Origin of the sequence: Massilia sp. Mn16-1_5, assembly GCF_004798585.1 — a bacterium.
Lineage (GTDB): Bacteria > Pseudomonadota > Gammaproteobacteria > Burkholderiales > Burkholderiaceae_D > Telluria.
On the sequence record NZ_PPXQ01000023.1, the window covers coordinates 1 to 57,318 of the forward strand.

At 59.7% G+C, this 57,318-nt stretch carries 54 protein-coding genes and 1 pseudogene (1 of these 55 only partly in view); 25 read left to right on the top strand and 30 right to left on the bottom strand.

The window, feature by feature from the left end:
* Positions 1–139: 139 nt before the first annotated feature.
* Positions 140–481 carry a CzcE family metal-binding protein gene (locus tag C2862_RS21985; RefSeq protein WP_136222649.1) on the top strand — a complete coding sequence of 114 codons (342 nt, stop codon included), beginning with the start codon at positions 140–142 and terminating at the stop codon, positions 479–481.
* A gap of 231 nt (positions 482–712) precedes the next feature.
* A complete protein-coding gene (locus C2862_RS21990; RefSeq protein ID WP_136222651.1) occupies positions 713–1,396 on the top strand; it encodes a cytochrome c in 684 nt (227 codons plus the stop codon).
* 61 nt (positions 1,397–1,457) lie between these two features.
* Here C2862_RS21990 and C2862_RS21995 read toward each other — a convergent pair whose 3' ends face one another.
* The 8 genes from C2862_RS21995 to C2862_RS22030 form a co-directional block, all read right to left on the bottom strand.
* The gene (locus C2862_RS21995; RefSeq protein WP_136222653.1) at positions 1,458–2,747 is read right to left on the bottom strand and encodes a type II restriction endonuclease; all 1,290 of its coding nucleotides are present in this window, start codon (positions 2,745–2,747) and stop codon (positions 1,458–1,460) included.
* Positions 2,748–3,419: 672 nt separating this feature from the next.
* Entirely contained in the window at positions 3,420–3,863 is a 444-nt protein-coding gene (locus C2862_RS22000; RefSeq protein WP_136222655.1) for a DUF4440 domain-containing protein, read from the bottom strand.
* 167 nt (positions 3,864–4,030) lie between these two features.
* A complete protein-coding gene (locus tag C2862_RS22005; RefSeq protein ID WP_136222657.1) occupies positions 4,031–4,375 on the bottom strand; it encodes a copper-binding protein in 345 nt (114 codons plus the stop codon).
* Positions 4,376–4,402: 27 nt separating this feature from the next.
* Positions 4,403–4,846 carry a DUF411 domain-containing protein gene (locus C2862_RS22010; RefSeq protein ID WP_136222659.1) on the bottom strand — a complete coding sequence of 148 codons (444 nt, stop codon included), beginning with the start codon at positions 4,844–4,846 and terminating at the stop codon, positions 4,403–4,405.
* A 25-nt stretch (positions 4,847–4,871) separates the two neighbouring features.
* A complete protein-coding gene (locus C2862_RS22015; RefSeq protein ID WP_136222661.1) occupies positions 4,872–6,266 on the bottom strand; it encodes a multicopper oxidase family protein in 1,395 nt (464 codons plus the stop codon).
* A gap of 14 nt (positions 6,267–6,280) precedes the next feature.
* The gene (locus tag C2862_RS22020) at positions 6,281–7,696 is read right to left on the bottom strand and encodes a TolC family protein (protein WP_136222663.1); all 1,416 of its coding nucleotides are present in this window, start codon (positions 7,694–7,696) and stop codon (positions 6,281–6,283) included.
* A gap of 15 nt (positions 7,697–7,711) precedes the next feature.
* The gene (locus tag C2862_RS22025) at positions 7,712–8,080 is read right to left on the bottom strand and encodes a hypothetical protein (RefSeq protein ID WP_136222665.1); all 369 of its coding nucleotides are present in this window, start codon (positions 8,078–8,080) and stop codon (positions 7,712–7,714) included.
* A 102-nt stretch (positions 8,081–8,182) separates the two neighbouring features.
* Entirely contained in the window at positions 8,183–8,611 is a 429-nt protein-coding gene (locus tag C2862_RS22030; protein ID WP_136222667.1) for a hypothetical protein, read from the bottom strand.
* Between the two features lie 230 nt (positions 8,612–8,841).
* Here C2862_RS22030 and C2862_RS22035 point away from each other — a divergent pair, with 230 nt between their 5' ends.
* The 14 genes from C2862_RS22035 to lspA all read left to right on the top strand — a co-directional run bounded on the left by C2862_RS22035 (position 8,842) and on the right by lspA (position 29,773).
* Positions 8,842–9,240, top strand: a complete 399-nt coding sequence (locus C2862_RS22035) for a DUF305 domain-containing protein (protein ID WP_168710144.1) — start codon at positions 8,842–8,844, stop codon at positions 9,238–9,240.
* 467 nt (positions 9,241–9,707) lie between these two features.
* Complete coding sequence (locus C2862_RS22040; RefSeq protein WP_136222681.1) at positions 9,708–9,914, top strand: heavy-metal-associated domain-containing protein; 207 nt, start codon at positions 9,708–9,710, stop codon at positions 9,912–9,914.
* A gap of 343 nt (positions 9,915–10,257) precedes the next feature.
* Positions 10,258–12,750, top strand: coding sequence for a heavy metal translocating P-type ATPase (locus tag C2862_RS22045; RefSeq protein ID WP_136222683.1), 2,493 nt, complete (start codon positions 10,258–10,260; stop codon positions 12,748–12,750).
* An 18-nt stretch (positions 12,751–12,768) separates the two neighbouring features.
* Positions 12,769–13,239 carry a Cu(I)-responsive transcriptional regulator gene (gene cueR, locus C2862_RS22050; RefSeq protein WP_136222685.1) on the top strand — a complete coding sequence of 157 codons (471 nt, stop codon included), beginning with the start codon at positions 12,769–12,771 and terminating at the stop codon, positions 13,237–13,239.
* Between the two features lie 803 nt (positions 13,240–14,042).
* Entirely contained in the window at positions 14,043–15,260 is a 1,218-nt protein-coding gene (locus tag C2862_RS22060; protein ID WP_229467552.1) for a TolC family protein, read from the top strand.
* 26 nt (positions 15,261–15,286) lie between these two features.
* On the top strand, positions 15,287–16,822 hold the full coding sequence (locus tag C2862_RS22065; protein ID WP_136222691.1) for an efflux RND transporter periplasmic adaptor subunit: 1,536 nt from the start codon (positions 15,287–15,289) through the stop codon (positions 16,820–16,822).
* On the top strand, positions 16,819–19,995 hold the full coding sequence (locus C2862_RS22070) for an efflux RND transporter permease subunit (protein ID WP_136222693.1): 3,177 nt from the start codon (positions 16,819–16,821) through the stop codon (positions 19,993–19,995). The genes C2862_RS22065 and C2862_RS22070 overlap by 4 nt, the downstream gene beginning before the upstream one ends.
* A gap of 122 nt (positions 19,996–20,117) precedes the next feature.
* Positions 20,118–20,378: a hypothetical protein gene (locus C2862_RS22075; protein WP_136222694.1), complete on the top strand. Its 261-nt coding sequence runs from the start codon at positions 20,118–20,120 to the stop codon at positions 20,376–20,378.
* An 83-nt stretch (positions 20,379–20,461) separates the two neighbouring features.
* The gene (locus C2862_RS22080) at positions 20,462–20,911 is read left to right on the top strand and encodes a copper-binding protein (RefSeq protein ID WP_136222695.1); all 450 of its coding nucleotides are present in this window, start codon (positions 20,462–20,464) and stop codon (positions 20,909–20,911) included.
* Between the two features lie 1,143 nt (positions 20,912–22,054).
* On the top strand, positions 22,055–23,305 hold the full coding sequence (locus C2862_RS22085; protein ID WP_210736102.1) for a TolC family protein: 1,251 nt from the start codon (positions 22,055–22,057) through the stop codon (positions 23,303–23,305).
* Positions 23,306–23,308: 3 nt separating this feature from the next.
* Positions 23,309–24,541 carry an efflux RND transporter periplasmic adaptor subunit gene (locus C2862_RS22090; RefSeq protein ID WP_136222696.1) on the top strand — a complete coding sequence of 411 codons (1,233 nt, stop codon included), beginning with the start codon at positions 23,309–23,311 and terminating at the stop codon, positions 24,539–24,541.
* A gap of 36 nt (positions 24,542–24,577) precedes the next feature.
* A complete protein-coding gene (locus tag C2862_RS22095; protein ID WP_136222697.1) occupies positions 24,578–27,763 on the top strand; it encodes an efflux RND transporter permease subunit in 3,186 nt (1,061 codons plus the stop codon).
* 44 nt (positions 27,764–27,807) lie between these two features.
* Entirely contained in the window at positions 27,808–29,244 is a 1,437-nt protein-coding gene (lpdA, locus tag C2862_RS22100) for a dihydrolipoyl dehydrogenase (RefSeq protein ID WP_136222699.1), read from the top strand.
* Between the two features lie 25 nt (positions 29,245–29,269).
* Entirely contained in the window at positions 29,270–29,773 is a 504-nt protein-coding gene (lspA, locus tag C2862_RS22105) for a signal peptidase II (RefSeq protein WP_136222701.1), read from the top strand.
* A gap of 65 nt (positions 29,774–29,838) precedes the next feature.
* Here lspA and C2862_RS22110 read toward each other — a convergent pair whose 3' ends face one another.
* The 4 genes from C2862_RS22110 to cadR form a co-directional block, all read right to left on the bottom strand.
* On the bottom strand, positions 29,839–30,453 hold the full coding sequence (locus C2862_RS22110) for a cation transporter (protein WP_136222703.1): 615 nt from the start codon (positions 30,451–30,453) through the stop codon (positions 29,839–29,841).
* Positions 30,454–30,570: 117 nt separating this feature from the next.
* Complete coding sequence (locus C2862_RS22115) at positions 30,571–30,924, bottom strand: hypothetical protein (protein WP_136222705.1); 354 nt, start codon at positions 30,922–30,924, stop codon at positions 30,571–30,573.
* A gap of 66 nt (positions 30,925–30,990) precedes the next feature.
* The gene (locus C2862_RS22120; RefSeq protein WP_136222707.1) at positions 30,991–32,919 is read right to left on the bottom strand and encodes a cytochrome c/FTR1 family iron permease; all 1,929 of its coding nucleotides are present in this window, start codon (positions 32,917–32,919) and stop codon (positions 30,991–30,993) included.
* Positions 32,920–33,033: 114 nt separating this feature from the next.
* Complete coding sequence (gene cadR / locus C2862_RS22125) at positions 33,034–33,462, bottom strand: Cd(II)/Pb(II)-responsive transcriptional regulator (RefSeq protein WP_136222709.1); 429 nt, start codon at positions 33,460–33,462, stop codon at positions 33,034–33,036.
* A gap of 94 nt (positions 33,463–33,556) precedes the next feature.
* Between cadR and C2862_RS22130 the strand changes: the two genes are divergently transcribed.
* Positions 33,557–35,992 carry a heavy metal translocating P-type ATPase gene (locus tag C2862_RS22130; RefSeq protein ID WP_136222711.1) on the top strand — a complete coding sequence of 812 codons (2,436 nt, stop codon included), beginning with the start codon at positions 33,557–33,559 and terminating at the stop codon, positions 35,990–35,992.
* Between the two features lie 64 nt (positions 35,993–36,056).
* Here the strand turns inward: C2862_RS22130 and C2862_RS25830 are convergent, their stop codons facing one another.
* From C2862_RS25830 to C2862_RS22145, 3 genes are read right to left on the bottom strand one after another with little or no spacing between them, the layout of a single operon-like run.
* The gene (locus C2862_RS25830) at positions 36,057–36,269 is read right to left on the bottom strand and encodes a GDCCVxC domain-containing (seleno)protein (protein WP_136222713.1); all 213 of its coding nucleotides are present in this window, start codon (positions 36,267–36,269) and stop codon (positions 36,057–36,059) included.
* Positions 36,270–36,273: 4 nt separating this feature from the next.
* Positions 36,274–36,549 (bottom strand): mercury resistance system periplasmic binding protein MerP, encoded by a 276-nt coding sequence (merP, locus tag C2862_RS22140; RefSeq protein WP_136222715.1) that lies wholly within the window; start codon positions 36,547–36,549, stop codon positions 36,274–36,276.
* Positions 36,550–36,561: 12 nt separating this feature from the next.
* Positions 36,562–36,906, bottom strand: a complete 345-nt coding sequence (locus C2862_RS22145; RefSeq protein WP_136222717.1) for a mercuric transporter MerT family protein — start codon at positions 36,904–36,906, stop codon at positions 36,562–36,564.
* Positions 36,907–36,969: 63 nt separating this feature from the next.
* Here C2862_RS22145 and merR point away from each other — a divergent pair, with 63 nt between their 5' ends.
* The 6 genes from merR (at position 36,970) to C2862_RS22180 (ending at position 43,165) form a co-directional block, all read left to right on the top strand.
* Positions 36,970–37,392, top strand: a complete 423-nt coding sequence (gene merR, locus C2862_RS22150; RefSeq protein WP_136222719.1) for an Hg(II)-responsive transcriptional regulator — start codon at positions 36,970–36,972, stop codon at positions 37,390–37,392.
* A gap of 650 nt (positions 37,393–38,042) precedes the next feature.
* Complete coding sequence (locus C2862_RS22160) at positions 38,043–40,724, top strand: heavy metal translocating P-type ATPase (RefSeq protein ID WP_136222721.1); 2,682 nt, start codon at positions 38,043–38,045, stop codon at positions 40,722–40,724.
* Complete coding sequence (locus C2862_RS22165) at positions 40,721–41,440, top strand: ZIP family metal transporter (RefSeq protein ID WP_136222723.1); 720 nt, start codon at positions 40,721–40,723, stop codon at positions 41,438–41,440. The genes C2862_RS22160 and C2862_RS22165 overlap by 4 nt, the downstream gene beginning before the upstream one ends.
* 102 nt (positions 41,441–41,542) lie before the next feature.
* Positions 41,543–42,385: a 3-deoxy-8-phosphooctulonate synthase gene (gene kdsA, locus C2862_RS22170; RefSeq protein ID WP_136222724.1), complete on the top strand. Its 843-nt coding sequence runs from the start codon at positions 41,543–41,545 to the stop codon at positions 42,383–42,385.
* Between the two features lie 45 nt (positions 42,386–42,430).
* Positions 42,431–42,673 carry a hypothetical protein gene (locus tag C2862_RS22175; protein WP_136222726.1) on the top strand — a complete coding sequence of 81 codons (243 nt, stop codon included), beginning with the start codon at positions 42,431–42,433 and terminating at the stop codon, positions 42,671–42,673.
* Positions 42,674–42,886: 213 nt separating this feature from the next.
* Positions 42,887–43,165 carry a hypothetical protein gene (locus C2862_RS22180; protein WP_136222728.1) on the top strand — a complete coding sequence of 93 codons (279 nt, stop codon included), beginning with the start codon at positions 42,887–42,889 and terminating at the stop codon, positions 43,163–43,165.
* A 763-nt stretch (positions 43,166–43,928) separates the two neighbouring features.
* Here the strand turns inward: C2862_RS22180 and C2862_RS22185 are convergent.
* The 7 genes from C2862_RS22185 to C2862_RS22215 form a co-directional block, all read right to left on the bottom strand.
* Entirely contained in the window at positions 43,929–44,525 is a 597-nt protein-coding gene (locus C2862_RS22185) for an SIS domain-containing protein (protein WP_136222730.1), read from the bottom strand.
* Positions 44,522–45,508: a cation diffusion facilitator family transporter gene (locus C2862_RS22190; protein WP_136222732.1), complete on the bottom strand. Its 987-nt coding sequence runs from the start codon at positions 45,506–45,508 to the stop codon at positions 44,522–44,524. Before C2862_RS22190 ends, C2862_RS22185 begins: the two co-directional genes overlap by 4 nt.
* Positions 45,509–45,635: 127 nt before the next feature.
* Complete coding sequence (locus C2862_RS22195; protein ID WP_136222747.1) at positions 45,636–45,818, bottom strand: hypothetical protein; 183 nt, start codon at positions 45,816–45,818, stop codon at positions 45,636–45,638.
* Positions 45,819–45,840: 22 nt separating this feature from the next.
* Entirely contained in the window at positions 45,841–46,425 is a 585-nt protein-coding gene (locus C2862_RS22200) for a hypothetical protein (RefSeq protein ID WP_136222749.1), read from the bottom strand.
* A gap of 48 nt (positions 46,426–46,473) precedes the next feature.
* Positions 46,474–49,638 carry a CusA/CzcA family heavy metal efflux RND transporter gene (locus C2862_RS22205; protein ID WP_136222751.1) on the bottom strand — a complete coding sequence of 1,055 codons (3,165 nt, stop codon included), beginning with the start codon at positions 49,636–49,638 and terminating at the stop codon, positions 46,474–46,476.
* Positions 49,639–49,651: 13 nt separating this feature from the next.
* A complete protein-coding gene (locus C2862_RS22210; protein ID WP_136222753.1) occupies positions 49,652–50,938 on the bottom strand; it encodes an efflux RND transporter periplasmic adaptor subunit in 1,287 nt (428 codons plus the stop codon).
* Entirely contained in the window at positions 50,935–52,236 is a 1,302-nt protein-coding gene (locus C2862_RS22215; RefSeq protein WP_136222755.1) for a TolC family protein, read from the bottom strand. Before C2862_RS22215 ends, C2862_RS22210 begins: the two co-directional genes overlap by 4 nt.
* 628 nt (positions 52,237–52,864) lie before the next feature.
* Between C2862_RS22215 and C2862_RS22220 the strand changes: the two genes are divergently transcribed.
* On the top strand, positions 52,865–53,197 hold the full coding sequence (locus tag C2862_RS22220; protein WP_373888273.1) for a YnfA family protein: 333 nt from the start codon (positions 52,865–52,867) through the stop codon (positions 53,195–53,197).
* Between the two features lie 53 nt (positions 53,198–53,250).
* Here the strand turns inward: C2862_RS22220 and C2862_RS22225 are convergent.
* From C2862_RS22225 to C2862_RS22260, 8 genes and pseudogenes are all read right to left on the bottom strand, one after another.
* A pseudogene (locus C2862_RS22225) lies at positions 53,251–53,580 on the bottom strand (arsenical resistance protein ArsH); the annotation flags it as partial.
* Entirely contained in the window at positions 53,537–53,776 is a 240-nt protein-coding gene (locus C2862_RS22230) for a hypothetical protein (protein ID WP_136222757.1), read from the bottom strand. The gene C2862_RS22230 and the pseudogene C2862_RS22225, both read right to left, overlap by 44 nt.
* Positions 53,777–53,801: 25 nt before the next feature.
* Positions 53,802–55,037, bottom strand: a complete 1,236-nt coding sequence (locus C2862_RS22235) for a multidrug effflux MFS transporter (RefSeq protein WP_136222759.1) — start codon at positions 55,035–55,037, stop codon at positions 53,802–53,804.
* Complete coding sequence (locus tag C2862_RS22240) at positions 55,034–55,330, bottom strand: heavy-metal-associated domain-containing protein (RefSeq protein WP_136222761.1); 297 nt, start codon at positions 55,328–55,330, stop codon at positions 55,034–55,036. The genes C2862_RS22235 and C2862_RS22240 overlap by 4 nt, the downstream gene beginning before the upstream one ends.
* Before the next feature lie 27 nt (positions 55,331–55,357).
* Positions 55,358–55,555, bottom strand: a complete 198-nt coding sequence (locus C2862_RS22245) for a hypothetical protein (protein WP_136222763.1) — start codon at positions 55,553–55,555, stop codon at positions 55,358–55,360.
* 5 nt (positions 55,556–55,560) lie between these two features.
* The gene (locus tag C2862_RS22250) at positions 55,561–56,256 is read right to left on the bottom strand and encodes a cytochrome c biogenesis CcdA family protein (protein ID WP_136222765.1); all 696 of its coding nucleotides are present in this window, start codon (positions 56,254–56,256) and stop codon (positions 55,561–55,563) included.
* A gap of 1 nt (position 56,257) precedes the next feature.
* Positions 56,258–56,524, bottom strand: a complete 267-nt coding sequence (locus tag C2862_RS22255) for a glutaredoxin (RefSeq protein WP_136222767.1) — start codon at positions 56,522–56,524, stop codon at positions 56,258–56,260.
* Positions 56,525–56,529: 5 nt separating this feature from the next.
* Positions 56,530–56,949: a heavy metal-responsive transcriptional regulator gene (locus tag C2862_RS22260; protein ID WP_136222769.1), complete on the bottom strand. Its 420-nt coding sequence runs from the start codon at positions 56,947–56,949 to the stop codon at positions 56,530–56,532.
* Between the two features lie 174 nt (positions 56,950–57,123).
* Here C2862_RS22260 and C2862_RS22265 point away from each other — a divergent pair, with 174 nt between their 5' ends.
* Positions 57,124–57,318, top strand: the beginning of a protein-coding gene (locus C2862_RS22265) for a cation-translocating P-type ATPase (RefSeq protein WP_136222771.1). The gene runs 2,319 nt beyond the window's last position; 195 of the gene's 2,514 nt are visible here — the first part of the coding sequence; its start codon is at positions 57,124–57,126; its stop codon lies beyond the right edge, outside the window.

The window sequence follows — 57,318 nt, forward strand, 5'->3', positions numbered from 1 at the left end:
AACCCTTGCGCTCCTTGGGAACCCGGACCTTATGCCGTGTTCGTTGCTCTGCTGTCCACATGGCGTACTCCTATCGAAGAGGACCATTTGGACATCATAGTTGCTTCCGAGTTTTCAAACCGTCTCTAAGGAACCAAAAATGTTTTACTCTACAAAACGAATCGTAGCTTTTTTCTCCGCTCTAACGCTTGCACAGGCAGTTTTTGCGCATGACGGCCCGCATGACGACATCCGCAAACTCGGAATGACGGCGCCTGTTTCCGCTGCAACACGCACGGTCACGATTGCTCCGCAGACAAGGTATATAAATGTGAATCAGGGGGATATCGTCAAGTTTGAAGTCGATGGAAAAGTCTTCGCATGGCAATTCGACACGGAACGTCCCCAAGGTTGGCTTGACCTCGCGCTGTTCGCTCCGAAAGGGATAAGTACATACGGGGTACAAGTATTCGTCGGGCAGAATCCGCTTTATCAGAACTGATACACATAAGGTCGCGCGCCCCGACACCACGCACACGCCCGTGCACCCGGCGGTTGGACCGGTAGCGACCGCAACAGGGCCAGCAAGGAGCGGGCGGGGGCATCAAAGGCGACGCGTGGCCGCGGTCTGCAATCTATGACACCGCGCCGTACTTGGGGGGCATGTTGCTGTTCAGACTTCTACCCGGAGAGTGCTCTTGGATGGTGCAGCAAATTGAAAACGGAAGAGCGTATGAAGCCAGTCACCAAACACATTCTGGCGACGACAGCGATCCTGCTTGCAGGCGGCACCCTGGCTTTTGGCCTTTTCGCGCATTTTGGCGTATATAACTTTGGCGCCGATGCGCAACACTCCGCACCAGTCTATTCGATGCTCGAATATATGCGCGAACGCTCCATTGAGGTACGCGCGCAAAGTATCAAGGTTCCTGTCCTCAAGGACCCTGGCCGGAAAGTTAAAGGCGCGGGAAACTATAACGCCATGTGTGCGCAGTGCCATCTGGCCCCTAGTATGGCAGAGACCGAGCTGAGCAGAGGCCTATATCCGGCGCCCCCCAATCTTTCGAAAACCCGCTTTGAACCAGGACAGGCGTTTTGGGCGATTAAACATGGGATAAAAACTTCGGGTATGCCCGCTTGGGGCAAAAGCATGAACGACGAAGAAATCTGGAATATGGTCGGGTTCCTGCAGCAACTACCGAGCCTCGATGCCCAAGGATACCGCGCTATGGTTGCCAAAAGCTCCGGACATTCTCATGTCGGTGCAGGCGCGGGCCATGAGGAAGGGACCTCGGGCCAAGACCCGCACGATGGAATGGGGCATGCCGAAGGAGAGGGCGAACATCCAAGCGGCATGCGAGACATGGACCATGCGACGACCTCCAGGCCGGCGCCCGAAGCTGAGCACGCACACTGAGCCAGGCACCAAGGTACTGGACGTGTGCGTGAACAAGCCAGACTGACTGCAAAGGATCGACTCAGCTCGTCAGCGGGGTCGAAATTGCCAACACGCCTTTCGCACCGTGGCCGAAACGCGCTATCGCGTCGCGATGCTTGGCCAGCTCGCCATAACTGATGTAGCGCACGTCGAGTTCGCCCACCCGGGAAAAGGCCGGACGAGCGAACTGGTTGCGCACATCCTGCTCGCGTGCATCCGGGGCAACCAGGAAGAAGGTCGATCCGTCGTGTTCCGGAACCCCGAGGGCGAGATCGAGCATCCGGACGATGCCGGAGTAAATGCTTGTGCTGTGCTCGACTTCAAAGGCCATCGCGATCTTTCCGCTTCCCGGGTCCAACCAGAGAACGTCAATCAGTGCGATCGTGTCGCATGCCGGGCTCAAGCGAATGAACTGCGGAAGCTCAGTGAGACAATGGTCGCCGAGCTTGCCACCGGCGTATTCCCGCCCTTTGTCGTTATTTGCAATCCAGACCCGGTACCCGAGAGACAAGCCAAGATCTCGCAGCCATCCTTGGACCTGCGTATGACTCTGGTCGTTTTCCGACGCCGCCTGCCTTGCCTTTGCCGCAGCGGTACTTTCCTGGTTCACCTTGGCCAGGTCTGCTTTCCAGTCTACTGAGAGAGAGCTGCCAGCTTCGAGCGCGTAGCGCCCCGTCCCGATATCGAACAGCAAGCCTGCGACTGCGCCGAGGTCGTTGGAGAGCAGCTTGCGATGGGTTTCGTTGAATTCGATAACGCGGCGGCGCATTGCCAGGTATTCGCTCCAACGACCGAGTTTCACATTCGCACCAAACAATGCGTTGAAACCCTTGACGATCGCGGTATTGTTGGGAGGGACAATGGTGGGGTGCAGGAAGTACAGCAGATTGGCACAGGCAGGACCGAGCCCCTTGATCTGCACACTGTCTAGAAGCTGAACAGCCTTGACGACGTCGTCTTCGCGCTCGCAGCACAAACAGGTGTCGAGAAACCGCCCGAACGCGAGCTGGTTGTTTCGACTCTCGTAAATGTCGGGGATCCGCAGTTTCGGTTTCCAGAGGAACGCGTGATCGGCTCCCTTGAATATTTGACGCTGTTCAGCAATCGAATGGACGACGGTTTCGAGCGATGAGCCCCGGTAGGCTACGCCAAAAGTGTTCTCGCGTATTTCCTTTACAACGGCCTGGAGGCCCCGTCGAATCGACCGGAAGTTCTTCAGGCGTTCGTCCCACATGAACCAGGTCTGGTACGAGCCCCCATTGTCGGCCCGCCATTGCTCGATTAACCGCTGCTGTTGGTGTAAGGTTGGGGCACCTGTGTCGAGACTCAAAAATGACTCCGGTCGTTCAGTAAATAAAATACATTGTAACGCCGAGCAATGGAAAATGGGGCCGTCAGGGCCCGGGCGGTATGGCGCACCGCTCGATTGCCAGAAAGCTGACATTCACCATTTTGCGCGAGTAGTTAGGCAGTCCGCATGCCGTAAGGGCTTCGCTGTCTTGAACGTCCACTTTTTAAGCCAGCGCTGTCCCTCCTCGGGAGCTCACTTGCGTTTCTTCCTACGCCCTGAAGTGGTCCGGGTTTCGCGCGGTACTGGTTGCGAAACCTTGGCTGCTTTCAATATCCTGCGTCTGGTACGCCTTGCACGGACACCGTGTACGACGAAACCAGTGACAACGATGGCCAAAATGCCGGCTGCCATGGCAAGCAGCTCCATAACAGAATCCGGAACGATAACCTCTTCCACTGTTTACCTCTGACGTGTTGTGACGCGAACAGCTATTTTCGCACGCGCAATTCAATTCCGATATCCAGCGCATCGGTTAGCACCCACCGTCGCCGGGGTAGCAGTAAGTGTTACGCCGTGGTGCTACCCGGGCGATGCTGCGTTCTCTCGGGGGTGACGACGCCAATGTGGCGTACGACGACTTCAAGATATAGGTGCGGCAGTCCAGGGCCGCTCCCGATCGGTCTGGAGGGGTACGACCGGGACACGCCCCTTTTACTTTGCGTTCCGGGAGGACCAGTGCACGTGGACGATTGACCAAGCGCCGTCCTTTTTCTGCAGAACGGCCGTTTCAGTCCCGAGCATGTGGATGGCCTTGCCGCGCAGGGTGCCGGTAGTCTCGGTTTCCTGCCACACGATCGCCGTGTTGCCCTCGACGCGCTCGCTTTGCTGGAGCACCTTGCGCGTCGAGTTCTTCGCAAACTCCATGTCGCCCCCGAGGTGGTGGCCCGCGTACTCCTCGCGCGAGCGTTCTACATGGCCGGCCTCGTAGATGGCGATGTCCGCTGCCAACAGACTGGTGGCCCGCGCCTTGTCCCCCGCGACAAGAGCATCATGGAAGGCCGCAAGTGCCTCAGTGGGCGAGGCGGCAAGGGTGCCTGCCGATGCACTCGTCATCGCGGCTATCAGAAAAAGTCCTGCAGTCGATTTTTTTATCATTTTCGTTCCTTGTCGTGAGGAAGGGGGGCCGGCGCCATTGGCGTCGAAACCGGGCCGAGGGAGGTCGCGGCCACCCGCACCGCGACCTGTATGAAGCCCATCCGCAGGTGCGCGCGCGGGGATGGACCGCACTTGCGCCTGTTCGATCGTTGGGCCTGCCTCGTCGATTACTGCGCTTTCTGCAGCTGGATAATCGTGATCGCTCCATTGACGCGTTCGGCTGCGAAGGTAATCTTGTCGCCGACCTTTACCTGGTCCAGCATCGCGGCGTCCTTCGTGCGAAATGCCATGGTCATACCCGGCATGTTCAGGTTCGCGATGTCTCCGTGACGAAGCGTGATTTTTCCCGCCTCCTTGTCGACCTTTTTCACTTCAGCGTCTACCAGCGTCGGCGCTGCCGCCTGCTCGTCGGCATGGGCCTCGTGGCCGCCGTGCGCGTGTTCCTGCGCGGAGGCGGCCGCTGCGCCAGCTGCCATGACGAGGGCGATTGCGAGTTTGGAAATTGCGTTCATGTCGATTCCTTTCGTGGTTGGGTTTGGTCAGTTGTAATGCTTGTATACAGACGTACGGCCGCCGGCCTGCACCAGCAGAACGTCGTACGGATCCTTGCGCGGGCCTTCCATGCCGGGCGAGCCAAGCGGCATCGCGGGTACCGCTAGTCCTTTGGCTTTTGGCTTCTCCGCGAGCAGCCGTTTGATCTCGGACGCTGGCACATGACCTTCGATGGCATAGCCGCCCACCATTCCGGTATGGCAGGAACCAAGCGCATCTGGAATGCCACCGCGCTCGCGGTAGTCCGAAGGGTTCGCAACGTTAACCACACGGGTCTTGATGCCGTTCGCTTCGAGGTGCTTGACCCATTCCTCGCAGCAGCCGCAGTACTCGCTCTTGTAGACGTCGATGACAGGGGCAGCGGCAATGGCGGCCATCGGGATGCACAATGCCGCAGCCAGTGCGGCGCGATTAAGAATTCGTTGAATCATTGGATTGCTCCTTTCCGTGATGTTTTCAGTGGTGTCCCTGGTGGCCGGCCGGCTTGCGCACGGTCACCTCGACCTCCGGCCCCTTGCCCGCGGCGGGCATTGCCTGCCCGCCGGCCGAGCCGCTACGCACTGTGGCCGGTGCCTCGCCTTTCCATTCGTAGGCCACGGTGCCTGCCGGATGCTTGTACCAGCCAGGGTCCTTGTAGTCGCCCGGCTTCTGGTCCTTGCGAACCTTGAGCACGGTGAACATGCCGCCCATCTCGACACCGCCGAAAGGCCCTTGGCCAGTCATCATCGGCAGTGTGTTGTCCGGAATCGGCATTTCCATGTCGCCCATCGAGCCCCCCTTGTCGCCCATGACCATGTAGTCCGGCACGAGCTTCGAGATCTTTTCCGCGACGCCGCGGTGGTCCACACCGATCATGTTCGGCACGCTGTGTCCCATCGCATTCATCGTGTGGTGCGACTTGTGGCAGTGGAAGGCCCAGTCCCCCAGGTCGGTTGCGACGAATTCGATCGCGCGCATCTGCCCGACCGCGATATCGGTGGTGACCTCGGGCCAGCGCGACTCCGGCCGGGTCCAGCCGCCATCGGTGCCCGTCACCTCGAACTCGTGGCCGTGCAGGTGGATCGGGTGGTTCGTCATCGTCAGGTTGCCGGCGCGGATGCGCACGCGATCTCCCTGGCGCACGTTCATCGTGTCAACGCCGGGAAAGGCGCGGCTGTTGATCGTCCACAGGTTGAAGTCCGTCATCTCATTGACCCGAGGCGTGTAGCTGCCGGGCTCGATGTCATACGCGTTAAGCAGGAAGACGAAGTCGCGGTCGACCGCGTGCTGGCGCGGATCCTTGGGGTGTGTGACCCAGAACCCCATCATTCCCATTGCCATCTGCACCATTTCATCGGCGTGCGGGTGGTACATGAAGGTGCCGGGCCGGCGGGCGATGAACTCATAAACAAAGGTTTTACCTGGCTGGATGCCTGGCTGGTTCAACCCGGTAACACCGTCCATGCCGTTTGGCAGCCGCTGTCCGTGCCAGTGGATGCTGGTGTGCTCGGGCAGGCGATTGGTCACGAAAATACGTACCCGGTCGCCCTCGACCACTTCGATGGTCGGCCCCGGGCTCTGGCCGTTGTAGCCCCAAAGGTTCGCTTTCATGCCGGGGGCAATTTCGCGCACCACCGGCTCGGCGATCAGGTGGAACTCCTTGACACCGTTATTCATACGCCAGGGCAGGGTCCAGCCGTTCAGGGTGACGACCGGGTTGTAGGGGCGTCCGTTTGGCGGTACCAGCGGCGGCTGGGTCGCCGCACTGCTCATGCTTGGCGCTTCCGGCAGCGTGGCGGCGCCGGCGCGGGTGACGAGGCCGGCACCAACCAGTGCTGCGGCGCCGCTGAAAAAATCTCGACGAGAACTCATTTGCTAATCCTTGTTTAATGTTCGGGTGCGGCTTCGGCGGCGCTCGATGCGCCGAGCGATACCGACGCACCGCCGCTGCCGTTAATTGCTGCTTGCAGGTCGGTCTCGGCAATCCAATAATCGCGCTGGGCCTGGATCGCTGCATTCACGCCCGTGACCTGGGTACGGGCATCGGCCAGCAGCTCGAACACGCTCGCGAGCATGCCGTTGTAGCGAAGCAGGGTCTCCTCCGAGATTTTTTTCTGCAGGGGGACGACCTCGTCCCGGTACTGCTTGCTAAGGTCGTAGGTGGTCCGGTAGGCCGAATAGGCTTCCCGCACCTGCGAGCGCGCCACCGTTGCGGCATGCGCTGTCCGGTGCACGGCCTGCATGTAGAGCGATTGCGCCTTGGCGACACGTGCGCCGCCCCAGTCGAAGATCGGCAGCGCGAGCTCGACCTCATAGCCGTTCTCGCGCGGGGAACCCGATTTGCTGGTGTTGGCATAACCGGCGTCGAGCACGTTGATAAAGCCCGTTGCTTTCGTCAGACCGAGCGCGCGGGCAGTCGATTCGGTGTCGAGTTTGGACAGGCGCACGTCGAGGCGTTGCTGCATGGCCAGCGATTCGATATTGGCGGCTTCGCGGGGAGCCGCAGGCAGATCCGGCAGGCGCTCGGGTAACTGAAATGCCGTATGCTCGCCCCATACCCCCATGAGGCGGGCAAGCTGTTCGCGCGCGGCGGTCGCATTGTGCCGCGCCCGTGCGAGTTGAGCCGTCGCCTCGGCCGAGAAGGCCTGTTCGCGTGCCTGGTCCAGCGCACTCAGGTTACCCACGCTGGCCATGCGCTGGGCCAGTTCCGCGCTTGCCTGCGCAGCCTCGCGTACCTGCTCGGCATAGCGTGCCGACTGGCTTGCCGCGACCGCCGTGAACCAGGCCTTGCGCGTGTCCGCGGCCAGGTTAACGGCATCCAGGGCGGCGACCAGCTTGGCACTTTCGAAGCGGCGCGCCTCTATATCGCGGCGGATCGGGATGGTCACGAGGCCGACGAGATCGAACATCACACTGCGTTCGATCTCGGTTTCCCCGCCACCCGACATGCGACTGAAGCTGAAGCTCGGATTGCTCATCCGGCCAGCCTGGACCAGATCGGCCTCGGCCACACCCAGTCCAGCCAGGGAGGCGCGCAGGCCGCGGTTGTTAAGCAACGCGACACGCACCGCATCGTCTGCGGAAAGTGGAGACTTCATGAGCCGGGCGAGTTCTTCTCGCGCCGGATCGGCGTTCCCAGCGGCTTTCGGCAAGCGCACATCCTGCCCGGTGCGTTCCTTGGTAAGGGCGGATACCGAATCGAGGCCGCCGTCCTGCGAGAACGTTGCGCAACCGCTCAAGACCAGTACCAGGGCGCTCGCAGCGATGGCGCGGAGTGGGGGAAGAGAGGACTGTTTTGTCATTATTGTCGCCTTCGCTTAATGGTGTTTGCTGTGATCGACAGGCGCTGGCTGGGGGCGCGGGCCATCCGGTGAGCCGGCGTGCACCGGCGCAGCTGCAGCTGCGGCGCCTTTATCCCCGGACTGTTCTGCCTGCTGCGCGACATGTCCGGCATGCCCGGACGGAGCCGCCAGGGCGTCGTTCGCCGCACGCCAGGCCTTGTCAGGCGTAGGCTGTGCTTCCTGGGCCGGCTGGGCCGGGCGGGGGATTGCCGACTCGTACACGATCGGCGGTGCGGCCGCATGCGGATCGGCAGGGTCAGGCGCAAGGAAGGATTGCTGGGCCAGCGCACCGAGGGGTGCAGCCAGCAGGACGCCAAAAGCGGCGGCCAAAAGTTTCTGATTCATTGTCAGTCCTCAAAATCGGCAACTGGGGCGTGCATGTGCACGCGCGTACGCGCAAGATGTGTGACCGGACCAATGGGATGGCGCGGCCAGCTCTTGTTTCGATTAAGCGGATTGACGCCGGGGAGGGCGTTGAGGACCGTCGGGGATAAATCCCGGGACCATCGCCATTGGCGACACGAGGAAGACGTCGGAGCCGTCGAAGCCAGGGACGGCGAGGAAGGCCGACGGCGGCGCTACCGCGCCGGCACAGAGTGCAGAGCATGCGCTGCAGGATGAGTGAACCTGCTTCTCGAACTTCGCAGGCTGAGCGTGCGTATCGGATCCGCTGTCGCCGGCGTCGCTCGCATGGGCGCCGTGATGGGCTTGCATCTCGATGCCTGCGCCAAGGTGGGCAGCATGGGTGCGCTCGACCTTATGGCTGACCTGGCTGGAATCGGGTGCGCATGACATCCCGACGCTGGCAGCAAGTGCATGCAGCGGGAGTATGGCTATCAGGAGCCAAATCAGGAATGTCTTGAGCGAGCGGTTCATGGATGTGCCGAGTATAGCACGGCTGTTTTTGCCCGGAAACGGCTTAAGGCTGGCTAAAGTCTTCTGCTGACGTCGAACTGAAGACATCACTCTCGGGAACGGATCCGCGTCATTGTTCGTCAACGCACAGTGTGACCTGCGGCATCTACCCACAATGAACGGATACCAGTTTCGAATGCCGGTATGGAAGAGTCATCATCCTAAAGGAGAACTATATGAAACAGTCTAAGTTGAGCATTTCCCTGTTCTCGGGCGTCTTCGCGGTCCTCATCGGGGTTTCGGGCAGCGCGCTTGCGCAAACGGGAGAGCATGCACAGCATGGCACCACGACGTCGGGAGCGGCTGCCGGGGCCCAGCAACACGAGATGGCCGGCCACGAAATGATGCAGACGATGCAGGAGATGCATCAGAAAATGTCGGCGATGCAAATGACGGGCGACCCTGACCACAACTTCGCAATGATGATGCGCGCGCACCACCAGGCCGGCGTCGACATGGCAAACGCCGAGATCAAGAACGGCAAGGACAAGCAAATGCTGCAGGCCGCAAAGAAGGTCGTTGCCGACCAAACCAAGGAAATCAAGAAGCTCGATCAGTGGATGGAGAAGCATAAAGCGTCGGGCAAGTAAGCACAGGCACGCGGCCTGTCAGTCGATGGGCCGCCGCTAGCGCGGAGGCATCAGCGATCATTCGGTGCACCGTTGACCTGCCAGGAGCGGCATACAGCCACACTGAGAGCGCGCCTGATTACACACGTGCGCACTAGCAGTAACGCTACGACCGGTACAAGGCCGGGTGTTCTGATTGTAGAGAACCCGGGATCGGCACAAAGGACTGCAAGCGTTCGCTCCGTTATCCCCAGTTTCGTCGTATCCCGCCGCACAGGCAGCATGAACGCCGTATGCGTCTCGAACATACACCTGAGCTCGTCCAAATTGCCCGCACCTGTTGTGGAGGGCTGTTGTCGTCTTCCGGGCCCAAACCTCCCCCGCCAGCACGGCAGAACACCATTTCATCAAACGCCAAAGAATGTACTTGACCTTCCAACCATGGGAAGGATTAAAGTGGACCTGCAGTTAACCAATGGAGGTATCAAATGTACGAATTGCAAGTTGAGGGCATGACCTGTGGCGGTTGCGCCAATAGCGTTAAGAAGTCGGTGCAAGCAGTCGACAGTGCTGCAAAGGTGGAAGTTGACCTGGGCAGCAAAAAGGTCCGGATCGACACCACGCTCGGTATCGATCAGGTCAAGGCGGCCGTGGTGCAGGCGGGGTATCCCGTGACTGCGAGCACAACCGCATAACGCAAGAAGGGAGATAGCGATTCCGGCACGCCCAGTCCGTGCCGGATCCTGCTCCAATGACCAATTTCGGCAGATCGTGGCGCAGCCATATGCCGTTATTGGTCTATGCACGGCAAGCGCGCCTGCCGAGTCCGGAGCCGGCTTGCCTGCATTGGATCAGCTTGGAGACTGCGCCGCTACCGGCAGCACGAGACACTAGGTTCGTCAGGCCATATAGCCTGGTCTACTGACACTGGATCAGCCCCGAAATCACACTCAAAAAATCTTACGGAATCTACTTGACCTTCCCATGATGGTAACGGGCATCGTGTCTTCATGTTGAGGAAAAGGTAGAGGACCACACATGGACATTTCGAACAAAACGGTACTTGGCACGAACATATCACCCATCAGTTTGCCAATCGAGGGGATGACGTGCGCATCCTGTGTCGGCCGCGTCGAAGCGGCCTTGCGAAAGGTGGATGGTGTCGGCAGCGTCGCCGTCAACCTCGCTACTGAACGGGCGGAAGTACGGCCGAGCGGGCACGGTCCAGTCGACCGTGCTGCCCTTGTGCAGGCAATCGAAAAGGCCGGATACGATGTTCCTGCGCAGACCATCGAGCTGTCCGTCGAGGGCATGACCTGCGCATCCTGCGTGGGGCGAGTCGAGCGTGCACTTCAGGCCGTGCCAGGCGTTAGCCAGGCCACGGTCAATCTGGCCACCGAGCGTGCCACAGTGCGCGGCGTCGCGGCTACCGAAGCGCTGCTCGCTGCAATCGGCAAGGCGGGTTATGAAGCCAGGAACCTCGATTCCAGTACCGTTTCCGGCGATGACAAGGCCGAAGCGAGGAAAGATGCTGAACGAGTGGCACTCAAGCGCGACCTGCTGATCGCCTCCGCCCTGGCACTGCCAGTCGTCATCCTTGAGATGGGCTCGCACTTGCTACCGTCCATGCACCACTGGGTGATGGAGAACGTCGGACAAGGATTGAGCTGGCAACTGCAGTTCGTGCTGACGACGCTGGTATTGCTCGTGCCCGGCCGCCGCTTCTATACCAAGGGTCTCCCGGCACTGCTGCGGCTGGCACCAGACATGAATTCGCTCGTGGCGGTCGGCACACTTGCCGCCTATGGGTATTCGCTTGTCGCCACTTTCATGCCGCACCTGCTGCCGGCAGGTACGGTCAACGTGTATTACGAAGCGGCGGCCGTGATCGTGGCGCTACTTCTGTGGGGGAGATTCCTGGAGGCTCAGGCAAAGGGGCGCACTTCGCAGGCCATCCAGAGGTTGGTTGGCTTGCAGGCAAAAGTGGCCCACGTCGTACGCGGCGGCCGCGCCATCGACATACCTGTGGCGGAGGTTGTCGCCGGCGATGTGCTCGAGGTACGCCCGGGAGAACGGATTCCGGTCGATGGCGAGGTCATCGAGGGCGTCAGCTATGTCGACGAATCCATGATCACAGGCGAACCGGTTCCGGTAAAGAAAGCGCGCGGCAATGCCGTTGTGGGCGGCACCGTCAACCAGAGAGGTGCCCTGTCCCTGCGCGCCACCGCAGTCGGTGGACAAACGGTACTCGCCCAAATCATTCGCCTGGTGGAACAGGCGCAGGCCTCGAAGTTGCCGATTCAGGCGGTCGTCGACAAGGTAACCATGTGGTTCGTGCCGGCAGTGATGGCTGCTGCCACGGCCACCTTCCTGGTCTGGCTTGCGTTCGGCCCGTCCCCAGCGCTGACCTTCGCCCTGGTAAACGCGGTGGCGGTCCTGATTATTGCCTGCCCATGCGCGATGGGACTGGCAACGCCGACCTCGATCATGGTCGGTACCGGACGCGGGGCGGAGCTGGGCGTCCTGTTTCGAAAAGGCGAGGCATTGCAGATTCTGAAAGACGCCAGGGTAGTGGCGCTGGACAAGACCGGGACCTTGACCGAAGGGCGGCCGACGCTGACGGATCTGGAGGTCGGCACAGGCTTCGAGCGTGCACACGTGCTGGCACGCATCGCCGCGGTCGAGTCGCGCTCGGAACATCCGATTGCCCGTGCAATCGTCGAGGCGACTGAGAAAGAGGGGATCGACATCCCGGCCATTACGCAGTTCGAATCCATGACCGGCATGGGCGTGCGCGCGCTGGTGGACGGCATTCGAGTGGAAGTGGGCGCCGATCGGTACATGCGCTCGCTTGGACTGGACGTGGAGACCTTCGCGCAAACGGCCCAGAGGCTGGGAGCGGAAGGAAAGTCCCCACTGTATGCTGCAATCGATGGTCGCCTGGCCGCGATTGTCGCCGTGGCCGACCCGGTCAAGCCGGGCACCCCCATCGCCATCGCTGCTTTGCACCAATTGGGCCTGAAGGTCGCCATGGTCACCGGAGATAACAGGCGCACCGCCAACGCAATCGCGGCACGCCTGGGCATTGACGAGGTTGTCGCAGAAGTGCTGCCTGCCGGGAAGGTCGAGGCGATCCAAAGACTCAGGGACGCATATGGTCCTGTCGCGTTCGTAGGCGATGGCATCAACGATGCACCTGCTCTCGCCGAGGCCGATGTCGGCCTGGCAATAGGGACCGGTACCGATGTCGCGGTAGAAGCAGCGGACGTGGTACTCATGTCAGGCAGCCTGCAGGGCGTCCCCAATGCGATCGCCCTGTCAAAAGCAACGATCGGCAACATCCGCCAAAACCTGTTCTGGGCCTTTGCCTACAACACCGCCCTTGTCCCGGTTGCGGCAGGGATCCTGTACCCGGCATACGGCGTACTCCTGTCACCCGTGTTTGCGGCCGGCGCGATGGCCTTATCCAGCGTGTTCGTTCTCGGCAACGCGTTGCGGCTGCGCGGCTTCAAGCCGCCATTACACGAATGAATGAGACGGGAGAAATACATGAATATCGGTGAGGCATCGAACGCATCCGGGGTTTCGGCCAAGATGATCCGCTACTATGAAGAGATCGAACTGATTCCGCATCCGGCACGCACCGACTCCGGCTACCGGGCGTATACCTTGGCCGACGTGCATCGCCTGCGTTCTATTCGGCGTGCACGGGACCTCGGCTTCCCGGTAACGGAAATCGTGGAACTGCTCAGCTTGTGGGACGACCGATCGCGCAAAAGCGCTGACGTCAAGCGCCTTGCGCAAGGACATATCGCTGACCTTGAAGAGCGGATCAGAAATTTGCGGCAGATGGCCGACACCTTGCAGACCCTGAGCGATTGTTGCGCAGGCGACGAGCGGCCGGATTGTCCGATCCTAGCCACCTTGGAGGACAGGGCCGAAGAGCGGGAGCCTGCAGAGAGCCTGTCGCGGCCGACCGCTGCGAAGGACCGGGTTCAGACACGAGGGCGCCGGAATTGATGCCCCGCCGCATCCACGGCAGGGAAAAGAATAAAAAAGCGAGGCACAATCGCCGCGCTCAACCCTTCAGTTACACGCGTCCCTGAGAATCAGTGACTGTCGCGGAACTGACCGCGATGGTCGCAGCTCGGCAGTTAGCCACTGCAACCCGAATTCGATGAGTTACACATTTCCGTAGTTTAAGGTTGGCGTAATTGACAACGACATTCGACCGCTCTAGACTGCCCCTGACCATGAGACTTCCTCGCACATCTCGACTGATTGCCGCAACAGTTGTGCTGCTTAGCATATTGTTTATGCAGCTCGCTGTGTCGGCTTATGCGTGCCCGGTGCTGAATTCGGGGCGTGACGCTCAGTCGACCTCGTCTGTGCATGTGACGCAAGCCGAAATGGTCGCATGCGAGGACATGGATATGGAACAGCCTAGCCTGTGCCATGCTTCCAACCAGACAGGCAAGCAATCGCTCGACAAGCCGGCGACGCCACCCCCAATGCCCTTCGTGGCCGTCGGGTTTGGGCTTCCAGTAAGCCTGAACACATTGACCTTCCAGCCGCCTCTCGGCTCGCCTGTTCCCTCCTTCCTCACCTACGCGACGGCACCGCCTATAGCCATTCGCAACTGCTGCTTCCGCATTTGATTTTCCAGTTTGCTTGATTCCTCATCGCTGCGCTCTTGCCGCCGGCGGTGTTACTCAATGCATTCTGGAGGTTTCATGTCGTCCCCATGTTTCATTGCGTCTCACATGGCGCACCGTTCGGCTGCCCGGTCTGTTCGCGTAGTCTTACTTGTTATATCGATTGTCATGAGTAACGGTGCGTTTGCCACCGAAACGCCGTTGACCCTGGCCGAAGCCCAGCAGCGCGCGGTCGAGCGATCGCGAATGTTGGCAGCCAAAGACTACGCTGCCCAGTCCTCACGGGAAATGTCGGTCGCAGCCGGTCAGCTCCCCGATCCGGTGCTGAAGCTCGGTATCGATAACCTTCCGGTCAATGGACAAGACCGCTTCAGCTTGACGCGAGACTTCATGACGATGCGTCGCGTTGGTGTGATGCAAGAGCTGACGCGCTCCGACAAACGTCGCCTGCGCGCCGAACGATTTGAACGCGAAGCGGAAAAATCGATTGCGGAAAAGGCGGCGGCGACGGCGACAATCGAACGCGAGACCGCACTGGCCTGGCTGGACCGTTACTACGCCGAAGCCATGTCGACTGGACTCGCGGAGCAGATCGATCAGGCGAAGCTGGAAATCCAGGCGGCGGAGTCCGCCTATCGTGCCGGCCGAGGCAACCAGGCCGACATCTTCGGTTCACGCAGCGCACTGGCAGTCCTGGAAGACAAGGCAAGCGATATCAAGCGCCGCATCGGCAACGCCAAAATCGCACTGGCACGGTGGATCGGCGACGCGGCGCAACAGCCGTTGGGCGACAAGCCGGCGGTCGATACCATCCGCCTCGACGAGGCCACACTCGACACGCAGCTTAACCACCACCCGGAACTTGCAGTGCTGGCCAGGCAGGAAGACATCGCAGTCAGTGAAGCGAATCTTGCAAGGGCCAACAAGAAAGCGGACTGGAGCGTCGAGGTGGCAGTGCAAAAACGCGGTCCAGGGTATTCGGACATGCTGTCGATTGGCCTTTCGGTTCCCCTGCAGTGGGACCAGAAAAACCGCCAGAACCGGGAGCTGTCCTCGAAGCTGGCCCAGGTCGAACAGGCAAGAGCCGAACGCGAGGACACGTTGCTTGCCCATGTTGCGGAAGTGCGTGCCATGTTGAACGAGTGGCATACGAACAGGCAGCGACAGACCCGCTATGAGGAAGAACTGACTCCTCTGGCCAGCTCACGAACAACAGCGACCGTTGCCGCCTACCGGGGCGGAAAGGCCGCGCTGGCGGACGTCCTCGCTGCCCGGCGCAGCGAAATCGACGTACGCCTGCAGGCTTTACAGCTCGCGCAGGAAACCGACCGCCTGTGGGCGCAACTGAATTTTCTGTTTCCCCAAAACGGCGGGCCCGCGCACTGAAAAGCCGGGCGAACAAGGATTTTTATATGAATACTAAAAAAGTAACAATTGCCCTGCTCCTGGCTGCTGCATTGGGCGCTGGCGGGTATGGCGTGTACAAGCTCGGCATGAACCGAGGGATGGGGATGTCAAGCGCTCCACAAGTGGCGTCCTCCGCCCCAGGAAAGGGTGTCGACCTATCCAACGGACGAAAGGTACTTTACTGGCACGACCCGATGGTCCCAGGCCAGAAATTCGACAAGCCGGGCAAATCCCCGTTCATGGACATGGAACTGGTGCCGGTATATGCGGACGAGGCTGGCGACGAGGGCAAGGTCAGCATCAGTCCTCGAGTCGAACAGAACCTTGGTGTGCGTACAGCCGAAGTCACGAAAGCCAGCTTTGCCACCAATGTGGAAGCCGTCGGCAACGTGGCCTACAACGAGCGTGATGTCGCCGTGGTACAGGCGCGTAGCAACGGCTACGTCGAGCGGCTCTTCGTGCGTGCACCGCTCGACCCGGTAAAAAAGGGGCAGCCGCTTGCCGCACTGTATGTGCCCGACTGGGTCGCGGCGCAGGAGGAATACCTGACTGCAAGACAAATGAGCGGCCCCGGGACGGATGGACTGTTGGAAGGGGCGCGACAGCGTATGCGCCTGGCGGGCATGACAGATGCGCAGATCCGTAGCGTCGAGTCCAGCGGCAAGGTGCAGGCCCGCTTGACCGTCAGCTCGCCGATCAATGGCGTCGTCGGAGAACTGACTGTCCGTGAAGGGATGACGATCGCGTCGGGTGCGCCCATGTTCCGGATCAATGGGCTCGGCACTGTCTGGGTCAATGCCGAGCTGCCCGAAGCTGCGTCGGCGGCGGTACGTCCAGGCGCCCGGGTCGAAGCCCGCACACCTGCGCTGCCTGGCACGCTATTGCAAGGCAAGGTCAGCGCGATCCTGCCTGAAGTCGAAGCCGCAACGCGCACGCTGAAGGCACGTGTCGAACTGGCCAATCCTGGACAGCGACTGGTGCCAGGCATGTTCGCGACCGTGAGTTTCACACCAGCGGCCAGCGCGGAGACCTTGACGGTGCCGACGGAAGCAGTGATCCAGACCGGTACGCGCAGTGTCGTAATGCTTGAACAAGGCCAGGGCAAATTCATGCCCGTCGATGTACAGATCGGCCGCGAGAGCAATGGACAAACCGAAATCCTCAAAGGTCTCGAGGCTGGACAAAAAGTTGTCGTTTCAGGCCAGTTCCTGATTGATTCGGAAGCCAGCCTGAGAGGCACCGTGAACCGGCTGAGCGGTCCTGAGCCGGCGCGCGGCAGCAAGCAAACCGCGGGGCCGGCGACGCATCATGCGCATGGCAAGGTGGAAAATATCAACAAGGATGAAATCACGTTTTCTCACGATCCGGTTCCGAGCATGCAGTGGCCGGCGATGACAATGGGGTTCAAGATACCCGCCGGGGGCGTTCCGAAAAATCTGGCAGTCGGCGACACGGTGGACTTCGCGTTCCAGCAGACGAAGGAAGGATCGTTCCAGATCACCGGTATCGTCCCTGCCGCTGTGGGAGCTACCAGGAAATGATCGCCAAACTGATTCGCTGGTCGATCCTCAACCGCTTCCTGGTCCTGCTTGCCACAGTCGGGATCACGGCCTGGGGCATCTACGCGCTGCAGCGTACGCCACTCGACGCGCTCCCCGACTTGTCCGACGTGCAGGTGATTATCCGCACCTCCTATCCGGGCCAGGCGCCGCAAATTGTCGAGAACCAGGTCACCTATCCGCTGACGACGACGATGCTGTCGGTACCCGGAGCGAAAACGGTACGCGGCTATTCCTTCTTTGGGGATTCCTTCGTCTACATCCTGTTCGAGGATGGGACTGACCCATACTGGGCGCGTTCGCGTGTACTGGAGTATTTGAATCAGGTGCAGTCGCGCCTGCCGCCGCAGGCAAAAACCGCGCTCGGGCCGGACGCCAGCGGGGTTGGCTGGGTGTACGAGTATGCCCTGGTCGACCGCAGCGGCAAGATGGACCTGTCGCAGCTGCGCGCGTTCCAGGACTGGTTCCTCAAGTACGAGCTCAAGACGGTGCCGAATGTGTCGGAAGTAGCAAGCTTGGGCGGCATGGTTCGTCAATACCAGATTGTTCTCGATCCCGACAAGCTGCGGGCCTACAACATCTCGCATAACGTCATTATCGATGCCGTGCAAAAGGCCAACCAGGAGGCTGGCGGCTCGGTGCTCGAGCTGGGCGAAGCCGAATACATGGTGCGTGCGAGCGGTTACCTGCAGTCGCTGGACGACTTCCGCAAGATTCCACTGACCACCTCGGCGGCGGGCGTTTCAGTCCGGCTGGGTGACGTCGCGCGCATCCAACTGGGGCCGGAAATGCGGCGCGGCATCTCTGAACTGAACGGCGAAGGCGAGGTAGCCGGCGGCGTCATCGTCATGCGCTCCGGAAAAAATGCGCTGGAAACCATCGATGCGGTGAAAGCCAAGCTGGCGGACCTCAAGCCGAGCTTGCCACCCGGCGTGGAGATCGTGCCGGCCTACGACCGCTCGCACTTGATCAGGCGAGCGGTAGACAATCTGCGCGACAAGCTGGTCGAGGAATTCGTCGTCGTTGCGGTCGTGTGCGCAATCTTCCTTTTCCATTTGCGCTCCGCCCTGGTCGCGATTGTCACTTTGCCGATCGGTATTCTGGTTGCCTTCATCGTCATGCACTACCAAGGGGTTAACGCGAACATCATGTCGCTCGGCGGTATTGCGATCGCGGTGGGCGCCATGGTCGACGCCGCCGTAGTCATGATCGAGAACGCGCACAAACATATCGAAGCGTGGAATCACGCCCATCCGGGCGCAAAGCTGGAAGGAGAGGATCGCTGGCGGGTCATCGGAGACGCCGCAGCCGAAGTCGGCCCGGCGCTGTTCTTCTCGCTGCTGATCATCGTGCTGTCGTTCATTCCGGTGTTCACGCTCGAGGCGCAAGAAGGACGCCTGTTCTCGCCGCTTGCGTTCACGAAGACCTATTCGATGGCGGCTGCTGCAGGGCTGGCCGTGACCTTGATCCCCGTATTGATGGGTTACCTGATCCGCGGGCGTATTCCCGAGGAACACAAGAATCCACTGAATCGCTTCCTGATCGCCGTCTACCGGCCCTTGCTCGATGGCGTGCTGCGCTTTCCAAAGGCGACCTTGGTCGCTGCCGGCGTGATTGCCGCCATCACCATCTGGCCGATGACCCGGCTCGGCGGAGAGTTCATGCCGCCTCTTGATGAAGGCGACCTTCTGTACATGCCTTCGGCCCTGCCAGGACTATCGGCGGGCAAGGTGTCGCAACTGCTCCAGCAGACGGACCGCCTAATCAAAACGGTACCGGAAGTGCAAAGCGTCTTCGGCAAGGCGGGACGGGCCGAGACGGCGACCGATCCTGCTCCACTCGAGATGTTCGAGACGACGATCCAGTTCAAGCCAAGGGATCAATGGCGGCCGGGGATGACCACGGATAAGCTGGTGGAAGAACTGGACCGCGTAGTGAAAGTGCCTGGGCTTTCCAATATCTGGGTACCGCCGATCCGGAACCGCATCGACATGCTCGCCACCGGCATCAAGAGTCCGGTCGGTGTCAAGGTGGCCGGTACCAGCCTGCAGGAGATCGACCGCGTTGCCGCGGAAATTGAACGGATCGTCAAGACGGTCCCAGGCGTGTCTTCGGCACTTGCCGAACGCCTCAACGGCGGACGTTATATCGACGTCAATATCAACCGTGACCAGGCAGCCCGGTACGGATTGAATATCGCCGATGTGCAGAGTGTCGTATCGGCCGCGATCGGGGGCGATAACATCGGCGAGACCGTCGAGGGCCTGCAGCGTTTCCCGATCAATGTCCGCTATCCGCGCGAAATCCGGGATTCAGTCGAAAACCTCCGCCAGTTGCCGGTTCTGACACCCCGCGGCGCACAGATTCGCTTGGGAGATGTAGCGGCGATCCGCATCAATGACGGCCCGCCCATGCTCAGAAGCGAAAATGCACGGCTGTCCGGCTGGGTGTACGTGGACATCCGGGGGCGGGACATGAACTCGGTAGTGCGGGACATGCAGCAGGCTGTTGCCAAGGAGGTCAAGCTGCGGCCTGGCTACTCGATTTCCTGGTCGGGTCAGTTCGAATACCTGGAACGCGCCAGCGCGAAGCTCAAGGTTGTCGTACCGGCGACGCTACTGGTGATCTTCGTCCTCCTGTACCTGACATTCAAGCGCTTTGACGAAGCCATCCTGATCATGGCCACCCTGCCGTTCGCGCTGGCCGGCGGCATCTGGCTGCTCTGGATCCTCGGGCATCACCTGTCGGTCGCCAGTGCGGTCGGCTTCATTGCGCTTGCCGGCGTGGCGGCCGAGTTCGGGGTGATCATGCTTCTCTACCTGAAGCACGCCTGGGAGGCACGCCTGGCCGCCGGCAAGTCGTCCGAGGCCGATTTGCTGGACGCCATTCGGGAAGGGGCGGTACAGCGCGTCCGGCCGAAGGCCATGACCGTGGCGGTGATCATCGCAGGTCTCGTACCCATCATGATCGCGTCTGGTACCGGCTCGGAGATCATGCAACGTATCGCCGCGCCGATGGTTGGCGGCATGTTGTCCGCGCCATTGCTGTCGATGTTTGTGGTTCCAGCTGTCTACCAGTTGATGCGCCGTCGCGAGTTAAGAAAAGAAAACGCGGGGGAACCCACTCGCCGGGAGGCCAGTTATGAAACCACATGAGGTAGCACTGCAGGGTGGTTCAAGGGCCGCGCTATCGGCAGCGCCAGTGCCCAGGGGATCAACGCTCTGTCGCAGCCATGTTCTGCCGAGTCCAATTTTCGCAGTCGTTCAAGGAGTCAATCATGAAGAAGTTTCTTGTCACCCTGGTCAGCGCACTGTCATTTGCTGCCACTCTGCCGGCGTTCGCTGGTCCCGATTGGCAAATCATCGAGCACGGACGCAAAGTCAAGGCAGAGCGCATGCGGCAGGAACAAGCTCGGCGCGCCCAGGAAAACCCGCAGAAAAACTCGCAACAGTCAGGTAACCAAACCAGCAAGGAACAAATGATAAAGAAGTGTAAGGAAATGATGAGCAAGTCAAAAGCGCAGCCTGAGCGTCAATGAACAGGTCGCCTGAATTTCGTCGCAACAGCGTGCCGCTCCATCGGGAACGCACGCCTTTATTTACCACTGTAAGGAGAAATCTCATGAAACGCTTTGCCCAACTGGCTTTTATTTCTGCACTGTCAATCTCAGGGACCGCGTTCGCCCAGTCGGGCGATATGAAGGGTATGGAGATGAAAAATGGTTGTATGGACATGAAGGATATGAAAGGCATGGACATGAAGGATATGAAAAACATGAACATGCAGGAATGTAAGAACATGATGAAGGAGCGCACTGCCGACAGCAAAGCTCAGGGCGCGCACAAGCAAGGCACTGTGCACAAGACATCAGCCATGGTCAAGGCGGTGGATCCGGTTAACAGCAAGGTGACACTTGACCATGACCAGGTAAAGACCCTGAATTGGCCTGCAATGACGATGACTTTCGGCGTCAAGGAGAAGTCCTTGCTCGACAAGCTTGCAGTCGGCAAGAAAGTCAACGTTGAATTCACCCAGCAAGGATCGAACTACGTCGTTTCAGCCGTCAAATAAATAGGCACACGGGTTTCAGCTCGTGCTCGATTCGTCAGCACAGTGACAAACTGGGTAGCAACGCTTGCGGGTATGCCCAGCGTTGCTGTGCTAGCAGCTGCGCCGTCATTGTCGGTTGTACCGACCAGCAAACCACACGGCGCGAGTACAGGTCGAGGACGACAACGAGAAAAGCTAGCCTTCGCCAGTCCAGACGTTAGTAAAGTACGCTACCCGTTTCTGGTTCGGGCCAGTCGCCTCAACCTGCCGATCCAGCAGGTTGAGGCGCAATTGCGTGGACTGTCGAACCGGGTTGCCCTGGTGCGAGACACGCTTCTGATGCCCCTTGATGCCTGCTGCTTTTATCAATCGGGCTACGGTTCTTACTGCAGACAATGCCAGCATCGATAAGGTCTCGCACTACGCGCGGCGAACCATATCTTCCATCGCCGGCTTCGTGGCTGTGCTTGATTGCCTTGAGGGAGCTGGGCATTCTCACCTACATGTGCGCTTGGGCGCCTGCCGAGCCAGTCGTAAAAGCCACTGCTCGATACGCCAAGCAGACGCACATCGTTCGGGTTGGCCAGATGGTCCGATATCTGGCGACGAAGCCGTACTTCACTTGAGGTCGGCTGCGAAGCAGCCGAGCGCCTTTTTTAACATGTCGCGCTCCGTCTTGACCTTCGCCAGCTGGTGCCGCATGCGCTCATATTCCTAGGGCGATACCTTCTCGCACCCGACTGCGACCTCTACATTGAAGTTGGCATCTCACCACGGTCCGAGCATCTTGGCACCAAAGCCGAGGTCGCGGGCTATCGCCGCATTGCTCGCGCCAGGCCGGCCCATCACCTTGACCGCCTCGGGCTTGAGCTCTTCTGAGAACAACCGTCTGTCACGTGCCATGTAATACCTCTGATAGGAACATCATACCTATCGAAAGTGCCCGTCGCGGCTGCGGAAGGCCACTATCCGGGTTTCCGATAGTTATTGCCAGTTGTAGGTGGAGAATCCAGCAATCCAATTTTTCGTAATAGCGAATCGTCGCGGCTTGCGTTTGCACCGCCGTAGATTGCTGCCCTTTTGGAAAATTGCGTGACATATGCTTGACATTGAAGTTGCTTCAGGGCTTATAAAGTTCATTTACCAATTAGTCAAACCTATCCAATGATGCGCACCAAGATTAACTTCTGTGTCACCGCGGCATTACTGGCCATGTGTGCAGCGGCAGGATCCGCTTCCGCCCAAGCCACTGCGCTGACGCTTGCCGAAGCCGTTGCGAGAGCTCGCGTCCAAGCACCGCAACTGCAGAGCGCTGATGCAGCACTACGCGCTGCGGACGCCAATGTAACGATGTCTGGCCTGCGGCCGAACCCGACACTTTCAATGGAAGCTGAAAATGTGATGGGATCGGGGCGCTATTCCGGCTTCGGAGCGGGAGAGAAGACAGTTTCGCTGTCGATGCCCTTGGAATTAGGCGGCAAGCGGGCCGCAAGACTACGCGTGGCACAGGCCGAGCGTGCTGTTGCCGGCGTTGGCGCGCGCTCCACTGAAGCAGAACTTACCCTCCAGATCACCGAGGCATTTGTTACCGTCGCCGCCAGTGAGCACTACGTTGCGATCGCAAAAGCCAGTCAAGAACTGGCCGAGCGCGCGCATCACGTGGCACGTGAGCGGGTACGAGCTGGAAAAGCCTCTCCCATCGAAGAACAACGGGCGGACGTTCTACGAATCAATTCGCAGGTTCGCCTGGGCAAAGCGATACGTGCCGCCGAGCTGGCACAGAAAACGATCGCGCGACTGACGGGTGTGTCGATGCCACTCGCAATCGTGTCTTCTTGGTTCGAGCGGATCGAAGGCAATGAGGCGATGCCACCAGCTGGGCAGAAGCTGGCGATCGCCACAGCTGAGGCGGAACTAGCTGCTGCAGAGGCTCGCGTTGACGCGGCCAGGCGCGACCGGACACCGGACATAACGCTGACTGCCGGCATGCGGAAGTATGGCGAAACATCCGACAAGGCAGCTGTTTTAGGCCTGTCGGTCCCGCTGCCATTGTTCAATCAGGGCAGCGCCGCACTTGCGCGGTCCCGAGCGGAATTTGATCGCGCCGCCGCTATGCGCCGTGCCGTCGTACTGGAAGTCGAGCAGTCGACCGCGCGCGCAGAAACTGAGGTGGCCGACGCACTGGCGGCTGCGCAGGCGGCCAATGGCCCCGCGCTCGCAGCCGCGGAAGAGGCGGCACGTATCGCGAGGATCGGCTATGTCGAGGGGAAGTTCCCGCAACTCGAATTGATCGAGGCCGAACGCTCATTGGCCGAGACGCGCGAGAGCGCGGTCGATGCGCTCGCAGCACTTCATACAGCACGAGCGCGCCTGGCTCGGCTACAAGGTTCCAACTCTCCAATTTACAAGGATTGACCCATGCAAGCGGTATTCCGATCGGGCCTGTGTGCCGCGATGATCCTCTTGAGCGCATGCTCGCCCAAGTCAGAGACGGCCAATTCTAAAGAAGCTGCCGAACACGGCGAGCAAACCTCGAATGCCAAAGGTAAACAGGCCGAAAAGGCCGAGAAAGGCGAATCCAAAGGCGAGGCCGGGGAGCATCGCGAAGCTTCGGAGAAGGAAGGCAAGGAAGACTTTGTCACGCTTTCAGACCAGCAAATCAAAGCTGCGGGAATCGAGGTCATGCCGGTTCGGCAAGCATTCGCCGGAGCGGTCGAGGCGCCGGCAGTCATCGCGGTGGACCCGAAACATGCTGCCGTCGTTTCGAGCGCTGTAGGCGGCCGGGTAGTCGAGATCCGGCGCAACCTTGGCGACCCGGTCGCTCGTGGCGACGTGCTTGCCGTCCTCGAAAGCCGTGACATCGCCCAGCTCAGGGCCGACATTGAAATCGCCAGGCGGCAGTACGAACTGTCGCAGGCCACCTTCGCACGCGAAGAACGCCTGTTTGGCGAAAAAGTCACCTCGCGCCAGGAATTCGAAATTGCGCGCAATGCCGCGCAAGAAGCGAGCACCCGTCTTCGTTTGGCCGAGCAACAACTGGCCGCCGCCGGGGCAACAGGCGGAGGACAGCTCAATCGGCTGATGCTACGCTCGCCGATCAAGGGCAATGTCACGGCACGGCAGATCGCCCTGGGCGACGTCGTCGCTCCGGACGCACACCTTTTCGAGGTTGCGGACCTTGACGAACTGGCCGTCGAGCTTTCGTTATCGCCAAACGACGCAGCGCGCGTCGTCGTTGGTACGGCGGTTGATGTGTCGACCGACGGCCGAACCGGTGCCGGCCGCATCACCCATGTGTCGCGTGTCCTCGATCCCGCTACCCGCCAGGTACGAGCCATTGCACGGCTGGCGAATGGACAGGGAAGCTGGCGCGTCGGCGAAACGGTCAGGGCCTCGATCGCGCTCGAGGGCGGTGCCGGCGGCCCCCAGCTCGCCATTCCACGGACGGCTGTGCAGACTGTGGAGGACAAGCCCAGCGTATTCGTGCGGGAGAAAGAAGGGTTCGCGATCAAGCAGGTCGTCCTCGGCGGCAATGCGGCCGGTTACGTCAAGGTGATGTCGGGCCTCGCAGGTAACGAACAGATTGCGGTCAGCAATACCTATGTGCTGAAGGCGGAACATGGCAAAGGGGAGGCAGGAGACGATGACTGATTTCCTCATTCAATGCCTGCTGGAGGACACCCACGCATGATCGCTCGCATTGTCAATTTCTCTGTTGCGCTGCGCTGGCACGTCCTCATCGCAACGATCCTACTGTCGATCCTCGGGGCATTGGCGCTGACCCGTCTGCCCATCGACGCAGTCCCCGACATCACCAATACCCAGGTACAGATTAATGTTGTCGCACCTGCGCTCGCGCCCGCTGACGTCGAGCGACAGGTCACCTATCCTATCGAAACCGCGTTCGCCGGCATCCCGGGCCTGGAATCGACCCGCTCGCTGACCAGGCACGGCTTTGCGCAGGTAACGACAGTCTTCAAGGATGGCACGGATATCTATTTTGCGCGCCAGCAGGTGGCTGAACGGCTGCGCGCAGTCGAGCGTTCGCTGCCGCCAGGCGCTACCGCAAGCCTCGGGCCGATTGCGACCGGTCTCGGCGACGTCTATATGTGGACGGTGGAATTCGCATCTAAACCAACTCCTAAGACTGGTCCGGCGGCTGGGCTTCAGGCCGATGGCAGCTATGTCACCCCCGAAGGCGAAGTGCTGCGTAGTGCTGCAGAAAAAGCCACTTACTTACGCACGGTGCAGGACTGGGTCGTTGCGCCACAGCTCAAGAACACTGAAGGACTGGCGGGCGTCGACGTCATCGGGGGGTACGTCAAGCAGTACGTGGTTACGCCGGACCCGCAGCGTCTCGCGGCTCTGGGAATCAGCTTGACAATGCTGGGCGAGGCGCTCGAACGCAATAATACGAGTGCCGGCGCCGGTGTCGTCGTTCAGAACGGGGAAGCACTCACTGTCAAGGCCGACGCACGCATCACGTCGGCCGAGGAATTGGCGAAGACCGTCATTACCACCCGTAGCGGCACGCCAGTGCTTGTCTCCCACGTCGCTACCGTCGGCCTGGGACAGGAAGTACGCTTCGGATCTGCATCCGAAGGCGGGCAGGAGGTCGTCGTGGGTACCGCCGTGATGCGTATCGGCGAAAATAGCCGAACGGTTGCCGCAGCGGTCGATGTTCGCCTGAAAGAAATCGCACGCTCCTTGCCACCAGACCTGCTGATCCGACCGGTGCTCGACCGCACCCGGCTGGTGGATGCCACCATCAAGACCGTGGCAACCAACCTCACCGAAGGTGCGCTCCTGGTAATTGCCGTCCTGTTCGCGCTCCTCGGAAACCTGCGCGCAGCACTGATCGCCGCTGCGGTCATCCCGGTCACCATGCTTCTGACCTCGGCTGGCATGCTCGAGGCAGGGCTCTCGGCGAACCTGATGAGCCTGGGCGCGCTCGACTTCGGCCTCATCGTCGATGGCGCGGTGATCATCGTGGAAAATGCATTGCGTCGCATTGCGGAACGCCAGCATGCTACCGGGAGGATATTGACCAAGGCGGAGCGTCTCGATACCGTTGCTGCTGCCGCCCGCGAGATGATCCGGCCGAGCGTCTATGGCCAGGCGATCATCATTCTCGTCTACGTGCCGCTGTTGACGTTCCAGGGCGTCGAAGGCCGTATGTTCGCACCGATGGCGGTAACGGTAATCCTTGCATTGGTCTTCGCTTTCGTCCTCTCGCTCACCTTCGTGCCTGCCGCGATTGCGCTCTGGCTGTCGCGCCATGTCGATGAAAAGGAAAACAGGCTGGTGAAGGCCGTGTCGTCGTCGTACGCGCCGTGGCTGGACCGTGCGCTCGCAAGGCCTAAGCTGACAGGCGTGCTAGCGACCGTTGGTTTCGCGGGCGCCATCGGCCTGTTCACGACGCTCGGCCAGGAGTTTCTCCCGACGCTCGATGAGAAGGATGTGTTGTTGCAGGTGGCCCGCATTCCCGGTACGTCCCTGGACCAGAGCCAGGCCATGCAGTTTGCAGTTGAGAAGGCTGTCGGGAACTTACCCGAGGTGAAGCTCGTGTTTTCGAGAACCGGTACAGCTGAACTGGCCGCCGACCCGATGCCGCCGAACATCACGGACACCTTTGTCATCGTCAAGGATCGCTCGGAGTGGCCTGAACCCGGGATGAGCAAGGCTGAGCTCGTCGAAAAGATCGAGAAAGCGGTCGCAAGCATCCCAGGTCAGAACTATGAGCTGACCCAGCCCATCCAGATGCGCTTCAACGAGCTCTTGGCCGGCGTGCGGGGCGACATCGCTGTGAAGGTTTATGGCGACGATTTCGACACAATGCTTCGCACCGCAGAGCAGGTCGCGGCGAAGCTGCGTGCCGTCAAAGGCGCTGAAGATGTAAGGGTAGAGCAAGTGCAAGGGCTTCCGCTACTCGATGTGCGTCTTGATCGCGACGCCATGGCCCGGGTCGGGCTGACCGCCCAGGATGTGCATGACACGCTCGCTACAGCCGTGGCGGGCCGCGAGGCCGGCTCGATTTACGAAGGGGACAGGCGCTTTGACGTCGTCGTAAAACTGGACGAAAAGACCCGGAACGACGTACAAGCCTTGCGCCTGCTGCCTGTGCTGACGCCGGGAGGCAGTTTCGTACCCCTCGGATCGGTGGCGACGCTGGAGACGTCCAAGGGGCCGAACCAGATCAGCCGGGAAAACGGCAAGCGCCGTGTGGTCGTCCAGGCAAACGTGCGCGGTCGTGATATCGCAGGCGTGGTCAGCGACGCGCGGGCCGTCATTAACGCGGACGTCCGGGTGCCGGCGGGTGTATGGCTCGCCTGGGGAGGGCAGTTCGAAAACCTCGAGCGCGCGCGAATGCGCCTGGCGGTCGTGGTACCGGCCTGTTTCGCACTCATCGTCGTGTTGCTGTACTCGGCCGTCGGCTCCTGGCGCGCCGCAGCGGTGGTCTTCACCGGCGTTCCCCTGGCCCTGATCGGCGGCATCGCGGCGCTATGGCTGCGCGGCTTGCCGTTCTCCATTTCGGCCGCCGTCGGATTCATCGCGCTGTCCGGCGTCGCGGTCCTCAACGGACTGGTGATGGTTGGTTCTATCGACGACCTGGCAAAGCAGCTGCCGTGGGCGCAAGCAGTGCGTGAAGGCGCGCTGAGGCGCCTGCGGCCGGTGTTGATGACTGCCCTGGTTGCGTCGCTTGGATTCGTCCCGATGGCACTGGCGACAGGTGCCGGCGCGGAGGTACAGCGGCCGCTGGCAACGGTGGTCATCGGTGGCCTTATCACAGCCACAATTCTGACGCTGTTCGTGCTGCCGACGCTATATCAACGCTTTGCCCGCCCGGCAGAGAGCATGGCGGAAGGAATTTGAGCCGGTAGAGCGAAGGCATTTACTCGCACAATTGAAGGGTGTACATGGAAAAGCAATATGACGTAGTGATCATTGGAGCTGGTTCGGGCGGCTACATCGCCGCAATCCGGGCCGGGCAACTCGGACTGTCAGTGGCATGCATCGAATCGAATCCTTATGCCGCCGCTGATGGTCAGCCGCGTCCTGGCGGAACCTGCCTGAACGTGGGATGCATTCCCTCGAAAGCATTGCTCGCGTCGAGCCACCTGTACGAGCAGGTCGTGCACCATACTGCCGAGCATGGAATCACCACTGGCGATGCGGCGATTGACGTCAACAAGATGATCGATCGGAAGGATGGGGTGGTCACGAAGATGGCGAAGGGCATTGAATACTTGTTCAAGAAGAACAAGGTCGACTTCATCAAGGGACACGGACGCTTCGTTGGCGTGCAGGACGGGGTGTACGGCATGGAAGTGTCGTCCAACGGCTCTGTGCAACGGATTCGGGCCCGCAACGTCATCATCGCCACAGGATCGAAACCGCGGCAACTGCCGGGCGCCACGATCGACAATGCGACTATTTGCGACAACGCAGGAGCACTTGAGTTTCGTGAGGTGCCGCGGCGCTTGTGCGTCATCGGCGCTGGTGTGATCGGGCTTGAATTGGGGTCGGTCTGGCGACGACTGGGTGCGGATGTAACCCTATTGGATGCGATGCCCGACTTTCTGCCAGCCTGCGATAGCAGTGTGTCGAAGGAAATGCTCAAGCTGATGTCAGGTCAAGGGCTGAAGTTCGATCTTGGCGTGGCCATTGACCATATTGCGCTTACGACCGAAGGGGCAACAATCTCGTATCGCGACAGTGCCGGCGCCTCCCGGGAGCTCGTCAGCGATAAGGTGATCGTGGCGATCGGACGGGTACCAAGTACGGAGGGTCTGGGAATCGAAGCCATCGGCCTGCAGCTTGACCAGCGAGGCTATGTTCCTGTCGATGAGCACTGTCGGACTGCGCTGCCGAACCTGTATGCCATTGGTGATGTCGTCCGCGGGCCAATGCTTGCGCATAAGGCTGAAGAGGAAGGAATCATGGTGGCCGAGATCGTCGCCGGGCAAGCCGGTCATGTGAACTACAACGCCATTCCCTTCATCATTTACACGAGTCCGGAAGCAGCATGGGTTGGCAAGACGGAGCAGGAGCTGAAGCGCGACGGACGGGCTTTCAAGTCGGGACAGTTCCCCTTCTCGGCCAATGGCCGGGCACTGGGCCACGGGGACGCGCAGGGGTTCGTCAAGGTGCTGGCCGACGCCCAGTCTGACCTCGTGCTAGGCGTACATATCGTCAGCTCGCTGGCGTCGGAAATGATCGGCGAAGCGACGATGGCACTTGAATTTTCGGCATCGTCAGAAGACATTGCCCGCATCTGTCATGCGCATCCAACACTCTATGAAGCAATCAGGGAAGCGGCGCTCGCTGTCGACAAGCGTGCGCTCAACATCTGATCGCCGACTGTTCAGGACTCATATCATGGCCCGACCTATTTCTTCGACAGCTGCCATATCCGGCGCAGCCTTATTCGCCGCCGCTGATTTGGCGACCAAGGCCCTCATTGCGGCGCGGCTGCCCTATGACCAACAGGTTGAATTGCTCCCAACGCTGAACATTGTTCATGTGGTCAATCATGGAGCGGCATTCGGATTTATGGCTACGGCGGGCGGGTGGCAGCGCTACCTGTTTATCGCCATAGCGCTGTTCGCAACGGGGCTCATCATCCAAATGATCAGGAAGCCTACGACATCTGCAATCGAGCGGCCGGGCCTGGCCATGATACTCGGCGGTGCGGTTGGCAACCTGATCGACCGTGCAGCGCGCATGGGAGTTGTTGACTGGATCGACGTGCATGCAGGAGTGCATCACTGGCCGGCGTTCAATATTGCCGATATCGGCATCAGCGTCGGCGCAGCAGTGATCGTTTTCTACGTGCTTTTTGGCCCCCGCGCAGCGGAGGCGGTGCCTGAACGAACGCCATAACAACGGCTTCAGCGGCGCGGGCCAATCAGTCGGAGTGCTGCGAAAGCATTTCCCGGGTGCCGAAATTATTGCTGAGATTCTTTCGCCTCGGACAGAATCTCGTACCCCCCTTTCGCTGCAATTCCCGATACGACGGTTCCAAGAATCAGGTCGGGAAGGTTCGAATTCATCCACATCACTAGTGCACCAGACAAGACGATTGCACCGTTCACGATCGAGTCGTTATTGGTAAAGATGGCAGACGCTTTGAAATTGATGTCCTGGCCGCGATGCTGCTTTAGAAGACGGATGCAGTAAATATTGAGAAGCGCATTCGCGGCAGCCATCGCCATCATGGCCGGTCCCAGCGGGGATTCGCCGCCAAAAAAGCGACGAACGACCTCCACCAGCAGCAGGCATGCGAAGCCGATCAGGAGGCAACCGGACAGCTGGGCGGCACGCTTTTTGATTGTCGCCGACCTGCCGACGGCGTACAGACTCACGGCATAAACTGCGGCGTCCCCTAAATTGTCCAGGCCAGCTCCGATCACTGCGGTCGACGATGCCCAAGTGCCACCGATGATCCCTGCGAGGCACTGCCCGAGGTTAATCAACAGGACCTTCCACAGAATGCCGCGATCGCTTTCCTGGCTCGCATCCAGGCTTGGTTCGTCGTCTATGGCGTTGTCGCTTTCCGGCATACGCGCTCCAGTAATATCAGTTGGGATAAGGATTTCACGCCGGCTGTCAAGGTCGACGCAGCTACAATTGCGGCGCCTGCAAGCTTGGCCGCAGCGTTCGTCGATGAAGACGCTGGGTCAGTGTGAATGCTTCAATATCTGGACAACCTCTGGCACTGCCCCATCTTTGCACGACGGCGGAGAAAACTCGACCTTATCGTGGAGATGGAGCTTGATCGCCTCAGGGACCATGGCGCTTACATATCTGTATGACCGAAGGTGAGGAGTCGTAATTTCGACATACTGATGACTAGCAAGCTGCTCATCGCTGAGATTCTTTAGACATCCAGAGTGATTAGCCTGTAATTTCGCGGGCGTGTAGAGCTCGGTTACCCAGCCGGTTTTGCTGTTCGGACCAATTCTTGGATCGGCACAGCCAGCCAGGGCAGCCAGCGCGGCAAGCCCGACGATAAACATTTTTTTGGTAACCATAATTGCTCCTTTTCTTCCGTAAGCATCTTTCGAAATCCAGGTTCACAAGCCTGATCCTAGCGATCGCTATTTGCGGGCTCTGACCAGATTGAATCCAAAGCCGAGTCCAGCTGCCAGCAGCAACACCAGCTGCGCCCCATAGGTCTGCATCGTCGGATAAAGCCCGATCACAGGCACGCGCGGTCCGGTGGTCGGTGTAGCCTTCAGCCAGCCCGCTTCCTGCAGCCCGGCGATTCCTTTTCCGACCAAAACGACGGCCAAGGCGGCCACGAGTATCGAACTGAACGAGAAGAATTTACCGATCGGCATGCGGGCACTGGTGCGCAGGAAGACGGCAGCGATTATCGCCAGCAGGACAAGCCCTGTAATGAATCCACCTAACAGTGCGGGACCGTTACCGTCGGCCGCAAGTGCGGAATAGAACAGGACGGTTTCGAAGACCTCCCGGTAGACCGCAATGAATGCCAGGGCGAACAAGGCCCACGCCGAACGTTTTTCCATCGCTGCCGTGAGATGCTGCTTCAGGTAAGCCTGCCACTGCCCAGCCTGGCCTTTCTGGTGCATCCACAGGCCGACCGATAGCAGCACCGCCGCAGCGAAAAGCGATGATAAGCCTTCGGTGACTTCGCGGCTCGCACCGCTGATGCTGACCACGTAGGTGGCGACCAGCCACGTCAGTGCGCCGGCCGCCAGTGCGGAAGTCCAGCCGGCATGCACATAACGCAGCGCCTGGGGCCGTTCGGCCTTGCGCAGGAAGGCAACCATCGCGATCACGATCAACAGGGCTTCGACGCCTTCGCGCAGGAGGATAGTCAAGGCGCCCACGAATGCCGTGGTGGCGTCGGTCCGGTCCGCGCCAGTGACCGCCTCGACACGTACGAAATACGCGTCCAGTTGCTGGGCGTACCCGGACGCCCGCTCGACGTCGCCCTGTGCGACCGCGCCCCGGTACAGTTGCATGGTCCGTTCCACGTCGACCAGCAGCTGGCGGTCGGTAGCGTCGAGGGTTGCTTCGAGCGGCTCGAAGCCGTCCAGGTATGCCGACAAGGCGAGCTTCGTGGCGTTGGCGCCCTGGCCGTTCTTCAATGCATCTAAGCTGTCCTGCAGCAGCTTGCGCGCCAGGGCAATGCCCGTGCGTTCCTGCTGCTCCCTGATGATTTCCGGGTGGGCGCGCGCATACGCCATAGCCGCGCGCGCGGTCGCCGGGGGCAATCGTTTCGCCAGCTCGTCTTCAGTGGTAGTCACAAGTGCATTAATGTCGGGCAGTGCCGAATACAAGGTTTTATCCCGTTCAAAAGCAGCCTTGCCGGCTTCGATATCCGATTCAGCGAAGGACAGTCGTCCGACATGAAACGCCAGCGACCAGCGGTCGTGCTCGGACAGGCTGGTAAAGGCGGGCATCGACGTCCCGTGGACACCCTGGCTGATCACCTGGTACAGGGCCATGAGTGAACGAGAGCGGGCCCGCTCCTGATCGGTGAACGCGATCGGCTTGGGTTCGAGCCGGCTTGCAATCGGGCCATCACCCGCGCCGCCAACCCCGTGGCATGCAGCGCATTGCGCCTGGTAGAGGGTGGCGCCACGGGACAAGTCTGGCATGCTGCGCGGCGCAACAGGGAACGGGTACGCCTGAAGAAGTAGCCGTTTCGCCTCACGCGCGAGTTCGCCGACACGTTGCGGTGTGTCCTTTTGTTCGACCGCCTGCTTCAGGCGTGTGGCGGCCGTGCTCAACTCCGCCTGCAAAGGATGCGCCGGCAGTGCCGACACCTGGCTTTGCGCGCGCACGGTAAACTCCTTCATTTCTCCGTACTCGACCGCGCTGACGACCGATCCGTGCTGGACCGCGCCCCCGTAGTCAACGGCAACATAATCGAGCAACTGCCACAGCTGCCGGGCTTCCATTTCCGAGGATTTGGTATCTGCGTGCGCCGCGCCGATCGTGCAGCTGAAGAAAAATGCGAGGGAAATAAGCCAACGCCAGACCGAGAAATTCATAGGGAGGCACTTCTATTCGTATTGGTGAGCCTCGCATTTAACACCATGTAGCTGCTTCAGGGTCAAGTCTTTCCGCTACATTTTTCGGCTTGGTGCTCATCGCGGAGGCCGAAGTCAGCCCGTGGAGGCGGCAGGTGGAAAAGAGGCGCATGGATCAGCTCCCAGCGCCTGCAGGATTTTGCAGGTGCTCGTACTGTCGGTGGCGAGGCATTGACTCCTGAGGTCTTTGAGCTGTGCTTCCAGTGCTGACAATGCAGCAATGCGTTCGACGACATGCCCGATATGTTTATCGAGCAAGGCATTAACGCCGATGCAGTCCCGTTCCGGATGGTCGCGAAAATCCAGCAGCAACCGGATCTCGTCAAGTGTCATGTCCAAGGCACGGCAGTGCCGAATGAACAGCAGACGTTCAGCGTGACTCTCGGTATAGGCGCGATAGTTGTTCGACAAGCGCTCTGGCGGAGGAAGCAAGCCGCTATGCTCGTAATAGCGGATAGTTTCGACCGGGCAGGCTGAGCGCCTGGCAAGTTCGCCAATTTTCATGAAGGAGGTTCCGATATGTTAGTTTAGTGCTTGACCCTGTATCTGCTTCAGGGTGTTCAATACGGGACTATACACAGTTTCACAAGGAGTCGACATGTCGGAATGCCAGACCAAATCTTGTTGCGCGCTGCCGGAGCCAGCCGCATCGGTAAATGACTTGCCTTCAGCCCATGCCGGCTCGCTGGTCATTCGCATCGACCAAATGGATTGCCCGACAGAAGAGGGCCTACTGCGCCAAGCGCTGGGGCGCCTGCCGGGGGTCGGAGAACTTTCGTTCAATCTTGTCCAGCGCAGGCTACAGGTCGCGCACAGTCTCGCCGACCCGGAGGCCATTTTGGCAGCGGTACGTGCGGTCGGCATGGATCCCGTGGTCGAAAGCGCCTCTGGCACCAGCGCGGCGCTTCCTGGCACCGTGTTCCGGATCGAGAACATGGATTGTCCCACGGAGGAATCGCTCATCCGTGGCAAGCTCTCGACCATGCCCCAGATCGAAGGGCTCGACTTCAACCTGGTCCAGCGTCGCCTGAGCGTCAGGCACACTGGGCCAGTGGCACTTATCCAGGATGCGCTCGCCTCGATCGGTATGCAGGCTGTGCTCATCACTGCTGGGCAGGAAGGCGCCACCGCCGCGGCGCCCGCTTCGCGGAAGCGGCAGCAGGCGATGCTCGCGTTTGGACTGGCTGCGGCGGTAGGTGCGGAGATCATCGCGTGGACGACGGGCGATGAGAACTGGTGGCCAGTCATCCTGCTGTCGGTACTTGCGATCGCGATGACGGGCTTGGGCGTCTACAAGAAAGGCTGGATCGCACTCAAAAACCGCAATCTCAATATCAATGCCCTGATGTCGATCGCCGTCACCGGCGCCGTGCTGATTGGCCAGTGGCCCGAGGCGGCGATGGTCATGGTCCTGTTCGCTGTGGCCGAAGTGATCGAGGCGCGTTCGCTGGACCGGGCAAGGAACGCGATCCAGGGCCTGATGGGATTGACGCCCGACCGGATCAGCATTCGCCAGGCGGATGGCGGCTGGGTCGAGCAGGAAGCCGCCGGCGTCGCGGTCGGCGCGCTGGCGCGCGTCGCACCGGGCGAGCGGATTGCCCTCGACGGAGAGGTCATGTCAGGGCAATCGTCGGTCAATCAGGCGCCGATCACGGGCGAGAGCATGCCCGTACCCAAGACCGTCGGGGACAAGGTATTCGCCGGCACGATCAACGAGACCGGATCCTTCGAGTACCGTGTCACCGCCGGGCACAACAACTCGACGCTGTCGCGCATCATCCGGGCGGTCGAGGAGGCGCAGGGCAGCCGTGCGCCTACCCAGCGCTTCGTCGACCGCTTTTCCAGCATCTATACGCCGGCCGTGTTCGCCATCGCACTGGCGGTCGCCCTTGTTCCGCCGCTGTTACTCGGCGCCGAATGGATGCCGTGGATCTACAAGGCGCTCGTACTGCTCGTGATCGCCTGCCCCTGCGCGCTGGTGATCTCGACCCCGGTCACGGTTGTTAGCGGCCTGGCCGCGGCGGCGCGCGCCGGCATACTTATCAAGGGCGGTGTTTACCTGGAGCAGGGCGGCAAACTGCGCTCCTTGGCACTGGACAAGACAGGCACGATCACGCAGGGCAAACCAGAGGTGACGGACATCCTACCCCTGCAAGGCGACGCGCATGCCCACCTGCAGCTCGCGGCAGCACTCGCCGACCGCTCCGACCATCCGGTATCGACTGCGGTCAGCCGCCACTGGCAAGCGGCAGACCTCAAGCTCGCGCTGGCCCCGGTGAGCGAATTCGAGGCACTGACCGGACGCGGCACCAAAGGGCAGATCGGCGGCAAGTGGTACTACCTCGGCAACCACCGGCTGGTGGAGGAACTTGGCATCTGCAACGAGGAGACGGAAGCAGTCCTGTCCAGGCTGGAAGGCGAGGGCAAAACGGCAGTCGTCCTGTGTGACGACACGGCCCCGCTGCTGGTCATTGGCGTGGCCGATACGATCCGTGAAAGCAGCCGCGAAGCGATCGCCCAGCTGCATCAGCTGGGTATCCGGACCATCATGTTGACCGGCGACAATGCAGTGACCGCCGCTGCGATCGCACGGCAGGTCGGCATCGACGATGCGCGGGGCAATCTCCTGCCCGAGGAGAAGCTCGCCGCCGTCAATGACGAAATCGCCCACTTCGGCACCGTCGGCATGGTCGGCGACGGCATCAACGATGCACCCGCCCTGGCGAAGGCCGATATTGGATTTGCAATGGGTGCAGCGGGCACCGATACCGCCATTGAAACAGCAGATGTCGCGCTGATGGACGACGACCTGCGCAAAGTTGCACAGTTCGTCCGCTTGAGCAGGCAGGCGGCCGCCATCCTCAAGCAAAACATCGTCGCTGCCCTGCTGATCAAGGCAGTGTTCCTGGTCCTGGCCATCGCCGGCTCGGCCACCTTATGGATGGCCGTGTTCGCAGACATGGGAGCGAGCCTGCTCGTGGTCTTCAACGGGTTGCGGCTGCTTAAGGCGGGAGATGCCCGCAACCGGGGCTAGCATTCCAGGGCAGGTCTGGAGCGAGTCCACAGCGCGCATTTCAACCTGCCCAAGCTTTTGCCTCTTAGCCGCAGCAAGGACGCTCAATCTGAATGGGAGGGCATTTCACCGTGCCATATGAGCAAAAGACACAACAGTCGCCAGGCTTCGGCCGCAACACGGCGGTGCAAGTTTCGCATTGATAGAAAAACTGGCATGCGTCAGTGGGCATGGTTTCTTGCTTGCTCCCTTCGCAGTGCGGGCAAGTCAGGACCGATTCAAGTATTGCGCCAGTCATCGCGTCACTTCCTGACAGTCGACGGAAAGCCTGCATCCGTCGTTGCTTTGGTTAACACCCACGCATTGGCTTTGTCGGTATCCATGTGCACGGTGGCCGTCTTGTGCTCGAAATCGACTTTCACGTCACTCACACCGGGAACTTGCTCGAGCGCCTTCTTGACGGTGATCGGGCACGTGGCACAGGTCATGTTCTGCACGTTTAACGTGAGCTTTTCTGGCGTGCCGGCGAAGGCCGACCCAGCCAGCAGGAGAGCAGCAATCAATGTAGAACCACGCATCAGGTAATCCTTTCAATAAAAGATTGGGGCGTACAGAGGCATTGTCAGCAATAGCATTACAGGAACAGCGACGAGCCAGAACATGATGCGCTGATTCCTGATGACACGGCCGGTGGCACAGTCTTCATCAGGAGCGCAAGCGCGTCGACGCAAGTACAAATTGTAGAAAGCAGCGCCCAGAAACAGCACTGTCAGCGCGGTGAAATAAGGGCTATAAGGTTCGAAGGCGATCAAGCGAGACGCCCAGCCGCCGCCGACACCCAGCAACAGGAGGAAGAGCGGACCGGCGCAACATGCCGAGGCGCCAAGCGCCGCCAACACTCCTGCGACGAGCGATCCCTTTGTTCCCAATGCCATGCCTGCTCCAATTCTGTTGTCCGAAACAGGATAAACTCCGTACACAACTACGGAGTCAAGTGCATGCCTGAGAAAATGACGATCAGCCGCCTGGCCGGTGCCGCGGGCGTGAATGTGGAGACGGTCCGGTTCTATCAGCGAAGTGGCTTGATTGAGGAGCCGGCGCGGCCGTGTAGTGGCTACCGTACCTACGGGGCAGAGGACGTACGCCGGATTCGATTCATCAAGCGGGCACAGCTTCTTGGCTTTACGCTCGATGAAGTTGCGAACTTGCTCAAGCTGGAGGGGGCACAGACCTGTGTCGAAACGCGCGGCCTGGCGGTCAAAAAGCTTGCCATGGTAGAGGAAAAATTGAGCGATCTACTTGCGATGAAAACAGCGCTCGCTTCAATGGTGGCTCGCTGCGACAGCGAGCATTCCGGCGCACGCTGTCCGATAATCCAGGCACTGATCGATGACGCATCTGTCCTGCATTTTCAGCAATGATCGGACACTGGCACGCCCTTTATTCCATCGCTGAATCGACGTAGCGCGGTTTGCTATTTGGGCGGCGAGTAGTTTTCTCGTACGTGAGCTCGTTCGACCAGTTCAATCAGGATATGGATGAACTTGATATGCAGTTCCTGCACCGGGTTCGCATACCGTCCTGCGCTCATAGGTAAACCTCTCCGAGACCGGTTTGCTGCTCCGAGACTCTGTGATCCCACAGTTTCTTCTCGCGCTTGCACGTCGCGCGCGCCAGGCCAAGGCGCTTGCCTGCGGCGAGCGCGGTGCTGCGCAACTCGGCAAAGCAATGTCGATGCTCACCACCGAGATGCCACGACGATTTCGGCGCCCCGCACTTGCTGCATTGTCATCTCGACCAGGCCTGGGGCTTAGTCGGCATTCCTTCCACTTTGCCCGGTGTCTTGACGGCCGTTTCCTCAGCGTCTTCCGACTCTCCCAGTCCAGCAGGAGCGTCCTTCTTCCGGAAGCCGAAGGCGAGCCCAAGGACAACCGATGGGAGCAGTGCCTGGTACCTGCGTACCATAACGGTCGACCGGGTTGTCGCTTTTCAATTCCGCCTCGGTGCGTTGGCATACGGACGATATCCAGTATCGGCATTATTCTGGAATTTCCCAGGAACGAGAGGTCATATGGAACAATCGGAACGAGTGCGGCTTGAATTGCCGTTGATCCTGCCCGAAGTGGATGATGCGCACGATCCTTGCATCGACCGGCTCATCGGCCTGCTGACAGGCCGTCCGGGAGTGGAACGTGTTCATATAAAGAAACAAGAGGGATCGCCGCCCCTGCTGTGCCTGCACTATGACCCGTCCCTCATCACAGTGGCGCGGCTGCGTGAACTAGTCAGTGCTGTCGGTGCGCAGCTTACCGAAAAGTTCGCCCACTACGTCGGCTGCGCGCCTGCGCCGCTCCACTCGCGCAGCGCGCGGCTCTTTTCGCAGCGTTTGCGGCAGGTCCCAGGCGTGCTGGAGGCCGAGGTATCTGCCTCCGGCAGGATTCGTATCGAATACGAGCGCGCCACCGTGGCGCGAACGCGGCTGGAAGAGCTGGTCGGCGCCCTTGGTACGGAACTGACCGACACGGGCGCGGAAATGGAACACGATCACGATCACGGCCGCGGATCCAAAAGCGGGGTCGAGCATATAGGCGATCGAGAGCACGATCACGGTCACGCCGGTCACGACCACGCGCATGGGCAAAAGGGTGCGCATGCGGGGCACAAACATGCGCACGATGACAAGGGCGGTCACGCAGGACACACGCATGCGCATGGCGGCGTGTTCGGCGAACATACCGAACTCATTTTTGCCCTCATCGCCGGCGTCTGCGTGCTAGCTGGCTGGCTGCTCGATCGCGCCGATGCCGGTCCGGACTGGCTGCCGCAGGCTTTGTATGTTGGCGCCTACTTCTTTGGAGGCTACTTTACCGTCAAGGAAGCGCTCGAGAACCTGCTCGCGCGTCGCTTCGAAATCGATACGCTGATGCTGGTCGCCGCCGCCGGCGCGGCCGCATTGGGAAACTGGGCGGAAGGTGGGTTATTGCTGTTCCTCTTCAGCCTCGGCCACTCGCTGGAACATTTTGCAATGGGGCGCGCGCGGCAAGCAATCGAAGCGCTGGCCAAGCTGGCTCCAGAAACGGCAGTGCGCAAGCGCGGCGAAGCGTTGGAAGAGGTTCCGGTGGCTTCCCTCGTGCCAGGCGACATCGTGCTGGTCAAGCCGAATGAACGCTTGCCCGCCGACGGCGTGGTCGTCAAAGGCACATCCAGCGTCAACCAGGCGCCGGTGACAGGCGAGAGCATCCCGGTCGACAAGTCGCCGGTCCAGGATGGCGCTGGCGCGATTACCGCGTTCGACCGGGTCGATGCAGCCAACCGCGTATTCGCCGGCACCATCAACGGCGCCGGCGCGATGGAAGTGATGGTGGCACGCCTTGCTTCGCAGTCGACGATGGCCCGCGTTGTGCAGATGGTGGCGGAAGCCGAGGCGCAGCGTTCGCCTACCCAGCAGTTCACCGACAAGTTCGAACGTGTGTTCGTCCCGGTCATCCTTGTGCTTGTGGCACTGCTCATGCTCGCCTTCCTGGTGATCGACGAGGCGTTCTCGGCCAGCTTCTACCGCGCGATGGCGGTGCTGGTAGCCGCGAGCCCATGTGCACTGGCGATCTCGGTACCCAGTGCCGTGCTGTCGGGCGTGGCACGGGCCGGGCGCAGCGGCGTGCTGGTAAAAGGGGGCGGCCCGCTGGAAAACCTCGGCAGCCTCAATTCGATTGCCTTCGACAAGACCGGCACCTTGACCGAAGGGCGGCCGAAGCTGACGGACGTAATCGTAGCGAGCGGTGTAACCGAGGACGAATTGCTGGCCTTGGTCGTGGCGGTCGAGTCGCACAGCGACCACCCGCTGGCATCGGCGCTCGTCAAGGGCGGGCGTGACCGGCTCAAATCCGACACTGTTGCGGCCCGTGCCGACGATGTGCGTGGCCTCACCGGCCGCGGTGTCCAGGCAACGGTCGATGGCGAGACTGTCTATATTGCGAAGCCGGTACTGTTCAGCGAGTTGGACGGCATGCTACTGCCACCCGAATTAGCCGCTGCCAACGAGAAGCTAGTGCAGTCGGGGCGCACCACGATGATCGTCAGGAAGGGCTCGCGCTTCCTGGGGGTCATCGGCGTCATGGACACGCCGCGTGCGGCGGCGCCTGGCGTGATGGCGCAGTTGCGGGAGCTTGGCATCGAACGCCTGGTGATGATCTCGGGCGACAATCAGCAGGTGGCGGATGCCGTCGCCCGCACGGTGGGACTGACCGAAGCCCGGGGCGACCTGATGCCGGAACAGAAAGTCGAGGCAATCAAGGCTTTGCGCGAGCGCCACGGCAAGGTCGCAATGGTCGGCGACGGCGTCAACGATGCGCCGGCGATGGCGAACGCGACCGTCGGCATTGCCATGGGCGCGGCCGGCTCCGACGTCGCACTCGAGGCCGCCGATGTTGCTTTGATGAGCGACGATCTCAGTCAGCTTCCGTTCGCGGTCGGCCTGTCGCGTCGCACCAGGCGCGTGATCAAGCAGAATTTGTGGGTAAGCCTGGGCGTGGTCGCCGTCCTGATTCCGGCGACGATCTTCGGCCTGAATATCGGCACTGCCGTCCTGTTCCATGAAGGCTCTACTATTCTGGTGGTGATTAATGCCTTACGCCTGCTCGCCTACCCGGACGTGGTGAGTCAAACCGTCGACACAACCGTAGCGGCAGGTTTGGACGAGAGCCCAGTTCAATCCAAGGATCTCCGTCACACCGGTTCGAAGGAGGCATCATTGTGACAGCCACCTTGTCGAAAGTGATGATGTATGCGGCGCTCCCTGCCGTCGCCACCCTGGCCGGCGCCATGCTCGCGCTCATCAAGCAACCCGGCGCCGGCTTGCGCAGCGCGGTTCAACATTTTGCCGCGGGTACGGTCTTCAGCGTCCTGGCTGTCGAGTTGTTGCCGGACCTGATGCATCGGCGCCTCCCTTGGCCCACCTTGATCGGATTCTCGTTTGGCGTTGCCTTCATGCTTGGGTTGAAATGGTGGAGCGAGAGAGGCGGGGGCGACGAGGAGGGGCGCGATCCGCGCGCGCTGCTCACCGCGCTGGGCGTCGACGTTGTCCTCGACGGCGCATTGATCGGGCTGTCGTTCGCGGCGGGCGAGAAGCAAGGCCTGCTGTTGACGATTGGCCTGGTGCTGGAGACGTTCTTTCTCGGCGCCTCATGCGCCACTTCATTGCGTACTGCCGGCCAGACATCGATCAGGATAGGCGTTACTGCCGGGATCCTCGGTATCGGGCTGCTGGCAGGGGCCGGGGCCGGCGCAGCCATACTCAACAGCGTGACCCCGGTGTTTATCGACGCTTTACTGGCGTTCGGCGTGGCCGCATTGCTTTATTTGGTCACCGAGGAGTTATTGGTGGAAGCTCACGAAGGCAAGGAAACACCGGGCCAGACGGCAATGTTCTTCCTCGGGTTCATCCTGCTCTTTATGATCGATATGTTTATATGAGCTAAAGGCGAGAGCCAAATAAAGCAATTGTCCTGCCGCGCGGTGCCTTCGAATCGCCGGCGTGAGCATCTGTGAAGTGTTGTCGCATCAAGGAAAAAAACGATGATCAAAATTGCTGAGAGTGTGAAGATTGGAAACGATGCTCCGTTAGTGGTGTTTGGGGGGATTAATGTACTCGAATCCCTGGAATTAGCGCTCCGTACCTGCGAAGAATTCGTCCGGGTGACCGACAAGTTGGGTATTCCCTACGTGTTCAAGGCCAGCTTCGACAAAGCGAACCGATCGTCGATACATTCGTTCCGTGGCCCTGGACTCGAGGCCGGTATGCGTATGTTGGAGAAAGTCAAAACGACTTTTGGCGTCCCGCTTCTCACGGATATTCACGAACCGGCGCAGGCTGCCGTCGTCGCAGAAACCGTCGACGTGCTGCAGTTGCCTGCGTTTCTAGCGAGGCAGACCGACATCGTTATTGCGCTGGCAAAAACGGGGCGGGTTATCAATATCAAGAAGCCTCAGTTTCTCAGTCCAGCCCAGACGGCCCATATTGTCGAAAAATTCAAGGAGGCTGGCAACGATCAGGTCATGTTGTGCGACCGCGGCACCTGCTTCGGATACGACAACCTCGTCGTTGACATGCTGGGTTTCGGCGTCATGAAGAAGGCCTGCCCCGGCATACCACTTGTTTTCGACGTAACCCATGCACTGCAGCAGCGTGACCCGATGAGTTCGACTTCTGGGGGGAGGCGTGGGCAAATCGTGGAGTTAGCCCGTGCTGGTGTCGCTGTGAGCTTGGGCGGGATTTTCCTGGAAGCCCACCCGGATCCGGATTCGGCAAAATGCGACGGGCCTAGCGCCTTGCCCCTCGACGTCCTCGAAGCATTTCTTTTGCAACTGAAGGCGATGGACGACCTGATAAAGTCTCTGCAACCAATTGAAATCGCGTAGATCGATAGTGGGACTTTCATTTGAGTCGAATTTTTGGAGAATTTGATGGCAACAAAAAAACGTGCGCAAGTCCCCGCTCCGTCGCCAGACGATCCCAAGCGTCCTGAGAGCGAAACCGACGTCGAGACGACGCGCGGAATGAACGTCGATGCCGATGTTGAGCGCGTCGATAGCGATGCATCTCCCGTGATCGACAGCGTCGAAGATTCCGAGGACTCGGCGAACCGCGTCGATATCGAAAGCGGGGGCGAAACGGATGCGGGCGATGTTGAGCAGGGGCCGGCGTGATCGGAAGGGTGTGCAGGTCCTTGCCGGATCAAAAACGTCACTGACTGCGCGGACAGGGGCCGCGGCGGGCATCTCGAACCGGCGACGAAGACCAGTACCATCGCCTTCTGCCCGTCGCGAAGGTAAGATCGGGCGACGACTCAGCTGCAATGTAGTGAACGCCCTGCCTTCAATTCGGAATAAAATCGAGCAAACTGTTCATTGGCGCGCAAGATGATTCGCCTGTATTTGCTATATTTCTTTACCTTCTTCGCAGAGATGGTCGGAGGAGTCATCCCCATTTTCTGGCTGCATCACCGCGTTGCAACAATCTTCCTCCTTCCTGCGGCCATCGCCGGATCGATATTCTTTTACCTGCTCCACCGGCATCAAGCACCCCGCCAAAAGATATATACCGTTTACGCGGCTTTCTATCTAGCGGCAGTCATGTTGTACTTTCTCTTCGGCGAACAAATTTCACACCCCCGGATTTTTACCGGTCGTGATGCCTAGGATATGCGGCTGCCGCGCTGGTTCCACCCTGCTAAATACGCCTGAACCCGGCCGGTTCGCAGACCGGTTTTTAGGTAGCAGACCGCCTGAACGGAGCGTTGCAGCTCTGATACCCGAAAAGCGGCAGGTCGAGGATTCGCAACAGTAAGGTCTACGAAGAGGCAACTTGCAATTCCGCGCGTAATTATTACGTGTAGGTCTACCCTTGTGAATGCGTGAGAATCATTTCTTTTTTTGAACCCGCTAAGGAGGACCATATGCAAACTACAACGAGTCACGAGAACAACCTGCAGGCCTGTATCGAGGCATGTGAAGAAGCCATCCATGCCGCCCAAGCATGTGCTGCGGCCGACATTCGCGAGGGTGGCGGGGCCAATTGTGCATTGATCAATCTCGATTGCGCCGATATTTGCAGCGCAACCATGAATGCGTTAGCTCGCGGATCGGAGCATCACGGCGACTTTTGTACGCTCTGTGCGCATATTTGCAGGGCCTGCGCAGCGGCATGTGCACCGCATGCTGACAGGCATGCACATTGCGCCGCATGTAAAGCAGCGTGCGAAGCCTGTGCAGCTGCATGCGACAAACATGCCCGTGAGCGTGATATGTAAGAAGCCAGGCGCTATCCACCGTTGAGCCGGTGCATACCCAGAAGCCCACACCAGCCCGGTCGATGCCTATCGGACGAAACCGATAGTGGTCGCCCGGGTTTCCAGGACATGTATCCACAACGCCTGGCTAACGCCGCGACATCGATTCCGGCTTACTCCTTTGGCGGATAGTTCGTCGGTTGCAGACTACGTTCCACGAGCTCGATCAAGATATGGATGACCTTGATATGCAGCTCCTGAACCCGGTCAGCATATCGTCCTGCGCTCGTGCAGATGGTTACGTCGACAAATTGCTCGAGCTGCGATCCTGGCCGGCCAGTTAATCCAATGACCTTCATTCCTTTTGCGCGGGCGGCCTGCGCGGCAAGGACAACCGACGGGCTGCTACCGCTTGTGCTGATCGCGAAAAGAATGTCGCCAGCAGCGCCGTTCCCCTCGACGAATCGGGCAAACACTTGCTCGTACCCATAATCGTTGGCGACACAACTGATATAGCTCGGGTCGCTGATCGCCACCGCCGCCATTGCGGGACGGTTCTCGCGGAATCGTCCTGACAGTTCTTCGGCCAGATGCATGGCGTCGCACATCGAGCCGCCGTTTCCGCAAGAGATAACCCGTCGGCCATTGCCGAGCGCATCGATCAGGAGGGCCGCGCCCGCCTCGATATTGCCAAGCTGGACGCTGTCGTTGATGAGGCTGTCAAGCGCACTGCGTGCCTCAACCAGATTACTAAAAATATGGTCGATCATCGCTTTTCTCCTTCGTGTTCCTCGTGTCCGGAATGCTCTGCATGATCGATGTGGTCGGCATGCTCTTTATTGCCAGCGGGGCCAAAGCGATGCTCCTCGAGTGCCTCCTCACAAGGGCTCGTTTCGATCTGGACGGTGCAGTGGTGGATGTCATACTTCTCCGCGACGAGCTGGCGAATGGCCATTAACAGGGCCTGCGGATCGGTGACATCCTCACGCTGCACGACGTGTACTGTCAGGCTGGATTTTCCACTCGTAATCGACCAGACATGCAGGTCGTGCACACTGGCTACACCCGGCACCGCCGCGATCACCTCCTTGACCTCGCCGATGCCAAGTCCTTCGGGCGCGCCTTCAAGCAGCACATTCATGCTTGCCTTAAGCAGGGTCCAGGTGCGTGGCAAGACCCACAGCCCGATACCCACGGCGATGGCCGAATCAACCCAACCCCAGCCGGTATATCGAATCACGAGGGCGCCAATAATGACACCGATCGAGCCGAGCATATCGCTCCACACTTCGAGGTAGGCGCCCTTGATGTTCAGGCTACTGTCTTTACCACTCGACAGCAACCTCATGCTGATGAGATTGACGACAAGTCCAAAAGCGGCCACATAGAGCATTGTTCCTGACTCGATTTCGGGCGGATTATTCAGACGTTGGTACGCTTCGAACAGGATATAAATCGCCACCAAAAAAAGCAGTATGGCGTTGAAGGCGGCCGCGAGAATCTCGAAGCGGTAGTAGCCAAACGTGCGCGAGGTGTCTGCCGGCCGCCTACCGATGCGGATCGCGGCAAGCGAGATTGCCAGTGCCGCGGTGTCGGTGAACATGTGCGCCGCATCGGAGATCAGTGCGAGGCTGTTGGTAAGGATGCCCCCAACGATTTCGGCAATGAGAAACACCGTTGTGAGCATGAGCGCGATCCAGAGCGGGCGCTCGCTCTGGCCAGGCTGTGCTGCATGAGAATGTCCTGAACCCATCGTTTTTCCCTTACATGATGATTATTGCGGTCCTGTTGGATATGAAATGCATCCGTTCGAGTGGCCTGGATGTGTGACTTTTTACTTGGTGAACTAAGGTTTTTTTGCTTAACTTGGCGGATGTCCATTACTTTCGCTTTGCTTTGCGCTTCGTGCGCTTGCGAGGAGTATTTACCTTCGTACTGTCCCGATCTTTATACTTCAGCCATCCAAGGAACAGCATCACGCACCCGAACAGGACCAGTGCTGCGATACCAAATAATTTGCTTACTTGGTCCAGTGATTCTATCGGCAGTTGTAAAAGCTTCATTTATTCTCCTCTCCATAACGCTTTAGTCTAGTGCCCGCGCCAGGCAAACAAGGGTGCGTACACAAAGCATCAGAATAATCGCAAGGCCGACGATTGCATCGAGCTTTCCTCCATCAACCAGAAGCGCGCCGCCAGCGACACACAGAACAAGCGCACTCGGTACTGCTGACAAGACGGCATCTGCTTTTTCGGTGCACCTGTCCGGATAGACAGACCGGCGAATCAAAGCTGCAGTGGTAAGGCCGCCAAGCACCCCAGGCATCGCAAAGCCAAGCACGGCAATCGCATTGAGATGCTTGGCGTGAAACATACCGTGCGCGCCCCGCGACGCAACATAGACAGCAAGGATCATGCAGCAGGTCCAGAGGACGATCTGCACGATTGAGAACATAATATTGTCGCGTGGAGTCTGGGATTGTTCATTCCTTTGCTCAGCGGTTAGCAGTCGAATTCCAATCGTGGCTAGATGGTGGGAGGCCGCCCCCATCAAGACAACACTTTCCAGAAAAACTCCACCAATGGCGCAACTGACCAAGGCCGTTCCGTGCGCAGTCAGGTCCAGTCTTATCAGACTGCGCGTGCATAGGCTCGCGCGGTTCCGGCTCATTTCGTTCTCCTCAGCCGGGCCGCTTGATTCCTTTGCGGCCCGGCTAGCTCAATGCACCAGGACTTTTGCCGGCTCCGCCGGGACCTCATCGCTATCCTTGCGATGAACCAGACGGTAAAGCAGTGGAAGAACGAGGAGAGTCAGCGCGGTCGACGAAAGAATACCGCCGATAACCACAGTCGCGAGAGGCCGCTGTACTTCCGCACCCGTGCCGGTCGCGATCGCCATCGGCACGAAGCCGAGCGACGCTACCAGTGCGGTCATCAGCACAGGGCGCAGCCGTGTCAGGGCCCCATGTGTAATCGCCCGGTCTAGTCCCATTCCCTCCTCGCGCAAGGTCCGGATATACGAGATCATCACGAGGCCGTTCAGGACCGCCACGCCGGAAAGTGCAATGAATCCGACCGCGGCCGATATCGACATTGGAATGCCACGCAAAGCAAGGGCAATGACACCGCCGGTCAGGGCGAACGGGATGCCTGTAAAGACAAGCAAGCCGTCCTTAACATTGTTGAACATCATGAACAAGAGTACGAACACGATGAAGAGGGCTAACGGAACAACGACTTGCAGGCGCGCGGTGGCAGACTGCAATTGCTCAAAGGTACCACCCCAGCTTGTCCAGTAACCAGCAGGCACCTTGACCTGTTTTTGGATGGCGGCTGCAGCCTCCGGCACAAAGCTGCCGATATCACGCCCGCGAACGTTTGCACTGACGACGATGCGGCGTTTTCCGTTCTCGCGGCTGATCTGGTTCGGACCTGGCGCGAAATCGAGAGTGGCTACCTCACCGAGCGGAATATAGGTCGCCGCGGCGCCATCCTTGCTAGGAAGCGAGACAGGCAGCTGCCTGAGCGCATCCAAGTCGGTGCGCTGCGTTTCCGGCAGCCGAACGACGATGTCGAAACGCCGATCTCCCTCGAACATGGTTCCGGCCTCGCGGCCACCTGTTGCGATCGACAGAGCTTCCTGCACGTCGCCGATATTCAGTCCATAGCGCGCAGTTTTTTCCCTATCAATGTTCACAGTCAGCATCGGCAGGCCACCGGTCTGCTCTACCTTCACTTCCGCCGCACCAGGAATTCGCTGAAGCACTTCCGCGATTTCCTTGCCTGTAGTGGCAAGCACATCCATGTCGTCGCCGAAGATCTTGACTGCGACATCACTGCGCACGCCGGAGATCAGCTCGTTGAAACGCAGCTGGATTGGCTGCGAAAATTCGTAGGCATTGCCCGCGTATTTTTCCGCCTCCTCCTGGATCGCCGTGACCAATTCAGGGCGGCTCTTCTTTGGCGCCGGCCAGTCCGATTCGGGCTTGAGCATGATGTAACCATCCGAGATATTCGGCGGCATCGGATCGGATGCAATCTCGGCAGTACCGGTCCTGGCGAACACCCGATCGATCTCGGGGAATTTCGCCTTGAGTCCCGCTTCCACTTTCTTCTGCATTTCCAGCGATTGGCTCAGGCTGGTACCGGGAATGCGCAGCGACTGGATTGCAAGGTCGCCTTCGCTCAGGCTCGGAATGAATTCACTGCCGAGACGCGAGACGAGCAAGCCAGACAGGACCACCAGAACGATTGCGCTTGTAACGACCAGCGAGGCGTTCCGGAAGACCCGGTCGAGCATGGGTGCATAGGCCCGCTTGGCCATTTCCATGAGTTTGTTTTCCTTTTCCGCGACGCGTTTGCCAATGAACAGGGCGACAGCGGCTGGAATGAAGGTGATCGACAAAATCATTGCGCCGACCAGGGCGGCCACGACCGCGAAGGCCATCGGATGGAACATCTTCCCTTCAACCCCGGCCAGCGCGAAGATCGGCAGGTACACGACCATGATGATGAGCTGGCCGAAGAGCAGGGGCCGCCGTGCTTCCTTCGCGGCCGCGAAGACTTCGTGGAAGCGCTCGTTGAGGGTCAGTTCACGCTTGTGATGATCCTGTGCATGCGCGAGGCGCCGGACGCAATTCTCGACAATGACGACCGCACCATCGATGATGATGCCGAAGTCGAGTGCACCCAAGCTCATCAGGTTCGCACTGACCTTATAAGTCACCATGCCCGTAAACGTAAACAACATCGCCAGCGGAATGACCATCGCGGTGATGATCGCCGCCCGGATGTTGCCGAGAAAGACAAACAGGATGACAATAACGAGTACCGCGCCCTCCAGCAGGTTCTTCTTCACAGTGTGGATGGCCTTGTCGACCAGCACTGTACGGTCGTACACCGGGACTGCCTTGACGCCTTTTGGCAGCGAGCGATTGACATCGACCATTTTTGCAGCAACTGCCTGCGACACGGTGCGGCTGTTTTCGCCAATGAGCATGAACACGGTCCCCAGCACGACCTCGCGGCCGTTCTCGGTCGCGGCGCCGGTGCGAAGTTCGCGTCCGATGTCGACGGTCGCGACATCACGCACGCGAATTGGCACACCCTTGACGTTGCTGAGGATGGTGTTGCGAATGTCGTCCAGCGTGCGCACCTGGCCCGGTGCCCGGATCAGGAACTGCTCGCCCCGGCGTTCAATATAGCCTGCGCCGACGTTGCTATTGTTCCGGTCAATTGCCCCGACGACATCAGTCAGAGATAAGCCGTAGGAGCGCAGTTTCGCCGGGTCAGGGGCGACCAAATATTCCTTGGCAAAACCACCGATGGAGTTAATTTCGGTAACGCCCGGCACCTGGCGCAACTGGGGCTTGATGATCCAGTCCTGGATTTCACGCAGGTCGGTCGGCGTGTACAAGCTACCGTCCGGCTTTTTCGCGCCTGGGTCGCTTTCAACAGTCCAGAGATAGATTTCCCCAAGGCCCGTTGAAATCGGTCCCATCATGGGTACAACGCCACCAGGAAGGTTTTCCTTGGCCTCCTGAATACGCTGGTTGACGAGCTGGCGAGCGAAATAGATGTCCGTTCCATCCTTGAAGATGACGGTTACCTGCGACAAGCCATAGCGCGACAGCGACCGGGTCTCCTGCAGGGCAGGGAGGCCGGCCATGACCGTCTCGATCGGGAAAGTCACGCGCTGCTCGACTTCAAGCGGCGAATAACCGGCTGCGGACGTATTGATCTGGACCTGGACATTGGTAATGTCCGGGACCGCGTCGATAGGAAGTTTTTGGTAGTTGTAAATCCCGACAGCCGCCATTGCGATTACAGCGAGCATGACGAGCCATCGGTGCTCGATGGCAAAGCGAATTATTCGTTCAAACATGTCATTTCCTCGTTCAGTCTTCGTGCTCGGCGCTGCCCTTGCCCTGCTCGGCCTTCACAACGTAACTTCCCGTTGAAACGTATTCCGCGCCAGCACTTAATCCACCAACGATTTCCGTGATCTTCCCATCGCTCGCGCCAATCGTGACGGGTTGCGCTTGGAAGCCCTCGGCCGCCTTAACGAACACAACGGTCTTGCCCTCGATTGTCTGAACAGCATCGGCCGCAACGGTCACAGCGGCGTTTTTGCTGCCGCGCACGAGCGAAACGTTGACGAACAGGCCAGGACGCCAGGCGAGGCCCGGGTTATCGATGACCACGCGGGCTGTCGCGGTCCGGGTCTGTTCACCGAGCAGGCTGCCGACGTAGCTCACTTTGCCGGTGACGGATTCCGTGCCGGAGGCAGGCCGGATGGTCACGTTCTGGCCGACACGAACGAAGGGGAGGTCCTTCGCGCTTACGACAATCTCGACCCATACTTTCGACAAGTCAGACAGAATGAAGGCGTTCGCATCTTCCTTGACGGCCTCACCCTGGGCCAGGTGCTTTTCAACCACTACCGCGTTGAAGGGGGCCCGCAATTCGTAACGGTTGATGGCGCCCGACGAGGAACCGGCGCCAAGTGCCGTGAGTTTCGAGCGCGCCGACTGAGCTTCAATCTGAGCCTCGCGGTATGCCTGTTCAGCCTGAAGGTAATCTTGCTGTGCGGAGATCTTGTCTTCCCACAGCTTCTTCTCGCGTTCGTAGGTCACCCGTGCAAATCCGAGACGCTTGTCAGCGGCGAGAGCAGTGCTTCGCAGTTCGGCAAGTTCCGCGCTTGCGATGACAGCCAACGGTTGGCCTTTCTTGACGTTCTCGCCGAGCGAGGCGAAGACAGACTCGACGACACCTGCGACGCGAGGAACGACGTGTGCCGTCCGGTCTTCGTTGAAGCGCACTTCGCCCGGCAGGATCACGGCAGTATCGATAGAGGCCGCCGCCGCCCGGGTAGTCAGGATGCCGGCTCCTTGAATTTGCTGGGGCGTCATCTTGACAAAGCCTGGCTTGTCGTCCGCATGGCCCCCTTCCTTGCCTTCAGCATGGCTGCCTTCCCTGGCGTCCGCCTTGCCTCCTTCCTCGGTTTCGGCGTGACTGCCTTCCTTGGAAGCCGACTTTTCCGTTGTCTCCTCTGCGTGTTCGCTTGCGCCTTCGGCAGCAGGGGAATCTTTTTTCCAAAAGATAATTGCCAGAGCGAGGATAACTCCGACCGCAACGACAGCCAGTATGGAGAAAATAGACTTTTTATCGATGTTGAACTTCATGGGGCGATCCTGTTATTTGGGGTGGTGCTGTCGGCGTCGACGAACCGGCCGAGATCTGCTGCGGCGCGGTAGCGGTCGAACTGCGTCTGGATATACTGGGTGCGGATTTGCAGGAGCGTTCGCTGGGCGTCGAGAACATCGAGGAAGCTGAACTTGCCCGCTTCAAACCCTGTTACGGCAGCATCGAACACACGCTGCGCCCTTGGCAAAACGTCATCACGCATGGTACGTACCTGTTCGCGGTAAAGCTGCGTTCGCTGGTAAGCACTGGCCAGGGACTGATTCAGGCGCAGCCTTTCGGCCTCCAGCTCGGTTCGGGCCTTTTCCGCGCGGCTCAGGGATGCCTGGAGGCTGCCCTGGTTACGGTTAAACAGTGGAAGCGGTACCGAAACGCCGAGCACGGTTTGCGATCGCCCGATTTGGTCATCCTTCTTGCTACCGACGATCAGGGTGACATCAGGAATGCGCTGGGAACGATCGACGCCCACCTGGGCTTCTTCGCGCTCCACCTGCAATCGGGCGCGCCGCATCTGCGGTGAGGAGTCCAGCCGCTGTTGAAGTTCGTTCAGCGACGGCACTGGCGCAAGGTCGAGCCCTGGGGCTACGAGTGGACGGGAAACGGCGACAGTCTCGCCCCAATATGCTGCCAGTGTCAGCAGCGCGATGGACAACTCGCTCTGCGCTTGGGAAAGTTCAAGGCGTGCCGTTGAGAGCGCGACTCCTGAGCGATCCTGTTCGACAGGCGAGACACGTCCTGCGGCAACCCGCCTTTCGGCAGCAAACGATGCCTTGCTCGCTACATCGAGTGATACCTGTGCTATCTGGACCCGTTCCTGCGCGCTTAGCGCGTCAAAATAGGCGGCGGTGACTTCAGCGCGCAGGTCCGTACGCGCAACACTCAGGTTTCCAACTGCGAGGCTGCGCTCACGTTCAGCAAGGTTTATCCGGGCGGAACGCTTGCCTCCAAGCTCGAGCACCTGGCTTAGCTGAACCGTTTGCGTCCGGGTGCCGCGTTGCGTGCCTTCACGGACAAACGAGACTTCCGGATTACGAAATAGCCCCGCCTGACGCCGCGCGCCTTCCGCAATGGCTACATCGAGTGCTGTCGCGCGCAGCCCGGCGTTCGCAGCGAGCGCCTTGGCAACAGCTTCTTCGAGCGTCAGTGCTACGCCCGTGGACGGGATTTGCTGCTGGGTAGTGGGTCCAGAGACCAGGGGCTGCGCGGTCAACTGCGCAGCACTCGGGAACGCCTGTGCGAAAAGCACGGCCGCCCCGAGGAATAAATACTTGGGATGCATGAATAACTCCGGTTGTTGAAAACGAAGACTATTCAGCGAAGATGCGTATTGGAACCCCTCTCAGGGCTCCACATAAATGATGAGTGATTTATACGATCTGCCGCCGAATCAAACGGCGGAGATCCACTGCGGGCGCTCGGGGGGGGCCGAGTAGGAGGATGTGTAGTGTGGTGAGACAGACAGTGGCGCGACGCGGACCGGCTTCAGGATCGCTACCGTTGCCGGGAGAGCGTCGAAGGACAAAGGAGCGTGAGCACAGGACGAGCAGTGCGAATGCATCACTGTCTTTTTCGGCGTACCAGAGGGTTTGTCCTTGGCGTTGAAGGCGAACTTATCTGCGTCGGAGTCCGACGAGTGGTGCCCGAAATGCTGGGCGGCGCGACCGGATTCATGCTCACAATAGGCACTGATCGCGCCCCAGCTTAGCTGAAGAGCGAGGATTGTCAGGACAAGGTAGATGAAGCGTCGTGCAGCCATGGGGGAAAAGTATAGCACGGTGCATCGGTCACCCTCGTTCTGATAGGTTCAAACTCGTCATCCGCAGCACATTGCGGCAGGCTGGCGAGCGAGCGCAGCTGAACGGTGCGCAGCTATAATGATGCAGTGCTGCTATTGGATGAGAACTAGGTTGATACTGAAAACTACACTGCTTTTTGTTGCCACCGCCATCGCTGAAATCGTCGGCTGTTTCCTGCCTTACCTTTGGCTGCGCAAGGGTGGCTCGATTTGGCTGCTTGCCCCGGCTGCGGCCAGTCTCGCGATTTTTGTCTGGTTACTTACTCTGCATCCAGCAGCTAGCGGGCGGGTGTACGCAGCCTACGGCGGCGTCTACGTCGCGACGGCCCTGGTCTGGCTCAGATTCGTCGATGGGGTGAAGTTATCGACGCTGGACTGGGCAGGGGCGGCAGTTGCCTTGTTCGGCATGGCGATCATTGTCTCTGGGTGGAGCAAGGGAAGCTGAAACAGCTGTATCGAAGGAGACCAGGGCGGGAGGCGCCGGATTTCCTGCACGATTCAGATTTTTTGTATTTGGCGATCAATTGCTTTCTGAGCGCGCTCGTTACGTTCGCTATACCTGTCTGTCAGGTAGTCCGTGCGACCGCGAGTTAGCAGCGTCAACTTGAACAGCTCCTCCATGACATCGACCACGCGGTCGTAGTATGCCGAGGGACGCATGCGCCCCTCATCATCGAACTCCTTGTAGGCCATTGGTACCGAAGACTGGTTCGGGATCGTGAGCATGCGCATCGAGCGCCCTAGCAATCGCAAAGTGTTCACCACGTTGAACGATTGCGACCCGTCACAAACTTGCACGACTGCCAGCGTGCGCCCCTGGCTCGGGCGGCGGATGGTTCATGTCGCCAACCGGTGCGAGCTTTTCGACGGTCGGAATGTCCAGCGGCTGCGGCTGGACATTGGGCAGGCTGAGATCTTGCTCATTTAATTCGTTTCCTCTCGCATCGACGAGGGCTTCGCCGTCTGAATGGCCAAGACCAGCCATTCGACAGTTGTCGGCGGCCCAGCTCTGGAACCAGTGCATCCGTCGTTTTACCTCTTCTAGGTCGTCAGGCTTGCTTCAGCGCATCATGCCGTTCGCGCTGGTTGAACGTATGCCAGGCAAGATATCCAAGCACCAGGTAGGACAGCACTCCAAGGCCCATTTTCAAGCCCGAGTCAGCCACCAAGGGTGCAAGCAGGCCAGAGACAAATGTCATCACCATCGTTTGCACGAAGCCCTGCATCGACGCGACCATGCCCCGCATCGAAGGGAACAGGTCAAGGGTCAACAGCGTGATGCTGGGCGCTGCGAATGACATTCCGACGGTATAGAGCATGATGGGCAGAATCACCCAAGGCAGGACTGGGGGCAAGAAAGCGTTGTAAGCCAGGTTCAACGGGGTGGCCACGCCCATCGTCAGGTAACCGTAGCCGATGGTGGTTGCCGGTGCAAGTCGCTTGGCGACTTTTCCTGACAGGTACGCGCCGAGAATGATGCCGGCTGTGGCTGGTATGAACAGCCAGCCGAATTCTGCCTTGCTCAGCCCGAGGTACTGGATAACAAAAATAGGGGCCGACGACACATACAGAAAAAAGCCAACGAAATTGCAGCTCAACGCCAGCGACAGCAGCCAGAACGGTTTGCTCTTCAGGACAGCACTATAGCGCTGCGCGAGCGCCTTCGGCTTCAATGACGTTCGATCTTGTCGTGGCAAGGTCTCCGGAAGGGAAAGATAGCTGGCGACCAGTTGCAATCCGCTAAAGAGCGCCATGAAGATAAATACGGACTGCCAGGAAAACCAGTTCTGGAGCCATCCGCCGAACACCGGCGCAATCGCGGGCGCCAAACCAAAAATCATGGTCACCTGCGCTAATAATTTCTGCGCGGCGGGACCTTCCAGCCGGTCACGGATGACAACCCGGCCGACGACGCTGCCTGCGCCCACAGAAAGACCTTGCAGCGTGCGGCAGAACAGCAATGTGCCAAGTGTGCCGGCCAATGCGCCTCCAATGGAAGCGATCAGGTACACGGCCAGTCCACCCAGGATGACCGGGCGACGGCCCAACGCGTCAGACAAGGGTCCATGTAGGAGCATCATGAACCCGAACGCTGCCAGGTAAGCGCTCAGCGTCTGTTGCAATTCGATCTGCGTGGCCCCAAGGCTGACCATCAGCATCGGGAAAAACGGCATATAGGTCGAAATCGAGAACGGGCCCAGCATGGTGTAGCTGCCGAGCAGCCAGGCCAGCCATTTGACCTTCGCCTCATCAGGCGCAGTGTTGTTTGAGACCGGGGTCGTCATCGATTGTCAGGATGCTTGCGAAGGGTCGAAGGAAATCCAGCCTTGACTGTAGCCTGGACCAAGGCTGCGGTATTGGTCTTCGCTGGATCAAACTTCACTGTCGCCGTTTTCTTATCGATGTCTAACTTTGTTTCTTCGACACCCGGGACGTTCCGCAGCGCCTTTTTTACCGTATTCAGGCAGGCATAGCAATGGATGTTCTGCAGGTCCATGACGGCGGTCTGCGACTCGCCAGCAATCGCCGCGGCGATCGGGAACAGTGCAATGACCAGCAGCTTGGCAAGCGGATGCATGTTATTTGCTTTCATCAGGTAAGTGCATCAGTGGTGTGGCTTCTGTCCGAGCAAACGAGCCGCCCCCAGGTAGGCTTGGTCAACGCGTGCTTTCTCCTCGGCGCGATCTGCCATAGCCTCAAGTGCCCGCAACAAATGCTCGGCCACCTGCAAATCGCCTTCTTTACACGCGCGTTCGAACGCTGCCAGCACGTCGTCACCTAAAGTAGGAATCTGCTTTTCCATGACATCTAACCGGCTAACTCCGGGATCCAAAAGAAATAGGCATTCAACAGGTACAGACCGGCGGCAATCAAGGCGATGCCGCCAAGGGTTTCAAACGCGCGCGAAAACTTTGCAAGCGGTTTCAGGCTCTCCAGCCAGCCGACCGCCCATGCCCCTAAGGCAATTGGAACAGAGCGGCCGAGTGCGAACGCCAGGAGCAGGACTGCACCGAGCAAGGGCGAACCGACGGTGGCCACCCCGCCGAGCAACACCATCAGGGCCGGGGTGCAGAAAGGACACACCGCTACCGAAAAGGGAACGCCCAACGCAAACGCGCCCCAGATGCCGGTAGCACGCTTGCCACGAAAGGACCAGGCCCGCAGCGGAATACGTATCCATCCTGGCCATAGCAGCCCGAGCAAGATCAGAAAGGGACCCAGCACGAGTCCCCATTGGCGCCCCAGCAGCTTGGACACCCACAGTCCCCCGAGCCCGGCAATCAGCCCAAGCAGCACATGCGTCGCGATCATGCCGAGAATGAACATGCCGCCGAAACTGAGGGATTCTCCCTTATTTCGCGCCTTCGTGACGTAGGCAAGCGATACCGGAATAGCGGCAACCGCTACCGGATTGAGGCTGAAGAAGAGTCCGGTCAGAAAGCCGATGCCGGCAGCGGCAAAACCGGCATTCTGGATCGCCAGGCCAAGTGCATCAGTATCCATCTCAAGACCTTGCCACAGTGTTGCACTTGCGAGTGATGGCGTCGACCAGCTGCTTGACGCTCGGCAGTGCAGGAAACGCGAGCACGCCGTCAATGGCCATGGCCGGCAGGGTGAGCACACCCAGATCGACCGCATAGTCCATGTTTTCCAGTACATCGAGTTCGCGCCATTCCAGGTCGGGCGCCACGCGCTCAGCAGCGACTTTGAGGCTTTCCCGGCTGGCTGCGCACTTGTCGCATCCGCGTGCGTAAAACAGGTCGATTTTCATTCTTCTCAGCCCGGTTCAGTTGATGCCGTTGCCTGCTCGAGTGATGCCAGAATCGGGCAGCCATTGATGGGATGGGATTCGTTTGCGCAGTCTGCAATCAGATGATCCAAGGCCTTGGACATGGCCGAGAGCGCCCGGATCTTGGCTTCCAGCTGCAGCTTTTTTTCAATTGCGCGCTGGCGCACGTCGCCGCAGCAGGCCTCGCTCTGATTGCGCAACAGCAGCAATTGCTGGATTTCGGTCAAGGTAAATCCGCAGTCCCGGGCCTGCTTGATGAACCGCAGGCGCACGACCGCATCTTCGTCATATAGCCGATAACCACCGGCGCTCTTGCTCGACGGTGCAATCAGCCCCTCGCGCTCATAAAACCGCAGCGTGTCGGTGCTGATGTCTGCCAGCGTCGCCAGTTTCCCAATAGTCAGCATGCTTTCCTCCGAATTTCATTCTAAACCTTGGAGGTAGGTTCAAGGTCAAGCGTTTATGTGCCATTCCAGTCGTTTTATTGAAGTTCAGGAGATCAAAAAAAGCTTGACCCTTGAGTACACTCCAACGTCCACAATGAGGTCGACAGTGCAAGATTTTTCAAATTAGGACCGACGATGAACACTGCGAACTCCATGCTTCCCCCGACACCTGAGCTGCCAAGTCCATTGTGGACACAGGAATCGGCCAGCCGCCCCGACCGCGTCCGCATCCGTGCCCGCATTGCAGGTATGCATTGTTCCTTATGTACGGGCACCATCGAGAAGGCACTGACCCGCCACGCTGGCGTTGAAACTGTATCGGTCAGTCTG

Excerpts from the sequence above, each read along its gene's own strand:
- C2862_RS21985 (WP_136222649.1), top strand. The coding sequence starts at position 140 with ATGTTTTACTCTACAAAACGAATCGTAGCTTTTTTCTCCGCTCTAACG.
- C2862_RS21990 (WP_136222651.1), top strand. The coding sequence starts at position 713 with ATGAAGCCAGTCACCAAACACATTCTGGCGACGACAGCGATCCTGCTT.
- C2862_RS22000 (WP_136222655.1), bottom strand. The coding sequence starts at position 3,863 with ATGATAAAAAAATCGACTGCAGGACTTTTTCTGATAGCCGCGATGACG.
- C2862_RS22005 (WP_136222657.1), bottom strand. The coding sequence starts at position 4,375 with ATGAACGCAATTTCCAAACTCGCAATCGCCCTCGTCATGGCAGCTGGC.
- C2862_RS22010 (WP_136222659.1), bottom strand. The coding sequence starts at position 4,846 with ATGATTCAACGAATTCTTAATCGCGCCGCACTGGCTGCGGCATTGTGC.
- C2862_RS22015 (WP_136222661.1), bottom strand. The coding sequence starts at position 6,266 with ATGAGTTCTCGTCGAGATTTTTTCAGCGGCGCCGCAGCACTGGTTGGT.
- C2862_RS22020 (WP_136222663.1), bottom strand. The coding sequence starts at position 7,696 with ATGACAAAACAGTCCTCTCTTCCCCCACTCCGCGCCATCGCTGCGAGC.
- C2862_RS22025 (WP_136222665.1), bottom strand. The coding sequence starts at position 8,080 with ATGAATCAGAAACTTTTGGCCGCCGCTTTTGGCGTCCTGCTGGCTGCA.
- C2862_RS22030 (WP_136222667.1), bottom strand. The coding sequence starts at position 8,611 with ATGAACCGCTCGCTCAAGACATTCCTGATTTGGCTCCTGATAGCCATA.
- C2862_RS22040 (WP_136222681.1), top strand. The coding sequence starts at position 9,708 with ATGTACGAATTGCAAGTTGAGGGCATGACCTGTGGCGGTTGCGCCAAT.
- C2862_RS22045 (WP_136222683.1), top strand. The coding sequence starts at position 10,258 with ATGGACATTTCGAACAAAACGGTACTTGGCACGAACATATCACCCATC.
- cueR (WP_136222685.1), top strand. The coding sequence starts at position 12,769 with ATGAATATCGGTGAGGCATCGAACGCATCCGGGGTTTCGGCCAAGATG.
- C2862_RS22060 (WP_229467552.1), top strand. The coding sequence starts at position 14,043 with ATGAGTAACGGTGCGTTTGCCACCGAAACGCCGTTGACCCTGGCCGAA.
- C2862_RS22065 (WP_136222691.1), top strand. The coding sequence starts at position 15,287 with ATGAATACTAAAAAAGTAACAATTGCCCTGCTCCTGGCTGCTGCATTG.
- C2862_RS22070 (WP_136222693.1), top strand. The coding sequence starts at position 16,819 with ATGATCGCCAAACTGATTCGCTGGTCGATCCTCAACCGCTTCCTGGTC.
- C2862_RS22075 (WP_136222694.1), top strand. The coding sequence starts at position 20,118 with ATGAAGAAGTTTCTTGTCACCCTGGTCAGCGCACTGTCATTTGCTGCC.
- C2862_RS22080 (WP_136222695.1), top strand. The coding sequence starts at position 20,462 with ATGAAACGCTTTGCCCAACTGGCTTTTATTTCTGCACTGTCAATCTCA.
- C2862_RS22085 (WP_210736102.1), top strand. The coding sequence starts at position 22,055 with ATGATGCGCACCAAGATTAACTTCTGTGTCACCGCGGCATTACTGGCC.
- C2862_RS22090 (WP_136222696.1), top strand. The coding sequence starts at position 23,309 with ATGCAAGCGGTATTCCGATCGGGCCTGTGTGCCGCGATGATCCTCTTG.
- C2862_RS22095 (WP_136222697.1), top strand. The coding sequence starts at position 24,578 with ATGATCGCTCGCATTGTCAATTTCTCTGTTGCGCTGCGCTGGCACGTC.
- lpdA (WP_136222699.1), top strand. The coding sequence starts at position 27,808 with ATGGAAAAGCAATATGACGTAGTGATCATTGGAGCTGGTTCGGGCGGC.
- lspA (WP_136222701.1), top strand. The coding sequence starts at position 29,270 with ATGGCCCGACCTATTTCTTCGACAGCTGCCATATCCGGCGCAGCCTTA.
- C2862_RS22110 (WP_136222703.1), bottom strand. The coding sequence starts at position 30,453 with ATGCCGGAAAGCGACAACGCCATAGACGACGAACCAAGCCTGGATGCG.
- C2862_RS22115 (WP_136222705.1), bottom strand. The coding sequence starts at position 30,924 with ATGGTTACCAAAAAAATGTTTATCGTCGGGCTTGCCGCGCTGGCTGCC.
- C2862_RS22120 (WP_136222707.1), bottom strand. The coding sequence starts at position 32,919 with ATGAATTTCTCGGTCTGGCGTTGGCTTATTTCCCTCGCATTTTTCTTC.
- cadR (WP_136222709.1), bottom strand. The coding sequence starts at position 33,462 with ATGAAAATTGGCGAACTTGCCAGGCGCTCAGCCTGCCCGGTCGAAACT.
- C2862_RS22130 (WP_136222711.1), top strand. The coding sequence starts at position 33,557 with ATGTCGGAATGCCAGACCAAATCTTGTTGCGCGCTGCCGGAGCCAGCC.
- C2862_RS25830 (WP_136222713.1), bottom strand. The coding sequence starts at position 36,269 with ATGACTGGCGCAATACTTGAATCGGTCCTGACTTGCCCGCACTGCGAA.
- merP (WP_136222715.1), bottom strand. The coding sequence starts at position 36,549 with ATGCGTGGTTCTACATTGATTGCTGCTCTCCTGCTGGCTGGGTCGGCC.
- C2862_RS22145 (WP_136222717.1), bottom strand. The coding sequence starts at position 36,906 with ATGGCATTGGGAACAAAGGGATCGCTCGTCGCAGGAGTGTTGGCGGCG.
- merR (WP_136222719.1), top strand. The coding sequence starts at position 36,970 with ATGCCTGAGAAAATGACGATCAGCCGCCTGGCCGGTGCCGCGGGCGTG.
- C2862_RS22160 (WP_136222721.1), top strand. The coding sequence starts at position 38,043 with ATGGAACAATCGGAACGAGTGCGGCTTGAATTGCCGTTGATCCTGCCC.
- kdsA (WP_136222724.1), top strand. The coding sequence starts at position 41,543 with ATGATCAAAATTGCTGAGAGTGTGAAGATTGGAAACGATGCTCCGTTA.
- C2862_RS22175 (WP_136222726.1), top strand. The coding sequence starts at position 42,431 with ATGGCAACAAAAAAACGTGCGCAAGTCCCCGCTCCGTCGCCAGACGAT.
- C2862_RS22180 (WP_136222728.1), top strand. The coding sequence starts at position 42,887 with ATGATTCGCCTGTATTTGCTATATTTCTTTACCTTCTTCGCAGAGATG.
- C2862_RS22185 (WP_136222730.1), bottom strand. The coding sequence starts at position 44,525 with ATGATCGACCATATTTTTAGTAATCTGGTTGAGGCACGCAGTGCGCTT.
- C2862_RS22190 (WP_136222732.1), bottom strand. The coding sequence starts at position 45,508 with ATGGGTTCAGGACATTCTCATGCAGCACAGCCTGGCCAGAGCGAGCGC.
- C2862_RS22195 (WP_136222747.1), bottom strand. The coding sequence starts at position 45,818 with ATGAAGCTTTTACAACTGCCGATAGAATCACTGGACCAAGTAAGCAAA.
- C2862_RS22200 (WP_136222749.1), bottom strand. The coding sequence starts at position 46,425 with ATGAGCCGGAACCGCGCGAGCCTATGCACGCGCAGTCTGATAAGACTG.
- C2862_RS22205 (WP_136222751.1), bottom strand. The coding sequence starts at position 49,638 with ATGTTTGAACGAATAATTCGCTTTGCCATCGAGCACCGATGGCTCGTC.
- C2862_RS22210 (WP_136222753.1), bottom strand. The coding sequence starts at position 50,938 with ATGAAGTTCAACATCGATAAAAAGTCTATTTTCTCCATACTGGCTGTC.
- C2862_RS22215 (WP_136222755.1), bottom strand. The coding sequence starts at position 52,236 with ATGCATCCCAAGTATTTATTCCTCGGGGCGGCCGTGCTTTTCGCACAG.
- C2862_RS22230 (WP_136222757.1), bottom strand. The coding sequence starts at position 53,776 with ATGCACTGGTTCCAGAGCTGGGCCGCCGACAACTGTCGAATGGCTGGT.
- C2862_RS22235 (WP_136222759.1), bottom strand. The coding sequence starts at position 55,037 with ATGACGACCCCGGTCTCAAACAACACTGCGCCTGATGAGGCGAAGGTC.
- C2862_RS22240 (WP_136222761.1), bottom strand. The coding sequence starts at position 55,330 with ATGCATCCGCTTGCCAAGCTGCTGGTCATTGCACTGTTCCCGATCGCC.
- C2862_RS22245 (WP_136222763.1), bottom strand. The coding sequence starts at position 55,555 with ATGGAAAAGCAGATTCCTACTTTAGGTGACGACGTGCTGGCAGCGTTC.
- C2862_RS22250 (WP_136222765.1), bottom strand. The coding sequence starts at position 56,256 with ATGGATACTGATGCACTTGGCCTGGCGATCCAGAATGCCGGTTTTGCC.
- C2862_RS22255 (WP_136222767.1), bottom strand. The coding sequence starts at position 56,524 with ATGAAAATCGACCTGTTTTACGCACGCGGATGCGACAAGTGCGCAGCC.
- C2862_RS22260 (WP_136222769.1), bottom strand. The coding sequence starts at position 56,949 with ATGCTGACTATTGGGAAACTGGCGACGCTGGCAGACATCAGCACCGAC.